Annotated in this window: 43 protein-coding genes; 9 read left to right on the top strand and 34 right to left on the bottom strand. The window is 71.3% G+C overall.

All coding sequences use genetic code 11. The features are described from left to right. The coding region (locus EJK15_RS70995; protein ID WP_171074628.1) for a hypothetical protein at positions 1-4,733 on the top strand (4,733 nt) is incomplete at its 5' end. Positions 4,734-4,739: 6 nt separating this feature from the next. On the opposite strand, the gene EJK15_RS30925 is transcribed toward EJK15_RS70995, so the two are convergent. From EJK15_RS30925 to EJK15_RS30905, 5 genes are read right to left on the bottom strand one after another with little or no spacing between them, the layout of a single operon-like run. After that, a complete protein-coding gene (locus tag EJK15_RS30925; RefSeq protein WP_138714014.1) occupies positions 4,740-6,326 on the bottom strand; it encodes an acyl-CoA synthetase in 1,587 nt (528 codons plus the stop codon). Positions 6,327-6,376: 50 nt separating this feature from the next. After that, positions 6,377-7,525 carry a thiolase domain-containing protein gene (locus tag EJK15_RS30920; RefSeq protein ID WP_138714013.1) on the bottom strand — a complete coding sequence of 383 codons (1,149 nt, stop codon included), beginning with the start codon at positions 7,523-7,525 and terminating at the stop codon, positions 6,377-6,379. A gap of 1 nt (position 7,526) precedes the next feature. Continuing rightward, positions 7,527-8,546: a thiolase domain-containing protein gene (locus EJK15_RS30915; RefSeq protein ID WP_138714012.1), complete on the bottom strand. Its 1,020-nt coding sequence runs from the start codon at positions 8,544-8,546 to the stop codon at positions 7,527-7,529. Further along, positions 8,543-9,442 (bottom strand): Zn-ribbon domain-containing OB-fold protein, encoded by a 900-nt coding sequence (locus tag EJK15_RS30910; protein WP_171074627.1) that lies wholly within the window; start codon positions 9,440-9,442, stop codon positions 8,543-8,545. The genes EJK15_RS30915 and EJK15_RS30910 overlap by 4 nt, the downstream gene beginning before the upstream one ends. Continuing rightward, the gene (locus EJK15_RS30905) at positions 9,432-10,979 is read right to left on the bottom strand and encodes an acyl-CoA synthetase (protein WP_138714011.1); all 1,548 of its coding nucleotides are present in this window, start codon (positions 10,977-10,979) and stop codon (positions 9,432-9,434) included. Before EJK15_RS30905 ends, EJK15_RS30910 begins: the two co-directional genes overlap by 11 nt. 161 nt (positions 10,980-11,140) lie before the next feature. On the opposite strand from EJK15_RS30905, the gene EJK15_RS30900 reads away from it, so the two are divergent. Beyond that, entirely contained in the window at positions 11,141-11,950 is an 810-nt protein-coding gene (locus EJK15_RS30900) for a crotonase/enoyl-CoA hydratase family protein (protein WP_138714010.1), read from the top strand. A 43-nt stretch (positions 11,951-11,993) separates the two neighbouring features. On the opposite strand, the gene EJK15_RS30895 is transcribed toward EJK15_RS30900, so the two are convergent. The 5 genes from EJK15_RS30895 to pgfA (EJK15_RS30875) form a co-directional block, all read right to left on the bottom strand. Further along, entirely contained in the window at positions 11,994-13,100 is a 1,107-nt protein-coding gene (locus tag EJK15_RS30895; protein WP_138714009.1) for an NAD(P)H-dependent flavin oxidoreductase, read from the bottom strand. Between the two features lie 95 nt (positions 13,101-13,195). After that, positions 13,196-13,933, bottom strand: coding sequence for a decaprenylphospho-beta-D-erythro-pentofuranosid-2-ulose 2-reductase (locus EJK15_RS30890; RefSeq protein WP_138714008.1), 738 nt, complete (start codon positions 13,931-13,933; stop codon positions 13,196-13,198). Continuing rightward, positions 13,930-15,249 (bottom strand): FAD-binding oxidoreductase, encoded by a 1,320-nt coding sequence (locus EJK15_RS30885; protein ID WP_138714007.1) that lies wholly within the window; start codon positions 15,247-15,249, stop codon positions 13,930-13,932. The genes EJK15_RS30890 and EJK15_RS30885 overlap by 4 nt, the downstream gene beginning before the upstream one ends. After that, complete coding sequence (locus EJK15_RS30880; protein WP_138714006.1) at positions 15,246-16,133, bottom strand: decaprenyl-phosphate phosphoribosyltransferase; 888 nt, start codon at positions 16,131-16,133, stop codon at positions 15,246-15,248. Before EJK15_RS30880 ends, EJK15_RS30885 begins: the two co-directional genes overlap by 4 nt. Next, positions 16,130-17,050: a cell envelope lipid trafficking protein PgfA gene (gene pgfA, locus EJK15_RS30875; protein WP_138714005.1), complete on the bottom strand. Its 921-nt coding sequence runs from the start codon at positions 17,048-17,050 to the stop codon at positions 16,130-16,132. Before pgfA (EJK15_RS30875) ends, EJK15_RS30880 begins: the two co-directional genes overlap by 4 nt. A 118-nt stretch (positions 17,051-17,168) precedes the next feature. Between pgfA (EJK15_RS30875) and EJK15_RS30870 the strand changes: the two genes are divergently transcribed. Continuing rightward, positions 17,169-18,422, top strand: coding sequence for an acyltransferase family protein (locus EJK15_RS30870; protein ID WP_138714004.1), 1,254 nt, complete (start codon positions 17,169-17,171; stop codon positions 18,420-18,422). Here the strand turns inward: EJK15_RS30870 and EJK15_RS30865 are convergent. Then, positions 18,359-20,188, bottom strand: a complete 1,830-nt coding sequence (locus EJK15_RS30865) for a hypothetical protein (protein WP_171074626.1) — start codon at positions 20,186-20,188, stop codon at positions 18,359-18,361. The two genes, EJK15_RS30870 and EJK15_RS30865, sit on opposite strands and share 64 nt — an antisense overlap. Before the next feature lie 34 nt (positions 20,189-20,222). On the opposite strand from EJK15_RS30865, the gene EJK15_RS30860 reads away from it, so the two are divergent. Beyond that, positions 20,223-20,963: a class I SAM-dependent methyltransferase gene (locus EJK15_RS30860; protein WP_240777318.1), complete on the top strand. Its 741-nt coding sequence runs from the start codon at positions 20,223-20,225 to the stop codon at positions 20,961-20,963. Here the strand turns inward: EJK15_RS30860 and pgfA (EJK15_RS30855) are convergent. From pgfA (EJK15_RS30855) to EJK15_RS30825, 8 genes are all read right to left on the bottom strand, one after another. Further along, positions 20,904-21,872, bottom strand: coding sequence for a cell envelope lipid trafficking protein PgfA (pgfA, locus tag EJK15_RS30855; protein ID WP_138714001.1), 969 nt, complete (start codon positions 21,870-21,872; stop codon positions 20,904-20,906). The two genes, EJK15_RS30860 and pgfA (EJK15_RS30855), sit on opposite strands and share 60 nt — an antisense overlap. 5 nt (positions 21,873-21,877) lie before the next feature. Then, the gene (locus EJK15_RS30850; RefSeq protein WP_138714000.1) at positions 21,878-23,728 is read right to left on the bottom strand and encodes a hypothetical protein; all 1,851 of its coding nucleotides are present in this window, start codon (positions 23,726-23,728) and stop codon (positions 21,878-21,880) included. Next, positions 23,725-27,864 (bottom strand): alpha-(1->3)-arabinofuranosyltransferase, encoded by a 4,140-nt coding sequence (locus EJK15_RS30845; protein ID WP_138713999.1) that lies wholly within the window; start codon positions 27,862-27,864, stop codon positions 23,725-23,727. Before EJK15_RS30845 ends, EJK15_RS30850 begins: the two co-directional genes overlap by 4 nt. Next, a complete protein-coding gene (locus EJK15_RS30840; RefSeq protein WP_240777317.1) occupies positions 27,861-29,081 on the bottom strand; it encodes a glycosyltransferase family 4 protein in 1,221 nt (406 codons plus the stop codon). The genes EJK15_RS30845 and EJK15_RS30840 overlap by 4 nt, the downstream gene beginning before the upstream one ends. An 86-nt stretch (positions 29,082-29,167) precedes the next feature. Further along, on the bottom strand, positions 29,168-29,299 hold the full coding sequence (locus EJK15_RS76475) for a hypothetical protein (protein ID WP_260477562.1): 132 nt from the start codon (positions 29,297-29,299) through the stop codon (positions 29,168-29,170). 125 nt (positions 29,300-29,424) lie between these two features. After that, positions 29,425-30,909: an MmpA family trehalose lipid delivery protein gene (locus EJK15_RS30835; RefSeq protein WP_138713998.1), complete on the bottom strand. Its 1,485-nt coding sequence runs from the start codon at positions 30,907-30,909 to the stop codon at positions 29,425-29,427. Positions 30,910-31,036: 127 nt separating this feature from the next. Next, on the bottom strand, positions 31,037-33,214 hold the full coding sequence (locus tag EJK15_RS30830) for an acyl-CoA dehydrogenase family protein (RefSeq protein WP_138713997.1): 2,178 nt from the start codon (positions 33,212-33,214) through the stop codon (positions 31,037-31,039). A 70-nt stretch (positions 33,215-33,284) separates the two neighbouring features. After that, entirely contained in the window at positions 33,285-34,367 is a 1,083-nt protein-coding gene (locus EJK15_RS30825; protein ID WP_138713996.1) for a hypothetical protein, read from the bottom strand. A gap of 80 nt (positions 34,368-34,447) precedes the next feature. Here EJK15_RS30825 and EJK15_RS30820 point away from each other — a divergent pair, with 80 nt between their 5' ends. Together EJK15_RS30820 and EJK15_RS30815 are read left to right on the top strand one after the other, a co-directional pair. After that, positions 34,448-35,887: an AMP-binding protein gene (locus tag EJK15_RS30820; protein ID WP_138713995.1), complete on the top strand. Its 1,440-nt coding sequence runs from the start codon at positions 34,448-34,450 to the stop codon at positions 35,885-35,887. A 19-nt stretch (positions 35,888-35,906) separates the two neighbouring features. Next, on the top strand, positions 35,907-36,998 hold the full coding sequence (locus tag EJK15_RS30815; protein WP_138713994.1) for a S1C family serine protease: 1,092 nt from the start codon (positions 35,907-35,909) through the stop codon (positions 36,996-36,998). A gap of 8 nt (positions 36,999-37,006) precedes the next feature. Here EJK15_RS30815 and EJK15_RS30810 read toward each other — a convergent pair whose 3' ends face one another. The 5 genes from EJK15_RS30810 to EJK15_RS30790 form a co-directional block, all read right to left on the bottom strand. Beyond that, complete coding sequence (locus EJK15_RS30810; RefSeq protein ID WP_138713993.1) at positions 37,007-37,549, bottom strand: OmpA family protein; 543 nt, start codon at positions 37,547-37,549, stop codon at positions 37,007-37,009. Then, positions 37,533-38,120 carry a hypothetical protein gene (locus tag EJK15_RS30805; protein WP_138713992.1) on the bottom strand — a complete coding sequence of 196 codons (588 nt, stop codon included), beginning with the start codon at positions 38,118-38,120 and terminating at the stop codon, positions 37,533-37,535. Before EJK15_RS30805 ends, EJK15_RS30810 begins: the two co-directional genes overlap by 17 nt. Before the next feature lie 73 nt (positions 38,121-38,193). Next, positions 38,194-41,115 (bottom strand): AfsR/SARP family transcriptional regulator, encoded by a 2,922-nt coding sequence (locus EJK15_RS30800; protein WP_138713991.1) that lies wholly within the window; start codon positions 41,113-41,115, stop codon positions 38,194-38,196. Positions 41,116-41,148: 33 nt separating this feature from the next. Further along, on the bottom strand, positions 41,149-42,855 hold the full coding sequence (locus EJK15_RS30795) for a serine/threonine-protein kinase (protein ID WP_138713990.1): 1,707 nt from the start codon (positions 42,853-42,855) through the stop codon (positions 41,149-41,151). 27 nt (positions 42,856-42,882) lie between these two features. Beyond that, positions 42,883-43,851 (bottom strand): GlxA family transcriptional regulator, encoded by a 969-nt coding sequence (locus tag EJK15_RS30790; RefSeq protein ID WP_138713989.1) that lies wholly within the window; start codon positions 43,849-43,851, stop codon positions 42,883-42,885. Between the two features lie 99 nt (positions 43,852-43,950). Here EJK15_RS30790 and EJK15_RS30785 point away from each other — a divergent pair, with 99 nt between their 5' ends. Next, positions 43,951-44,361: a hypothetical protein gene (locus tag EJK15_RS30785; RefSeq protein ID WP_138713988.1), complete on the top strand. Its 411-nt coding sequence runs from the start codon at positions 43,951-43,953 to the stop codon at positions 44,359-44,361. A 226-nt stretch (positions 44,362-44,587) separates the two neighbouring features. Beyond that, positions 44,588-48,811 (top strand): rhamnogalacturonan lyase family protein, encoded by a 4,224-nt coding sequence (locus EJK15_RS74920; protein ID WP_240777316.1) that lies wholly within the window; start codon positions 44,588-44,590, stop codon positions 48,809-48,811. A 68-nt stretch (positions 48,812-48,879) separates the two neighbouring features. On the opposite strand, the gene EJK15_RS30775 is transcribed toward EJK15_RS74920, so the two are convergent. From EJK15_RS30775 to EJK15_RS30765, 3 genes are all read right to left on the bottom strand, one after another. After that, on the bottom strand, positions 48,880-49,479 hold the full coding sequence (locus tag EJK15_RS30775) for a hypothetical protein (protein WP_138713986.1): 600 nt from the start codon (positions 49,477-49,479) through the stop codon (positions 48,880-48,882). Continuing rightward, the gene (locus EJK15_RS30770) at positions 49,476-50,312 is read right to left on the bottom strand and encodes a hypothetical protein (RefSeq protein ID WP_138713985.1); all 837 of its coding nucleotides are present in this window, start codon (positions 50,310-50,312) and stop codon (positions 49,476-49,478) included. Before EJK15_RS30770 ends, EJK15_RS30775 begins: the two co-directional genes overlap by 4 nt. Before the next feature lie 142 nt (positions 50,313-50,454). Beyond that, positions 50,455-50,634 carry a hypothetical protein gene (locus EJK15_RS30765; RefSeq protein WP_138713984.1) on the bottom strand — a complete coding sequence of 60 codons (180 nt, stop codon included), beginning with the start codon at positions 50,632-50,634 and terminating at the stop codon, positions 50,455-50,457. Between the two features lie 322 nt (positions 50,635-50,956). Between EJK15_RS30765 and EJK15_RS30760 the strand changes: the two genes are divergently transcribed. After that, entirely contained in the window at positions 50,957-51,748 is a 792-nt protein-coding gene (locus tag EJK15_RS30760) for a maleylpyruvate isomerase family mycothiol-dependent enzyme (RefSeq protein WP_138713983.1), read from the top strand. A gap of 19 nt (positions 51,749-51,767) precedes the next feature. Here EJK15_RS30760 and EJK15_RS30755 read toward each other — a convergent pair whose 3' ends face one another. From EJK15_RS30755 to EJK15_RS30730, 7 genes are all read right to left on the bottom strand, one after another. Next, on the bottom strand, positions 51,768-53,174 hold the full coding sequence (locus EJK15_RS30755) for an NAD(P)/FAD-dependent oxidoreductase (RefSeq protein ID WP_138713982.1): 1,407 nt from the start codon (positions 53,172-53,174) through the stop codon (positions 51,768-51,770). A 148-nt stretch (positions 53,175-53,322) separates the two neighbouring features. Next, the gene (locus EJK15_RS30750) at positions 53,323-54,201 is read right to left on the bottom strand and encodes an alpha/beta fold hydrolase (RefSeq protein WP_138713981.1); all 879 of its coding nucleotides are present in this window, start codon (positions 54,199-54,201) and stop codon (positions 53,323-53,325) included. 385 nt (positions 54,202-54,586) lie between these two features. Next, positions 54,587-55,072 carry a peptidoglycan-binding domain-containing protein gene (locus EJK15_RS30745; RefSeq protein WP_138713980.1) on the bottom strand — a complete coding sequence of 162 codons (486 nt, stop codon included), beginning with the start codon at positions 55,070-55,072 and terminating at the stop codon, positions 54,587-54,589. Between the two features lie 656 nt (positions 55,073-55,728). Then, the gene (locus tag EJK15_RS30740; RefSeq protein WP_138713979.1) at positions 55,729-56,115 is read right to left on the bottom strand and encodes a RidA family protein; all 387 of its coding nucleotides are present in this window, start codon (positions 56,113-56,115) and stop codon (positions 55,729-55,731) included. A gap of 294 nt (positions 56,116-56,409) precedes the next feature. Then, positions 56,410-56,643, bottom strand: coding sequence for a hypothetical protein (locus tag EJK15_RS30735; protein ID WP_138713978.1), 234 nt, complete (start codon positions 56,641-56,643; stop codon positions 56,410-56,412). Next, positions 56,549-56,863: a hypothetical protein gene (locus EJK15_RS74915; protein WP_240777315.1), complete on the bottom strand. Its 315-nt coding sequence runs from the start codon at positions 56,861-56,863 to the stop codon at positions 56,549-56,551. Before EJK15_RS74915 ends, EJK15_RS30735 begins: the two co-directional genes overlap by 95 nt. Next, the gene (locus EJK15_RS30730) at positions 56,860-56,949 is read right to left on the bottom strand and encodes a hypothetical protein (RefSeq protein ID WP_240777319.1); all 90 of its coding nucleotides are present in this window, start codon (positions 56,947-56,949) and stop codon (positions 56,860-56,862) included. The genes EJK15_RS74915 and EJK15_RS30730 overlap by 4 nt, the downstream gene beginning before the upstream one ends. Between the last annotated feature and the right edge of the window lie 65 nt (positions 56,950-57,014).

Here is a 57,014-nt window from a genome sequence, read left to right as displayed (position 1 = left end):
GGCCGGCAGACCCGGCAGACGTCCGCGGCCGCGGCGGGGTGGGTGGCGGGCTGGCCGGCAGGTTTCTGGCGCGCGAGTACGAACAGTGGGCGCGGGCGTGGCCGGCCGGGCACGAGCGAGTGGATGACCTGACGGCGCGGCAGGCCTTGGTGGTGCTCACGCTCACCGCTCCCACGCCCGCCGAGCTGCCCGGCCTGCTCACGGCGGTGCCCGGCCTCCGCACACCGGCTGCCGCGCGCACCACCGCAGGCGGCGGCTCCGATTCGGGCACCACCGGGTTAGGCGACTTCGATCCGGATGCCACCGACCCGCACGGCATCATCCCGGCGATCGCCCAGGCCCAAGGCGCGGTTCCGAGCGCCGTTGGGCCGCAAGACGCGGCCTTGGGCAGTGCCGACGCCCACGGTGACGCGGGACTCCATGGCGGGATCCGGGACGTGGCTCGCTGGCTGGGCCGGATCTTCTCCGGTGGTGAGCGGCTGGTTCCGCTCGGACCGGACGTCCTGGCCGAGCGGCTCCTCGCCGAGACGGACGGCCTGGACACGCTCGTCCTCGCCGTACACGATCACGAGGGCCGCACGGCCCAGCACCTCGTACACATGCTCGACGTCCTCCGCCTGGCGGCGAACTCGGCGCGGGTCGGGTCGGCGTTGCGGACCTTGGTGGCGGGCAGGATCGGCGGGATGGTCGCGGAGGCTGCGGCGGCGCCGGCCACCCGGCTCGGCGACGCGCTCAACGCCGCGCTGGGGCTGTTCGCCGACGACCGGGAGATCGCCGGTGCCGCGGCCGGGCTGCCGGTACGACGGGACGCACGGCTGGGGCTGCGGGCCCTCGACGTGACGCTCGGCGAGCTGGCCGTACGGCACCTGCGGGCGGAAGGTGAGCCGATCGCGCTGGCCGGGGCGTTGTCCTCGCTGTCGGAGCGGCTGGCCGCCGTGGGCCGGGTGGGCGAGGCGGTCGTCGCAGCCGCGGAGGCCGTTGAGATCTTCGGCGCGGCTCCCCCGTACGAGGCGGCGGTCGCGCGCGCCGAGGCCCTGTACAACCTGGGTGCCTGCCTGCTGCTCGCGGGCGAGCCCGGCAGTGCGCTCAAGCCCGTGCAGGAGGCGGCGGCCAGGTTCCGCATCCTTGCCGAGGACGTGGTCGGCGGCGAGACGCGTTATGCGGGGCAGGCCGCGCGGGTGCACTACAACCTGGCGTGTGCGCTGGTGGGAGCCGGGCTGACGGGCGAGGCCGTCGAGGCGTTCGAGGCGGCGGGCGGCGATCCCGAGGTGGCGGCCGACCTGGCAGGCGTCCTGTCCGTGCTCTCCACGACCGCGGATCCGGCGGCTGGGCCCGAGCCGATGGTGCGACCCGGGCCGGCGCCTCTTCCTGAGCCGGTAGCGGCGCCCGAGCTGATAGTGCCGGATCCGCTCCCGCTGTCGCCCACCACCCCGGAGCCGCTGACGCCGTTCGAGCAGCTGGACACCACCGCGTCGCGAACGCCGTTCGACCGGCTTGACACCACCGCGCTGCCCGAGCTGGCCGCCTGTCTTGTCGTCGCCGCCACCACGGCCGTCAAGGACACCGCCACCACCAACCGTGACCTGGCCCACCGCCTCCATCTCCTCGCCGCCTGGCTCCACGACCATGACAGGAACGCCGACGCCCTGGTCCCGGCCGCCGAGGCGGTCGTGCGGCTGCGCGGGCTCGCGGCCGAGGAGCCCGGACTGCGGCTCATGCTGGCCGAGGCCGCCGGCCTGCTGTCGAGGTTGCACGGAGACCTGGACGACCTGGATGCCGCCGCCCGGTCCGCCGCCGAGGCCGTGCGTAACCTGCGGGCGCTGGCCGCGCTCGAACCCGGCGAATTCCGCCCTGCCCTGGCCGATCGGCTGCTCGACCTGGGCGAGCTGCTGCTGCTCGACGACCGCCCGGAGGAGGCGCTCGACCCACTGCAGGAGGCCATGGCCGTGGCGGCCGAGCGGCACACGCAGGCCAGGGCCAGGCGGCTGCTCGGCCTGTGCCTGGACGAGCTGGGCCGGGCCGCGGACGGCCTGGCGCAGCTGGAGATCGCCGCTGAGCTGTACGACGTCCTGAGCGCGGAAGAGAGCACCTACGAGCGCCATCTCGACGAGGTACGGGCCAGGCTGGGCCGTTCACGGCCGGCCCCGCCGCCAGACGGCGCGCGGCACTGGATGCTGGCGCTGGTCAACGGGCGACCGGAGGAGGCCGTGGCCAGGGCGGAGCAGTTGCTGGCCGAGCGCCGCAAGGCGGTCGAGAGCGCCGGCGAGCCGCGGCTGGAGGAGATCCACGCCTACCTCTCGGCCCAGGCCCTGCTGGCCCGCGCCTGGGCGGACGCGGGCCGGGCGGCGGACGGGTTCGCGCTCGCGATGCAGGCGGCCGAGCTGCTCCAGCGGCACGCCGTACCGGATCGGCCGCACGCGATCGCCGTCGGCCAGGTCGAGGCGGCCCTCGGGCGGACGCTCGTGGGGCTCGGCCGCCATAAGGAGGCCGTGCCGCACTTGCTGACCGCCATCGAGTCACACGGCCAGGCGGGGGCGAGCCCGGCGTCCGGGAAGGAGCTGGCCGAGCTGCTCGTCCTGGAGACCGTCGCGCTGTCGCGTTCCGCGTGCCCGTCGGATGCGGAGGCGGCGGCGGACCGGCTGGTCAGGCTGTACGCCGCGCTCGTGTCGGAGGGGATCGAGTCGGCCGTGGCACTCGCCGGGGCGCTGCGCCTGCAGGGCGGCATCCGGTTCACCAGGCAGGACGTGGAGGGCGCGCTCAAGTCGGCCACCAGGGCGCTCGACGTCCTGTCGTCGGAGCCGTCCGAGCCGTCGGCGGGCGGGCGCGTGATCACCGCCGCCTGCCTGGAGCTGAGCGGCCTGTGCCTGGTCGAGCTGCACGACGACGACGCGGCCAGGTCGAAGCTGGCCGAGGGCACCGCGCTGCTGGCCGAGCACGGCCCCGCGCCTGCCGACCTGGCCGGCGTCCACCTGCTGGCCCTGGTCCGCCTGGCCAGACTGAGGGCCCGCGAGGAGGGACCGGCCGCCGGGATCGTGCTGTACGCCCGGATCCTGGAGATGCGCCCGCTGCCCGGTGCCGAGGTGCTCAGGACCCTGATCGAGGAGCTCTCCGCGTACGTGGGCGACATGTCGGACGGCGCGGACCCGGCCGCGCTGCTGCCACCGCTCACGGCGTTCACCGGAGCCCTCGAACGGCAGGTGCCGCTGAGCGGCGACGCCGACCTGCACGACCGATATGCCCGATGCCTGGCCCGCCTCAGCACCATCGCCGCCCAGGCGAACGACACCGCGAGCGCCGTCCTGGCCGCCAGGCTGGCCGTCCGCGTCCACCGCGGCCTGGCCGCCCTCTCCAGCGCGTACCGCGGGGGGCTCGGGCTGGCGCTCGCCGCCCTCGCCCGCCTCGACCACCACGATCTCACCACCATGGAGCAGGCCATCGCCCTGCTCACCGACGAGGAGAACGGCAGGGAGCTGGCGACCGCCCTCGGCCTCTACGCGGTCGAGCTGCTCGACCGCGGCCGCGCCGTGGAGGCCCTGGCCCACTGCGAGCGGGCCGCCGACCTGTGCGACGAGCTGGACGACCCGGCCGTGGCGGCCGCCACGTACGGCCGGCTCGGCTCCAGCCTGGCCATGCTGGAGCGCCCGCAGGCCGCGCTGGAGGCGGTCACCTGGTCCCTGGCGGAGCTGGAACGCGCCAGGGAGCGGGGCCAGGAGCTGCCCCAGGTGCGGGCCCAGGCCACCCAGGTACGGGGGCAGGTGCTGCGGGCCTCCGGCAGGAGGCAGGAGGCGCTGGCCCACCTCGTGGAGGCGCTGCAGATCTACACCCGGCTGCCGAGGCCGGCGGAGGCCGCCGAGGTCGCCGCGATGATCGCCGACGACCTGCTGGCGGGCGGCCGGGCCGAGGAGGCGGCCGAGTACGCCAGGATCGCCACGACCGGACACCAGGAGGGCACGGTCAAGCACGCGCTCGCCCTCCAGCGGCTGGCCAGGTGCCACATGATGCTCGGCGAGCTGGCCGAGGCCAACGCGTTCGTGGAGCGGCTGATCCCGCTGGCCAGGCGGTCGCCGGACGATCTGACGTACCGGGCGATCCTGGCCGACTCGCTGGCGCAGAGCTCGGAGCTGCTGCCGCTGCTGCGGCTGGACGACGGATCCGAGGCCGAGGCCAGGGCCCGCGAGGCCATCGCGATCTACGACGACCTGCTCACCACGGGCATGAACGCCGAAGCCCTGCACACCAGCCGGGCCGGAGCCAGTCTCACGCTCGCCGCCGCGCTCAGGATGCGGGACCTGTCCGCCGACGCGGTGCGGCCGCTGCGCGAGGCGGTCGCGACGCTCGAACGCTACGCCCCCGGCAATCCACCGCTGTCCGGCCTGCTGGCCAGGGCGATGCTCCTGCTGGGCGACGCGCTCATGGAGACGGGGCGGGCACTGGAGGCGAGCCTCGTCTTCCACCGGGGCACGCAGGTGACCCGCGACCTGCTGGCCAGGGCCGTGGCGCATGCCCGGCTCGGCTTCTGCCAGCAGGAGCTGGGCCGGGAGGACGCGGCCGAGGCCGCGCTGCGGGTCGCGGCGGGGCTGCTGAGCGAGGTGATCGCCGACGCGAGGGAAGAGGGCCTGGCCGAGCTGCTGTGCGACGTCCTGCGCGCCCGGCTGGCGCTGCTGGAGAAGGCAGGCAGAAATGAGGAGGCGAAGCAGGTCGATGACGACCTGCGCCGCCTCACCATCCGTTGACGAGCCTCAGGCCTCGCCGGCCTCCACGATCTCCCGCGCCCAGCGGTAGTCGGCCTTGCCCGCGGGCGAGCGCACCATCTCCGCGACGAACGCGTACGAACGGGGCACCTTGTATCCCGACAGCGACGAACGGCAGTGCGCGTCCAGTTCCTCGGCCGTGACCTCGACGCCCGGCCGCGGCTCGACCACGGCCGCGACCCTGTTCCCCCACCGCTCGTCCGGCACCCCGGTCACCACCGCGTCGAACACGGACGGATGCCCCTTGAGCACCGCCTCGATCTCCTCGGGGAACACCTTCTCCCCGCCGGTGTTGATGCACTGCGAGCCCCGGCCGAACACGTTCACGGTGCCGTCGGCGTCGATGCTCGCCAGGTCGCCGGTCAGCAGCCACCGGGTGCCCTGCTCGTCGGTGACGAACGTGCGGGCGGTCTTGCCGGGGTCGTTGTAGTAGCCGAACGCGACCCGCCCCGACCTCGCCACCGTCCCGAGTTGCCCGGACCCGGGCTCGACCGGGCGGCCCTTCTCGTCGAGCACGGCCAGGTTGACCACGGAGTTCGGCTGGTAGCGCAGGCCCTTCTCCGGCGACGACCCGGCCACGCCTGAGGCGGTGTAGCCGGACTCGGTGGAGCCGAAGTTGTCCAGGATCATGGCGTTCGGGAGCAGCTCTTGGAGGCGGTCACGTACGGCTCCGGACAGGATGGCGCCGGTCGAGCTGATGACGAACAGCGACGAGACGTCGTAGGAGCTCTTCGCCAGCGCCTCGGCCATGGGCCTGGCCATGGCGTCGCCGGTGATGTTCATGGTGTTCACGCGCTCGCGCTCGGCCGCCCGCCACACCTCGGTGGCGTCGAACTTGGGGACGTACGCGACGGTCCCGCCCATCCACCAGGCGATGAACGTGGCCATCTGCGCGGCACCGTGCATCAGTGGCGCGACGGGCATCATGACCATGGGGCCGGACCCGACGGCCGCGTCGATCACCTCCTGCGGGGTGGCGCGCGGCTCGCCGTACGGGTTGCCGCCGCCGAAGCCCATGAACAGGTCCTCGACGTGCCACATCGCGCCCTTCGGCATGCCGGTGGTGCCGCCGGTGTAGATGATGTACACGTCCTGTCCCGAGCGCGGCGGGAAGCCCCGTTCCGGCTTGCCCCGCTCCAGGGCCGTCTCGTACGGCACCGCGGAGCCGATCGCCGACGGCCCGCCGACCGAGATCAGGTGCTCCAGCAGCGGCGCCTGCCCGGCGACGGCGGCCACCCGCGCGTCGAACTCGACGTCGTAGATCAGCGCCCGGATGTCGGAGTCCCGGTAGAGGTAGAGCAGCTCGGCCTCGACGTACCGGTAGTTGACGTTGATCGGCACGGCCCGGATCTTGAGCGCGGCCAGCATGCCGGCGATGTACGGGATGCCGTTGTAGAGATGGATCCCGACGTGCTGCCCCGGCTGGATGCCGAGGTCGATGAGGTAGTGGGCGAGCCGGTTCGACTCGGCGTCCAGCTCGGCGTAGGTGCGGCGGTCCGGGCCGCAGATCACGGCGGTCCGGTCACCGATCGCGTCCGCGAGCCCCTCGAACAGGTCCGCGTGGTTGAATTCCATAGAAACCCCTTATTCCTTGGTCCGGGGTATGCGGGGTGTCCCCGCAGGGATCAGAGCTTCTCCCGTCCGACGATCCACATCGCGAAGAACTGGGCTCCCCCGCCATAGGCGTGGCCGAGCGCCGTACGGGCGCCGTCCACCTGGTGCTCGCCGGCCATCCCGCGCACCTGCAGCGCGGCCTCGGCGAACCTGATCAGCCCCGAGGCCCCGATCGGGTTGCTGGACAGCACCCCGCCCGAGGCGTTCCACGGGATGTCACCGTCGAGCGCCGTGGCGCCCGACTCGGTGAGCTTCCACCCCTCCCCCTCCGCCGCGAACCCCAGGTTCTCCAGCCACATCGGCTCGTACCAGGAGAACGGCACGTACGTCTCGGCCACGTCGATCTGCCGCCGCGGGTCGGCGATGCCGGCCTGGCGGTAGACGTCGGCCGCGCAGTCCTTGCCCGCCTGCGGGCTGACCGTGTCGCGCCCGGCGCGGAAGATCGGCTCGGAGCGCATGGCGGTGCCGTGCACCCAGGCCGGGGTGCCGGTGACCGCGGACTCGGACGCCAGGACCATCGCGCAGGCGCCGTCGCTGGAGGGGCAGGTCTCCAGGTAGCGGATCGGCTCCCACAACATGGGCGTGGACTCGACCATCTTCTGGTCGATGCCGGGGATCTTCAGATGGGCGTAGGGGTTCTTCAGCGCGTTCTGCCGGTCCTTGACGGCCACCAGCGTGCCGATGTGATCGGGCGCGCCGGACGTGCGCATGTACTCGCGGATGTGCGGCGCGAAGTAGCCGCCCGCGCCCACCACCAGCGACGCGCTGAACGGCAGGTGCGTGGACAGGGCCCAGGTGGCGTTGGACTCCGACTGCTTCTCGAACGCCACGACCAGCACCCGGTCGTGCACGCCGCCCTGGACGAGGCTCGCGCCGACCAGCGCCGTCGACCCGCCGACGCTGCCCGCGGTGTGCACCCGCATCATCGGCTTGCCGGCCGCGCCGAGCGCGTCGGCCAGGTACGACTCCGGCATCATCACGCCCTCGAACAGGTCCGGCGCCTTGCCGATGACGACGGCGTCGATGTCCTTGAACGTGAGCCCGGCGTCCTCCAGCGCCCGCAGCGCCGCCTCGCGCACCAGCCCGGCGATCGACACGTCCCTGCGTCTGGTCGTGTAGTGCGTCTGCCCGACGCCGATGACCGCACAGCGGTTACCCATCTCAGGCCTCCAGTACGGTGACGAGGTTGTGCTGCAGGCAGGGGCCGCCGGCGGCGTGGGCGACCGTGCGGCGGGCGTGGCCGTCGAGGATGCGCTGGGCCGCCTCGCCGATGCGGATGAGGCCGGTGGCCATGACGGGGTTGGCGGCCAGCGGGCCGCCCGACGGGTTGATCAGCGTGTCGCCGGTCAGCTCCAGCGCCTCGCGCAGGATGATCTCCTCGTGCGGGAACTGTGTGTGCAGCTCGGCCACCTCGACGGGCCCCTTGCCGACCCCCGCGGCGCGTGCGGCGTCGGCCGCGGAGGCCGATCTGGCCAGGTCGCGCATGCCCAGGTAGTGGGGCTCGATGCGATGGGCGATGCCCTTGATGGAGGCGGGATTGGCGCACAGCCGCGCGGCCAGGTCCCCGGTCGCGAGCACGATCGCGGCCGCGCCGTCCGTGATGGGCGGCACGTCCGTCTTCTTCAGCGGCTGCACCGCGAAGTCGTCGTCCTCCGGGTCGGGCAGGTCGAGCGCGTACGGGTTGCTCCGGCCGTCCGCGCGGCTGCGGCGGACGATCTCGTCCAGCTCCTTCCGGTCCGCGTTGACGGCGCCGGCCTGGAGCGCGGCGTAGGAGAGCTGGTCGAGGCCGAGCGGAGCCAGATAGTACGGGTCCAGCTGGAGGGTCATGATCGTGCGCAGGTCGCCGAGCGACGACTTGCCGAAGCCGTAGACCAGGGCGGAATCGATGTCGCCGTGCTGGAGGCGTACCCATGCCTCGTACAGCGCCCAGGCGCCGTCCATCTCCACGTGGCTCTCCGAGATGGGCGGCCAGGCGCCCAGCGCGTCGAGGGCCGACACGAACGAGAACGGGGCGCCCGCGAGGTAGTCGCAGCTGCCCGAGCAGGTGAAGCCGAACCGCTTGAGCCCGGTGCGCTCCTTGACCTCGTTGATCACGGGCAGGATCAGCTCGGGCTCGCTCAGGCCGGTGTCGTGGGCGGTGTGCCGCGTCTGGGCGAACGCGACGATCGCGACCTCTCTCATGACAGCTCCCCGTCGGGCTCGCCGGTGGGGGCGAACCAGCGGATGTTCGCCATGGACGCCGTGCGCTCGCTCTCGGGGACCCAGACGGCCTTCACGCGCATGCCCTGGCGTACCTCGTGTACGGGCACGTCCCCGATCAGGGCGATGATGGGGATGTCGGCGTTGTCGAGCAGGATGTACGCCGACACGAACGGCACCTGAGGGGCCCGCGGGTCCGGCAGGTTGTTGATGGCGAACGTGGTGATCGTGCCGGTGTCGGGCAGTTCGCGCGTTTCGGAGATGGTGCTTCCGCATTCGGGGCAGGAGTGGCGCAGCGGCACGTAAACCTTGTCGCACTGGTCGCAGCGGCTGCCGAGGAAGACGCCGCGCTCAATGCCCTCGAGGAAGACGCGCAGTGCGCCGCCGGCCTGGAGGCGGTACTCGGAGCGGACGTTCGACACGATCTTGGAGACCTCGGGGGCGAAATGCGCAATGTCGGTGATGTGGCCGGTGGGCCGGTCCCGCCAGACCGGCCAGACCCGCATGCCGGTCTGGAGCGCCTTCGGGTTGCCGGCGTCCAAGGCGTGGACCAGGGCCGTGTCCGCGCCGTCGAGCTTGATCAGCGCCCAGGCGAACGGGCGGTCCAGGGGGTGGCCGTCGAGCGGCTCGGGCACCCACGCCCACGTGGTGACCGTGCCGGCCGGGCCGACCTCGACGTATTCGCCGGTGACGGGCTCGCCGGTCGCGGGGTCGTACTCGAGGGGCGGCACCAGCACCCGGCCCTCCGCGGTGCGCACCCCGACGATGCGGCGCCCGCGCAGCTCGCTCAGGAACCGGCCCACCACCGGCCCCGTCGTACGCGTGTAGCCGCCGGGGAACTCCAGGACGTGCTGGGCGACCAGCGGGTCAGATGGCACGGTCGTGTCCCTCCCAGTACGGGGCGCGGAGCTTGCGTTTGAGCAGCTTGCCGTTCGGCTCGCGGGGCATCTCGGCGATGAAGTCGACGCTCTTGGGCCACTTCATCCTGGCCAGCCGGCCCTCCAGCGAGGCGATCAGCTCCGCGGCCAGCTCCGGGCCCGGATCGACGCCCGGCGCGGGCTCGACCACGGCCTTGATCTGCTCGCCCCACTCCTCGTCCGGGATGCCGAACACGGCCACGTCCGCCACCTTCGGGTGGATCATGAGCTCGTTCTCGATCTCGGCCGGGTAGATGTTCGCGCCCCCGGAGATGATCATGTCGGCCTTGCGGTCGCAGAGGTAGAGGAAGCCGTCCTCGTCCAGGTAGCCGATGTCTCCGACGGTGAAGTAGTCCTTGAGGCGGTTCGCGGCGGTCTTGGCCGGGTCGCCCTTGTACTCGAACGTGGCGCCCATCATCTTCATGTAGATCGTGCCGGGGCTGCCGGTCGGTACGGGCTCGCCCTGCTCGTCCACGATGAGCAGCTCGCTGATGGGCCAGGCCGTGCCGACCGTGCCCGGGTGTGCCTTCCAGCCTTCGGGGGTGGCCAGCGTGCCGCCGCCCTCGGTGGCCGCGTAGTACTCGTACACGCAGTCGCCCCACCACTCCAACATCGCCCATTTCACCGGGACGGGACAGGGGGCGGCGGCGTGGATCATCCATGTGAGCGAGGACAGGTCGTACTTTTTCCGGGTCTGCTCCGGCAGCGAGAGCAGCCGCTTGAAGTGCGTCGGCACCAGGTGGGAGTTGGTGACGCGGTGGCGCTCGCACAGCCGCAGCAGCTCCTCGGCGTCGAACTTGTCCATGTAGACGAGCGTGTGGCCCATGTGCAGCGCCGTGCCGCCGAACTGCGTGACGGCGGTGTGGTAGTTCGGGGAGGTGACCAGGTGGGCGTTGGGCCGGCCTGACGTGATGCCGAACAGCCCGAGCAGGAACGTCATCAGCTCGGCGGAGTCGTCCGGGTCCAGGCCGTTCAGCGGGCGCCTGACACCCTTGGGCTTGCCGGTGGTTCCCGAGGTGTAGTGCATGGTCGCGCCGGCGGTGCGATCGGCGGGCGCGGTGTCCGGCTGCCCGTCGGTGAGCTCGCTCGCGGGGCGGAACCCGTCCATGCCGTCACCCAGCATGAACCGGCGGCCGGGCTCGATGGTCTCGCCGCCCTTGGCGCCCTCCGCCGCGAAGCGGGGATGGACGAAGAACGCCTTGGCCTCGCTGTCGGAGAGGATGTACGCGATCTCCGGCGCGGCGAGGTGCCAGTTGATCGGCGTGTAGTACCAGCCGGCCTGGAGCGCCGCCAGGTACAGCACCAGGCCGTCGGCCCCGTTGGGGACCAGGCCGCAGATGCCGTCCCCGGGTTTGAGCCCGAGGTCACGCAGGCCGTGGACGAGGCGGTTCGATCTGGCCAGGAGGTCGCCGGCGCGGTGCTGCGTACCGTCGGGGTCCACGACCGCGATCCACTCGGGATCCGCCTGCGCGAGCCTCCAGAAACCGAGCGTGCCCATCTGATCTCCTCAGTGCTCCTGGCCTCACTCCGTGAGGCGGGCTCGGTCGCCATATGCCGTCGCGGCGAGCAAAATAGGAACCTGTTCTCGTTTGCTGCTGGGAGCGTATCCTGGGGCCGAACTTCGTAGCAAGCGCTTGATTAGATACTTCGGAGGCATCCGTGGAGCTCCTGCCGATCAGCACCCCCCACTGCCGGGTCGAACGCGACGGCCACGTCCTCATCGTCACCATGAACCGCCCGGAGGCCCGCAACGCGCTCTCCTCGGACATGCTGATCGGCCTGGCCTCGGCGTGGGCGTACGCGTCGGCGGAGGCCGGGATCCGGGTGGCGATCCTGACGGGCGCGGAGGGCACGTTCTGCTCGGGCGCCGACCTCAAGGCCATGGGACAGCCCTCCACGGACCCGGAGGTCCAGGCCAGGGCCGCCCAGATCCCCAACTTCCACTGGAAGGGCCTGCTCCGCGAGGACCTGCCGACCAAGCCGATCATCTGCGCGGTGGAGGGCTACGCGGTCGCCGGCGGGACGGAGCTGCTGGTGGGCACGGACCTGCGGGTGGTGGCGGAGTCGGCCACGCTCGGCCTGTTCGAGGCCAAGCGCGCACTGTTCCCCATGGGCGGCAGCGCCGTCCGCCTCCCCCGGCAGATCCCGTACTGCCATGCCATGGACCTCCTGCTGACCGGCCGCGCGATCACGGCGGCGGAGGCCCTGTCGATGGGCTTGGTCAACCGCGTGGTGCCGGACGGCCAGGCGCTGGCGGCCGCCCGCGAGCTGGCCGGCGACGTGGCCGCCTCGGGACCGCTGGCGGTCCAGGCGATCCTGCGCACGTACCGGGACACCCTGGGCCTCTCGGAGCCGGAGGCCCTGAAGGTGTCGGACGACCTCGGCTGGCCGGTCATCGGCTCCGAGGACGCCAAGGAAGGCACCCGCGCCTTCCGCGAGAAGCGTCCTCCGGCCTACCACGCCCACTGAACCGGGACGCCGGGCCGTTCGGCGATCGGCGCCCGGCCCGGCGTCAGTCCTCGGTGATGCGCGAGAGGCGGTCCAGCGCCTCCGCGTACTCCTCCACCAGACCGAACACCACGTCCTTCGTGGACCGGACCTGGTTCGTGATCCCGATGATCTGCCCGGCCGGGAACGTGGCCAGCTCCGACGCGTCCGAGCGGCCGATTCGCCGCAGCGCGTCCGACACCAGCATGAACTGCAGCGGCATCGGCAGCGTTCCCGGCGACTCCTCCGACTCCCACGCGTCCGTCCACTCGTTCTTGAGCAGTCGCGCCGGCTTGCCGGTCCAGCTGCGCGAGCGGACGGTGTCCCGGGAGGTGGCCTCCAGGATGCGGCGCTTGGCCATCTCCGGGGTGTCGGCCTCCTCGACGGTGAGCCAGAGGGAGCCGGTCCACACGCCCTCCGCGCCCAGCGCCATCCCCGCCGCCATCTGGCGGCCGTTGCCGATGCCGCCGGCCGCGAGGACGGGGACGTCCACGGCGTCGACCACCTGCGGGATCAGCACCATCGTGGAGATCTCGCCGGTGTGGCCGCCGGCCTCCGTGCCCTGGGCGACCACCACGTCCACCCCCACCTCGACCTGCTTGAGCGCGTGTCGGGGCGTGGAGGCGAGGGCGGCGACCTTCACCCCGTGGGAGTGCGCCAGGTCCACGACGTCGGCGGGGGGCGGGCCGAGGGCGTTGGCCAGGAGGGCTATGGGGTGGCGCAGGGCGACCTCGACCTGTGGGCGGGCCGTGGCGTCGGTCCAGCCGAGCAGGACCTTGCCGGCGTCCGCGTCCGAGGAGAGCGGCGGCACCCCGTGCTTGGCGAGGAGGCCCTCGACGAAGGCGCGGTGCCCGGCGGGGATCATCGTCTGCAGGCGGCCCACCAGCTCCTCGGCGGCGAAGTCGGCGCCCTCGTAGGAGGCGGGCATGACGACGTCCACGCCGTACGGCCTGCCGTCCACGTGGTCGTCGATCCACTTGAGCTCCATCTCGAGCTCTTCGGGCGTGAAGTAGAGCGCGCCGAGCACCCCCATGCCGCCCGCGCGGCTGACGGCCGCTACCACGTCCCTGCAGTGGCTGAAGGCGAAGATCGGGAGCTCGATTCCGAACATGTCCGTCACACGTGTCCGCATGAGCCGACGATATGCCGCGGATCCGGCTAACTGCAACGTGTTCTACTCTAGAACCTTTGCTCGGTGCCGGCTCAATCATCCCGGGGGAACGGGTTCTAGCGTGGCATCCTGCGCCAGAGCGCGCGGGGCAGCAGCCGCAGCACGCCGAAGACGGGCCCGAGCGCGCGCGGCACCCAGACGGAGGACGCGCCGTCACGCAGCGCGCCCACCGTGGCCAGGGCCACCTGCCGGGGTGTCGAGGACATCGGCGCGGGAGTGAGCCCCTCCGTCATCCGCCCGATCACGAAGCCCGGCCGCACGATCAGCACCCTGGCGCCCGACCCGTGCAGGGCGTCGCCGAGCCCCTGGGCGAACCCGTCGAGCCCGGCCTTGGCCGAGCCGTACACGAAGTTGGCCCTGCGCACCCGCGCGCCCGCCACCGACGAGAGCATCACGAGCGTGCCGTGTCCCTGCTCGCGCAGCACCCTGGCCGCGTGGAGCCCTGCCGACACGTGACCGCTGTAGTTGACCGCGACCGCCTCCGCGGCGGCCGCGGGATCGGCGTCGTAGTGCGCCTGGCTCCCCAGCACGCCGAAGGCCGAGATCACCACGTCGAGGTCGCCGACCAGCTCCACCGCCTTGGAAAAGACGGCGCCGTGCGCGTGGACGTCCAGCGCGTCGAACGGCACGACATGGACCTCCGCGTCGAGCTCTGGCGGGACGAACTCGCCCCGCACGGCCAGCACCACCCGGCTCGCGCCCAGCCCCACCAGCAGCCTGACGATCTCCAAGCCGATCTCGCTGCGCCCGCCGAGCAGCAGCACGGTGTCGACCGCGCCGAGAGCGTTCTTCACAACCGCAGCCTCCTGGCCAGGTCTGAGCGGAACAGCCCGGCGGGATCGGCCTGCTCCCTGATTTGCCGCCACCGCTCCAGCTCGGGATACATGGCCGCCATCATGTCAGCGTGCAGCCGCGAGTCCTTGGCGAGGTAGACGCGCCCGCCGGCCTCGGCCACGCGCCGGTCGAAGCCGCGCAACAGGCCGGCCAGCCCGCGCTGCCCGACGGGGATGTCCAGGGCCAGGGTCCAGCCGGGCATGGGGAACGACAGCAGCCCGCCCGATCCCGGTCCGAACCTCTTGAGCACGGTCAGGAACGACACGGTGCCGTGCGCCGACAGCGCCCCGACGATGCCGCGCAGCGTCTCCTCCGCGCCGAAGGGCACCACGAACTGGTACTGGACGAACCCTCGGGAGCCGTACATGCGGTTCCAGCCGTCGACGAAGTCGAGCGGATGGAAGAACGGCGCGATGCCCTGCACGATCGTCCGGCGTCGCGGCGCCTTGCGGTACCAGACCTCGTTGAAGGCGCGCACGCTCAGCCCGTTGAGCAGCCCGCCGGGCGCCCACGCGGGCGCCCGCACGAGCGCGCCGGGCGCGAAGGCGGGCGGCTCCTTCTCGTCGGTACGCGCCGCATGATCGCCCCTGGTGAGCACGCTGCGCCCCATCCGGCGGCCCTGGGCGAGCAGGTCGATCCAGGCCACCGTGTAGCGGTAGCGGTCGTCGGTGGCCGCCATGGTCGCCAGCGTCTCGTCCAGGTCGGCGGTGCGCTCCACGTCCACCCGCATCAGGGAGGTCTCGATGGGCACGCAGCCGAACGTGGCCTCGGCGATCACCCCGGTCAGCCCCATGCCGCCGACGGTGGCCTGGAAGAGCGGATCGCCGGGGCGGAGGGTCCGGGCCGTCCCGTCGGCGGTCACCAAGGTCAGAGAGCGGACGTGCGCCCCGAAGGAGGAGTCGCGGTGGTGGTTCTTGCCGTGGACGTCGGCCGCGACGGCGCCGCCGACGGTGACGTGCCTGGTGCCCGGGCTGACGGGGACGAACCAGCCGCGCGGGACGAGGGCCGTCATCAGCTCGTGCAGGCTGACCCCGCCCGAGGCGGTCACCAGCCCGCTGCCCTCGTCGAAGGTCCACCCGTCGAGGCCGGTGCAGTCGAGGACGAGGCCGCCGGCGTTCTGCGCGGCGTCGCCGTAAGACCTGCCCAGGCCCCGCGCCACCACGCCGCGCCCCGGCGCGGCCCCGATCAGCTCGCACAGCTCCTCGACGGAGCGGGGCCGCGTGAGCACGGCCGGCGTGGGCGCCGTGCGCCCCCAGCCGGTCAGGAACGTCGTCATGTGTAGATCCCCAAGCCGACCATGAGGACCAGCCAGGCGGCGAAGATCAGGGTCGGCCGGTCGCGTACGGCGAGCTCCTCCGGCTCCTCGCCGCTCCCCCGGTCCACCAGCAGGTTGTGCCTGAGCACGAGCAGCATGAACGGGATGATACTGAGCCCGTAGAAGAGGTCGTCGTGCGCGTTGAGCGCCCACAGGCAGTACGTCACGATCATCGCGCCCGAGCACATGATCCGGACCTGGGACAGGTAGGCGGGCGAGTAGGCGGCCAGCGTCGCGCGCGTCCCGGTCACGCCCCTGGCCCGCAGCTCCGCCTCGCGCTTGCCCGCCACGAGCTGCAGCGCGGCCAGCGAGACGACCACCAGGAACCACCCGGTCACCGGCACGTCCACCGCCACGGCCCCGGCGTAGGCCCTGATCACGTGGCACCCGGCGACCGCGATCAGGTCCACGACCTCCTGGTGCTTGAGCCACAGCGTGTACGACAGCGTCAGGGCGATGTACCCGGCGACCACCGCGGGCGACTGCCAGCCCCCGGTGAGCGCGGCGACCGCGGGCGCCAGGAGCAGCAGGACGACGCCCGTCACCCGGGCCGCCCGCACGGACACCATCCCAGCCGCGATCGCCCGCTGCCGCTTGCGCGGGTGCAGCCGGTCGGCCTCCGCGTCGGCGGCATCGTTGATCAGGTAGGAGCCGCTCGCGGCCAGGCAGAACGCGACGAAGATCAGCAGCACCGCGAGCAGGCTGCGCGGCTCGCCCAGCACCCCGGCCGCCAAGGGAGCGGCCAGGACCAGCACGTTCTTCAGCCACTGGCGCGGCCTGGCCGCCCTGACCAGCGCCAGCGCCGGCGTGGCCGTCCAGGGCCGGGCGGCCACGTCCTGGCTCATACGGCCCGGCGGCCGCGCAGGGCCAGCAGGAGGCCCCCCACGAACAGCGCGACGCCCACCACGCCGAGCACGATCGGCAGCGTGGTCCTGATCAGGGTGATCTGGCTCTTGCCGTCGCCGGCGCTCTTCACCAGCTCGTCGATGGTCTCGTCGGTCATCTTGGCCGTGGCCACGAAGGCCTTGGCGCGCTCGATGCCGTCCTGGCTCTTGAGCACCTCGTTGCGCTGCTGCTCCTGGCGGACGGGGGCGCCGGTGGTGGGCTCGATCCAGTAGGTGACCGTGCCGGAGTAGACGCGGTTGAGCTGCACGTCGCCCGACGTTCCCATGCCGAACAAGGCGGCGGGCGCGTTCAGGGTCTGCGTCTGGGTCTCGGGGACGACCTGCTCGAACTTGTAGGTGTTCAGGCCGTTGACCTGCTCCTCGCCGACGAACTTGGCCTCGAACGCCTTGCCCGCGCTGGAGTTGAAGGCCAGGTAGGTCTTCTTCTCCACGTCGAACGGGAACTTGTAGATCTGGCCCTGCAACTGCACCGGAGCCTTGTCGATGCTGACGCCGCAGCAGTTGAGCCCGACGCCCGAGCGCTTGTCGAAGGCGCTGCGCCGCTCGGTGAAGCTGATGCCGGGCTTGCCGTTGGTGACGTCGTTCACGGCGGTGAACTCGTCCCACACGACCCGGTCGCCGACCGCCTCTTTCACGTCGCCACGGGTGGTGACGATGATGTCGAGGTCGGCGGTCAGCACCTTGCCGTCGGGAATGCTGAAGTACTGCGCACCGGTCGCCCGGAGCTTGGTGATCCCGTACTGGTCGCCCTTCGCGGCGATGAGTGCGGGTGCTACCTGGAAGCGCACCAAGGGAGCCAGAACGATGAGGAATGCCCCGACGGCGATGAGAACGCTGCCAACGACGACCCGGTTCATGGACCCTCCATGTGTGCAGGTGCACGGACGCCTGTATGGGTGATTAAGTACTGAAACTAGTTCTACTCGCCGGTATGTTATTGCGGGGAGTGACCAACGTCACCAGGGATGCGGAAACGTGACCGAAACAGGTTCTACATCGGCGGAGGTGCCGGCGGTCTCCGGACACCAGGCCGCCCTCGACGGCGTGCGGGCCGTGGCCGCGTTCGCCGTCCTGCTCTTCCACGTCGCGATGGAGGCGGGAACGGCGCTGGAACCTGGTTTCCTGGGTGGCGTGCTCTCCAGGGGTGAGATCGGCGTGCCCATCTTCTTCACGCTGTCCGGCCTGCTGCTCTACCGCCCATGGGCGGCGGAGGTCCTGACCGGCGACCGGGCTCCGGACACGCGCCGCTACCTGTGGAAGCGCTTCTTCCGGATCATCCCCGCCTACTGGCTGGTGGTGGCCGTGGCCCTGCTGCTGTGGGGCGAGGCCCACCAGTCCGATCCGTGGACGTGGGCGCAGATGCTGTTCCTGGTGCACACCTACGACCCGAGCCCGTGGTGGTTCGGCCTCGGGCCCAAGGGGCTCGGCCAGATGTGGAGCCTGGCGGTCGAGCTGTCCTTCTACCTCACCCTCCCGCTGATGGCGGCCGCGCTGCGGTGGTTCGCGCTGCGCGGCGGACCGGACCTGCGGGCCAGGGCCAGGCGCCTGCTGATCGGGCTGGCGGCCTTCGGCGCCCTGTCGTACGCGTACACGGTCTTCGAGTACTTCCCCGAGTACCGGCCGTGGCTGAACGTGTGGCTGCCGCGCTCGTGGACGTTCTTCGTGCCGGGCATGGCGCTGGCGGTCCTGACCGTCTGGGCCAGGGCGGAGGACGGCCGTACGCGCCGGCTGTGCGCGGCCCTGGCGTCCTCGTGGGGCACGCTGTGGCTGATCGCCGGGCTGGCCTACCTGATCGCCGCCACCCCGGTCACCGGGCCGCGCTTCGTCGGCCTGGGCGGCATCTGGACCGCGTTCTACGAGCAGGGCCTCTACACGCTCATCGCCTTCTGCCTGGTCGCGCCTGCGGCCCTGGAGCCCGGGCGGCCCACGCCCGTGCGCGCGCTGCTCGGCGGCCGGGTCATGAGCTATCTGGGCCAGATCTCCTACGGCGTCTTCCTGTGGCAGTTCGTGGTCCTCTACCTCTGGTACGACTTCACCGGGCAGCAGCCGTGGACCGGCAACCTGATCCTCAATCTGGTCGCGGTCACCGCACTCACGATCGCGCTGGCCGGGCTCACCCACCGTTACGTGGAGGAGCCCGCCAGGCGGCTGGTCCGCTTCATCCCTCAGAGCGCCGGAGGCGCGGGCCCCGGCTCGCCGAAGGCCACCGCCCTGAGGCAGAACGCCTGACCCTGGCCACCGGCCGCGCTGATCCGCATCCCCTTGCCCGCCCCGTCGTGCGGGACGTAGTACAGCGCTCCCATGACGCCGGTCGCGGGCAGGGTGGCCGCCCGCTGGGTGCCGCCGAGCTCCACCACGACCTGCACCGGCTGGGGGCTGACGTAGGCCACGGCCACCACCATGCCGGGCCCTCCCAAGGACTCGACGGGGAAGACCCGCTCCGCGCGGTAGCACTTCCTGCCCTCGACCGCGTCGAAGAAGGGTGCCACCCGGCCCACGAGGACGAGCTTGCCCGTGGCGTCGAAGACGTACGGCGCGGCCGAGGGGCGCGGGGTGCGCATGCGCTCTCTCGTCTCGGGGTCGGCCAGCGGCGCGAGCACGTACGAGGTCAGCCGGCGGGGGCCGTTCCAGGGCAGGACGATCTCCTGCGGCACGGGGCGCGAGTAGATGTCGGCGTCCGGCGCCGCGGTGGCCAGCGAGGCCCGCGCGTTGTCCAGGTAGCTCCTGGCCTTGTCCCCGCTGAGCGTGTCGCCGTAGGCGTTGATCGAGACCAGCGACACGGCCAGGAAGGCGACCGTCAGCGCGCCCGCGGCCAGCGACAGCCCGCCCGGCAGCGGCCTGCGCCGGGTGTCGTCCTCGCCCTCGACCGGCAGCCACGCCAGCGCCAGGCAGAGGGCGAACAGCACCGCGGCGTCGGCCACGTACCTGGTCTCCGCGCCCACCAGGTCCCACGCGGTCGCCCGCGCGATCACGGTGGGGACCGCGTCGGCCACGACGACGTAGGCCGCCAGGATCGCCCACGCCCGCCAGGCCCGCCTGCGGTACACGCACGTGACCACGACCAGCAGCGCGATCACGGCCCATGACGCGATCACGGTGGCTGGGGCCGGGTCGGCCAGCCCTCCGGTGGCGGTGAGCCCGCCCCAGCGCAGCGGGCCGCCGACGGCGCCGGTGGGAAAGGTCTCCCCCAGTAACCTGCGCACGAGCCCGGGGACCACCTCGGACTTCGGGCCGGTCAGCGCGTCGGAGCCGGCGCTGTCGCGGCGCAGCAAGTAGAGCACGGCGTACCCGGCCAGCAGCAGGCCGTGCGCCCACCAGACCGGCCTGCGCAGCTCGGTGAGCAACGCGCGCGCCCACAGGCCCTTGCCCAGATAGGCGCTGGTGACCCCGAGCACGACGAAGGGGATGAACACTCCCTTCGTGGAGAAGGCCATCCCGACGGCGGTCCAGATCAGGGCGCGCCACCGGCCTTTGCCCTCGCGTACGTACCTGATGTGCGAGGCCAGCGCGGCGACCAGCGCGAGCTGCAGCGGCACCGCGTTGAGCGCGGCCGACCACCAGCTCATCGCGGGCACGGTGAGCGGCGCGAAGACGAAGACGGTCAGCGCGGCGAGCACGCCGGCGCGGTCGCCGAACAGCCGCCGCAGCAGCACGAGGAACATGACCGAGGCCGCGGCCTGGACGGCGATGGTCACGAACGAGACCAGCGCCCAGTTGTACGGCGCCACCGACGTGAGCAGCCACACCACGGCCAGCGCGCCGGGCATGAGGTGACCCTTGTGCACCCGGGTCAGGTACTCCCAGGTGAGCCCGCTGTCGCCGGCGCCGGCGACGAAGAGGAAGTCATCTTCGACGAAGTACGCCTTGCTGAGAACGCCGGCCCTGAAGACCAGCGAGACCAGGATGAGCAGCAGGCCGACACCCATGACCGGCCCCGTGCGGACCGCGGGCAGCGTGATCCGGAAGGGCTCGGAACGTTTGACGTCTTCAACCATCGTCGTTTCCTTCCGCTGGAGTAAGCTCCGCGCCGTGGACACCCCCGAACCGTTCCGAGCGGATCTCGGTAGATCCGTCCGGTTGCTGCGCGCCTTCCGCCTTGAGCAGAGCGATCCTGATTTCTTCTACGGCACCCTGGCCAGGGACACAGTCGCCCAGCTCGCGACCTACACGGATCTCGCGGGCGCCACGGTGGCCGACATCGGAGGCGGCCCCGGCTATTTCGCCGACGCGCTGCGTGCCGTCGGCGCGCAGCCGCTGTGCGTGGACTGCGACGCCGGGGAGATGCGCCTGCGCGACGGTGTGCCGCCGCGTGACGCGGTGCTGGGCAGCGCGCTCGACCTCCCGCTGGCCTCGGGCTCGGTGGACGTGTGCTTCTCGTCGAACGTGCTGGAGCACGTCCCCGACCCGCTCCGGATGGCGGACGAGATGGTCCGGGTCACCCGTCCCGGCGGGATCGTCTACCTGTCGTACACGATCTGGCTGTCCCCGTGGGGCGGCCACGAGACCTCTCCCTGGCACTACCTGGGCGGCCACTACGCCGCCCGGCGGTACGCGCGCAGGAACGGCAGGCGGCCCAAGAACGTCTACGGCGAGAGCATGTACGCGATCGGGGTGGCCAAGCCGCTGGCCTGGGCGCGGCGGCGGCGTGACGTGGAGATCCTGGACGCGGTCCCTCGCTACCATCCCCGCTGGGCCCGGCATGTCATCCACCTACCTGGCATCCGCGAGCTGGTCACCTGGAACCTGCTCCTCGTCCTGCGCCGCAGGTGAGCGCCGCCGCGTGAGCCATACGGCGGCCACCAGGCAGCCCGCGCCGAGCACCCCGCCGCCCACCGGCGCCACGGTTCCCAGCAGCAGGATCCAGCGGCGGTAGGCCGCCGCCGTGTTCAGCGCCGCCGCGACATCGGACTCGGTGGTGCGGAAAGACGCGTCCAACGCGGTCAGCAGGCCCCGGCCGTCGGCCGTGACCAGCGTCTCCCGGACCTCGTCCAGCGTCTTGACCGGCTGGCCGCTGACCGGCTCGACCCAGTACGTACGCCGGATCTCGGCGTATCGGCCCACTCCGGCATCGCCCTTCCCCGGCAGCCCGAGGAGATTGCGCGGCAGCGGCGCCGCCTCTCCCGGCAGGAGCCGGCGCGGCGTGCGCTGGACGTAGCGGTAGGTCTCGACCCCGCGCACCCGCTCGACACCGTCGAACTCGGCCGTGACCGGCCGGCGCAGCCGCAGGTCGAACAGCGAGTAGTCGCGGCGCTCGGCGTTGAAGGGCCAGCGGAAGGCCTGCCCCGACTGCCTGATCGCGGTGTCCTCGTCGAGGTACTCGCCGCAGCAGTTGACGATGGCCCCCGTGCGGCGGTCGAAGGCCAGGCGCCGCTCGTGGTAGTCCAGCCGCTCGTCGTCCCGGGTCGCTATGGAGACCGACTCGCCCCACACCGCGCGGTCGTCGCCGCCGGCCAGCACGTCGCCGATCAGCCACCGGGTCTGCACCAGGTCCCCCACCGCCGGCCGCATCGTGGCCGGGTCCAGGTAGGTGGCCGACTCCGCCACCGACCTGGTCATGCTCTGCTGTTCCAGCGGCGCCTTGAGCACCTGGCCGGACACGTACAGGCGGGTCAGCGGGATGAGCGTCAGCAGGAAGGCGCCCACGCCGGCCAGCACCAGGGCGAGGCTCCCGCGGCTCATGACGTTCACGGTCGTGGCACCGCCTCGCCCGGCGTCACGTCACCGAGGCACACACCCCGCGGAACGTCCTGCACGACGATGCGGTCGACGCCCGGCGCCGCGAGCATGAACACCCTGCCCAGGCCCGCCCGCAGCTCCACGTCGGTGGCGCGGTCGCCCATCCACAGCGTGATCTTCGTGTTTCCGCGGGCGGCGTATCCCAGCCGGACCAGGGTGCCCGCCTCGCGGCTGACGCGGTTGTCCAGCGGCACCAGCACGGTCCCGCCGGTGATCGGCCAGCACCGGTCCGGCGTGTTCGGCACGAGCGGGATCCCCTGCACGTCCACGGGACGCAGGTGGCCCTGGTCGTCGAAGACCATGCCGTCGAGCGCCGCGGGCGGCGCCTGCATCCCGGCCCTGAGCCGCGGCGAGGCCATCGCGCCCAGGACCCTGGAGGTCAGGCTGTAGGTCTTGTAGCTGCTTGGCAGCACGTCGGCCGGCACGAGCCGGTCGTAGATCACGGTGTCGGGCGCCGCCTTGGCCAGCTCCGCGCGGGCCGTCTCGATGTAGCGGTAGCGCCGGTCCGCGCCCAGGTGGTCGGCGAAGAGCGTCACCGACACCAGCGACGCGCCTACGAACACCCCGAGCACGGCTCCGCAGATCCCGGACACCCGCTCCCTGCCGGGCAGCGCCCTCCGGTACGGCTCCACCTCCCTCGGCAGCGGGAGCAGCGCGAGCCCGACGACCAGCGCGACCAGCGGGACGGCGTCGGCGACGTACCGCGTGTCCGAGCCGGCGAACGAGCCGAGCAGGTGGACCCGGCCCCACAGCACCGGCAGGGCGTCGGCGACGAGCAGGTATCCGAGCAGCAGCGCCCAGGCCAGGCCGGCTCGCCTGCGGTAGTACGCGGTGAGCGTCACCAGGACCGCGATCGTCACGAGGGAGGCGATCACGACCGGCAGCGGCGGTGAGGCCACCCCCCAGTCGCCGCCCGCGAACCACCGCCAGGGGCCGCCGAGCACGGTGGTGGCGAACGTCTTGCCGAGCAGCTCCCACAGGAAGCCCGCCGCCTGGTCGAAGATCGGCAGTGCCCCGGTGTTGGTCGCCGACAGCGACCGCTGGACGTAGAGCGCGCCGAAGGCCACCAGCACGGTCAGGTACAGCGACCAGGCCGCCACGTACCGGCGCAGCACCGTCCGCACACCGCCGTGGTAGATCGCCGTGAGAGCGAACAGCACCAGCGGAAGGGCGAAGCCCTTGATGAACCCGAGCAGCCCGAACAGCACCCACAGCGCCGCCGCCACGGCGTGCCGCAGCCGTCCTGAACGCAGGTGGTGCCAGTGCGAGGCGACCGCCATGGGCAGGGCGATCTGCAGGAGGACGGTGTTGAGCGCCGCCGCCCACCACACCAGCGCGGGCACGGTGATCGGCGCGACGAGGAAGACCAGGAGCGGCGCGAGGATCGCGGGCCGGTCGCCGAACACGACGCGCAGCATGCGCAGGACGGCGAGGGCGGCGCAGGCGTGCAGCACCAGGATCCCGCCGGCCGCGAATCCCCAGCCGAAGGGCTCCAGCCTGGCCGAGAGCCACGCGAGCAGGAAGCCGCCCGGCATGAACTGGCCGAAGTGGATCCGGGTCAGGTAGTCGAAGGAGAGATCGCTCTCCATCGCCCTGGCCACGAACTCGAAATCGTCCTCCTTGAAGTAGGCGTTCTGGACGATGGCCGTCTTCCACGCCATGGCCGCGGCGATGAGCGCGAGCCCGGCCAGCAGGACGCCGTGTCGCCGGGCCCACCGGGACGCCGCCCCGGCGGTGCGGGCCATCGGGGCCGGCACGGTGATGACGATCCCGGTGCGCGGCTTGGTCGTCTCGGTCACGAAACACTCGTCATGGTCGGGTCGCCTGCGGCGACGGGAACGGGAACCGCGGCCGGCCGCGCCGGCGCCCGTCTGGCGGGGATCTCGGCGAGCAGTTGCGCCAGGAGGGGCAGGCAGAGCAGCTGCGACCAGAGGCCGCCCGCCCCCACGGCCACCCCGGCCGCGGCGGCCAGGTAGAGGGCGACACCGGTCCATGGCCCGAGCGGCAGCCGCCTCCCGGGACCCGCGCGCACGTGCTCGGCCTCACGCAGCGGGCGCAGCCACGCTCCCAGCACGAAGACCGCGCCGGCGACCGCCGCACCCGTCGCTCCGCCGACCCAGAATCCCAGGGCGACGGCGAAGGGCACGACGTGAGCCGCGCGCAGGCGGGCGGGCCGGACCGGCGCCAGGTGCTGCCCGGGCGGGCCCGTTCTGACCAGGGCGAGCCCCGCGACCAGCAGCGCCAGGGCACCGCCCGCGACCAGTCCCGCGCGGTAGGGCCCGTCGGGCTCGTAGGCGAGGGTGACGGTGCCCGCCGTGTACGCCGGGAGGAACCACGCCTGCCGCCAGCCGTCGAGCCGGACCGGCTTGAGCTCGACGGCTCCCAGCCTGGCCCGCCACCCGGCGTTGAAGTTCTCGTTGACGACCAGGTAGGAGTCTTCGTTGACGCTGACCTTGACCACGCGCTCGCCGGCGTCCCAGGACTCCACGGACACCTCGCGCATCTCCACGGGCGCGGCCTCGCGAGCGCCGGGCTCGGGACGGATGACCGCGGACTCGATGCGGTAGGACTCTCCCGGCCGCACGGTCAACCGGGACGGACCGGTCACGAGCCGCAGCGGCTCGCAGCTTCTGAACATGACGGGTTTGCCAGTGACCACGTCGTTGAGCGTGCCATCGATGATTTCGGTGTGCACACTGGCGCCGTCGACGGTGAGCGTCGGGCCGAACCCGCAGGGCAGCCTGACCGGGAAGCCGGTCAACGCACCGAGCGGGCGCACCCCTGGGAAGGCGATGTCGCTGATCTCGATGGGGCGGCCGCCCGACGCCCCGAACTCCAGCCGGATCTTCTTGGCCGCCATGGCGGGGAAGCGGATGAGTCCGTCCTTGCCCACCCAGCTCTGCCTGACCCCGCCTTCGGCGCGGATCGTCACCCGGACGGGAGGGGCGCCGAGGTAGGAGTCGGGCGTGACGACGCGGAGCTGCGACAGCCGCGTCCCGCGGGCGAGCTCGACGCTCAGCGTGGGCAGGGGGTCGAGCGGATCGGCGAACCAGGCGGTCTTCGGGTTGCCGTCGAACGCCCACCGGCCGGCCGCCGCTCCGTGCTCGACCGCCGTCGAGGACGCCTGCACGATCATGGAGTCGCCGGGCAGCGTGCTGAGCCGCTCGATGGCGGTGCGCTCGGTGAGCACGGCACGGCCGGAGACGCCGTAGGAGCCGTCCTTCCTGACGGTGAAGGAGCGGTCGAAGCCGTTGCCGTCGTCGCCGAGCACCTCGTGGCCCTTGGCACAGCTCCAGGCGACCGAGCCCTTGACGCATCCGGGGACGTCACCGGTCCTGCTGAGCGCGATCGAGACGGGCTCGGCCGAGCCGACGCCGGGGTCGGGCACGGTGATCGAGCGGCCGGCCTGAACGTCGGGGATGGTCAGCTCGGCGATCCCGACGCGGCTGCCGAGCTTGCTCGCCGGCTCGTAGGAGGTGGCGGTGACCGTCAGGCGCAGCCGGCTGATCGGGCCCTTCGGCACCAGCAGCTCCTGGGCGTCCCCGGTGGCCCGTACCCTCTGGCGCAGCGCGCCGGTGTCGGTCTCCACCACTACCTCGCTGGGCGGAGGGCCGATGGGCGAGTTCTCGAAGGCCACCTGGACCGTGGCGACCGTCCGGGGCTCGGTGAAGGCGACCTCCAGCCATTCCCCGACCGTGCCGTTCCAGCCCGTGGAGCGCCAGCTGGTGCGCCGGTCGCCGTCGAGCGCGGCGAAGGGCTGGCGGCCGGGCTCCCTGGACTGGGCGGCCGCCGTCACGTCCGCTTCGGAGCTGGACGCCGTGACCTTCGCGATCCCGGTGAAGGCCGCCGTGGAGACGTACCTCTCCCACCCCTGGTCGAGGATGTCGTTCGACGGTGAGTTGCCGCGGAAGGGCTCGCCGACGGTGAGCGTGGCGCTGGAGCCGCGGCGCAGGTCGGAGAAGGCGACCTCGCGGCGGCGCAGGGTGTCGGTCAGCACCGTGTCGTGCGCGGGCACCTTGACCTGGCCCGCGTCGTCGTTGAGCAGAACCGGGCGGTCGTCGGCCAGCAGTCCCTGCTCGGCCAGGTCGAGCACGGCCTCGGGGGCGCCTCCCACGCGCAGCGGGCGGGTGGCCTCGACGGTGCCGACGAGCGGCGCGGCTCCGGACACCTGGTAGATCTCGACCGCCGGGTAGGGCTGGTCCAGCCAGGCGGCGGCCTTGCCGTACTGGCCGATGCCGACGCCGGGCCCCATCTGGGTCACGAGCGAGATGCCGGGCGAGTCCTCAAGCGCCTGGTGCACGCGGACCGGCCAGGCCGTGCCGATGGTGCCGCGGTCCAGGTCGTTCCTGACCACCAGGTACGTCACCCCGATGCGGCGCAGCGTGGCCGTGAGCCCCGCGGACCCCTTGCCGGCGGACAGGCGCTCGTCGACGGCCGCCATGAGCCGCGAGATGCCGGCCGATCCCCAGGGCACGATGGTGTGCGTGGCCCAGCGGTGCTGCGAGAGCGCCTGCAGCGGCTCGTCCAGCGGGCGCCCCCAGAGATACTCGCCGCGCTTGGCCCCCGGCACGGCCAGCACCATCCCGTCTCCGGCGTTCTGCCCCAGCCAGGAGATGGCCTGCTTCCAGTAGTCGGGGATCGCGGTGAAACCACCGGCCGGTGCGAGCCCCGCGTAGAGGATGGGCAGGCTCGACAGCCCCACGAGCCCGGCCGCGGCGGCGGTCAGGGGCTTGCGCCAGCGCAGGCGTACCAGGGACAGCAGCCCGGCGACGCCGAGCGCCACGGGCAGCCTGATCAGGGCGTCGAACTTGTGCAGGTTGCGGAAGACGGCGAGCGGGCCGTCCAGCAGGTCGACCATGAGCTCGTGGTGGGGAGTGCCCGGATGGCCCGTCGTGATGATGGCGACGCCGCACAGCAGGCTGATCAGCAGGAATGACCGCTCCGGCAGCCTGCGCAGGGCGAGGCCCGCGAGACCGAGCGCCGACACGGCCGCGGTGACCACGATCAGCCACGGAACCGTGGACTGCTGGTTGGCGTCGGGCAGCCAGGTCTGCCCGTCCACCGTCAGGAAGCTGAGCCAGCTCGACGTTCCGCGCAGCGCGTTGACCAGCGAGGTGACGCTGGTCGTCGCGTTGGCCGTCTCGATGTAGGGCAGGAAGGAGAAGATGTAGCGGCCCAGCGTCAGCAGCGGGGAGATCCACCACATCGACGCGAGGGCGATGAGCGGCAGCCACCAGACGATCAGCCGGCGTTTGCCTGGCCCGCCGCGCCTGGTCAGCAGGTACAGCATCGGGACGACGAGGACGGCGAGCTCGGCCACGGCGTTGACGCCGCCGCAGAAGAGGAAGGCGAGCGCGGACAGCGCGGCCGCGCGGCGCGGTGGCAGGTCGTGCCGGGCCCCTTTGACCAGGGGTAACAGGATCCACGGCAGCACGGCGCTGGGCAGGAACTCCGAGGAGTTGATGCCGATCAGCGCCTGCGCGTGCGGTGCGAGCGCGTACACGAAGCCGGCGATCACGCGGGTGTGCGGGCCGCCGATGCCGAAGGCGCGGGCGAGTTGGACCACGCCGAGGAAGGCGGTGCACAGCACCAGCGACATCCACAGGCGCTGGACCGTCCACGACTCCATGCCGAGCTTGAGACCGAGCGCGTAGAACGGGCCCATCGGGAAGAGGTAGCCGTAGGCCTGATTCTGCAGGTGGCCGAAGTAGGCGCCGTCCCACAGGTGCAGGGCCCGTCCGAGGAAGCCCAGCGGGTTGACCGCCATGTCGAGCTTGGTCTCGGGGATGATCTTCTCGGTCGAGGTGTTGAACGCGATGGCGCCGAGCAGGAGGCAGGAGGCGAGCAGTCGCAGCCTGTGTCTGATCCGTGTCTCGTAGCTCTCGGCGGTGGACTCCGCGAGCTCCCCCCGGAGTCCAGGCGAGGCTTGGGTCACTGATAGGCTCCGCCGCGATCTTCGAGTTTCGCCAGGATAAGTCCGGTTATGCTAGCTCCAGTTCGTGCCCACGTAAATTCCCGCGCCCAGGTCCGGCAGGCGTCGGCCACCTCCGTCCGGCGGCTCGGGTCCTTCAGCTCCTCGAGCGCGCGCTCGACGACGTCCGCCAGGCTCTCCCCGTCGCGCACGAGCCATCCGGTGACGCCGTGGCGCACGGAGTCGCGTAACCCCGCCACGTCGTAGGCCACCGTCGGCACCCCGAGCGCGGCGGCCTCGATCACGGTCAGCCCCCACCCCTCGAACTCCGAGGCCGTCACGTTGAGCCACGCGGCGCCGAGCAGCGCGTTCTTGCGCGCCTCGGGCAGGAACCCGTGCAGCACGACCCGCCCGCACAGCTCTTTGTCCACAACCCGACGGGCCAGCGGGCCCTGCTCGGGACCGCGCCCGATGACGTGCACGGTCAGCCGCGGCCACGCCGTGCCCAGCTCGGCGGCCAGGTCCACGACCCGGTCGATGCGCTTGTGCCCGACCAGGCGCCCGGCGTACACGATCATGGGGTCGTCCTGGCCGGGCTCCCGCACGGCCTCCTCGGGCTCGGCGCAGCCGTTCGGCACGACGGTGATCGGCGCGAGCCAGCGCAGCCTGCGGACCAGCTCCAGCTTGGACGACTCCGAGACCGTGATCGTCAGGCAGCGGCGATAGAGCAGCCGGGCGACGGGCCCCTCGACGAAGCAGCCGATCCTGGCCAGCCAGCGGGGGAGGAAGGCGTGGAACTGCCGGTCGTGGACGTGATGCACGAGGCAGAGCACAGGGGTGCGGCGGCGCACCACGAGCGGGGAGAAGAACGGGACGCCGTTCATCGTGTCGATCACCGCGTCGATGCGGCGCCGGTGGAACAGCAGCCACAGCGGCACCAGCAGGTAGACCAGATAGGGATTGCCCATCCTGCGCAGCTGGATGCTCTCCAGGACCTCGGCGCGGCGCTGCCCCCGCTGGCGGCCGGTCACGAACACCACCGAAGCCCCCTGGGCCAGCAGGCACCGGCTGACCTGCCAGGCGTACTCCTCGGCGCCGCCGGCGGTCGACTGCCGCGGCTCGCGGAAGTTGAGCATGGCGATACGGATCCCCGCGAGCGGCTGCTCGTTCCCCCCTTGGCCGCGGGTCCGCGGCTCGGTCAGGCGTGCCGCCTCCGCCTGGTGCCCACCGGTCAAGAACACCGTCACTCCTCATCAGCGAGCATGCGGGCATGGCGGAGCCACCCACCGTGCTGCTGTGCTGGGATGGCCCCGTCAAGCGGGAAGGATCACCTGGTGCCGTAGTTGTAGAGCGGCTGGTTCGGCGGAGTCAGCGAGGGCGATGCCACATTGACCACGGCGACGGAGGCTCCAACCGCCAGCAGAGCTCCGATGGCCAGGGCCACGAGAAGTCGCAACAACAGAGCACTCCCTTCCGATCAGTGGCGCAGTGTGCCGAGACTAGAACGTGTTTCCCTTTGAATCCATAACATTGGTCAAACCGTGATAAAGCAAGTTACTCTCCGGTATATCACGAAACAGCCGGTCAACGCCGCAGCAAGTGGAGCTCTTTCCCGCGGAAAATGGTCTTCCAGCCGGTCTGCTCGAGTAGGAACCCGTTCTGACTTGCCGCCACCAGGACGTATCTGACCGGGAGCCGCGCATAGTCTCGGGCGGCCAGGAGTTCGCCGGCGCGCCGGTTGAGCGGGTCCTCGCCGCGCACCCGCAGCCGGCCGCCGTCCGGCAGCCCGACGAGGAGGGTGTCGTCCCAGACCACCCGGCGCTCGAAGAGCTTGGTGGCCGGGTCGAGCACGATCCGGCCGCCGTTCCAGGCGAAGGCCCGGTGCGCGCCCCACGGCAGCGACAGCAGCGCTCCGGGGACGGGATCGGCGTTGACGATCCGCTGCACGGCCCGCCAGTCCGGCGGGTACGTGACCGCCGCCAGCCGGCCGAACGCCCCGAACGCGAGCGTGGGCAGCACCAGCACCGGCGCCAGGACCCCGATCAGCGCGGGTGCGCCCGACCGCAGAGCCGCGGCCAGGCCGACCGCGACCAGCAGGACCAGCGGCGCCAGATAGACCTGGCCGTCACGCAGCGGCCCGAATCCTGGCCACCACGCGATGAGCCATTTGAGCGCCGCGCGCCCCGGCTGGAACGCCCCCAGCGCGGCGAGGCAAAACCCGGCCGCGGCCGACACGGCCAGCCCGCCCCACCACGCCGGCCGGTCGGGGGCGGAGCGGAGGCGTACATAGCCGAAGACGCCCACCGCGACCATGAGCAGGCGCGCGGTGGCGAGCCACCACGACTCCTGGCCGGGCAGCCCGGCCTCCGCGCTCCAGATGCCGCCGAGGGAGAGCAGGCTGCCCACCACGCCGAAGGGCCCGTCGGCGCGCGCGGCGAACGCGTCCACCCCCGCCGGATCCGTCACCGCGCCCGAGCCGAGCGCGGGAACCGCCCAGGGCAGGCTGAACACGATCAGGATCACGGCGACCACCGGCGCCCGGCGGCGGGCGACGGCGATCGGCATCAGGGTGAGCGCCGAGACCAGCATCGCCTGGAACCCGCCGATCGCCGCCGGGAGCAGCGCCGGCACGAGCCGGGTCCAGCGCATGGTCGTGGCCCGCACCGCCCACGGCAGCCCGGCCACGCCGAGCAGCAGCGCCCACTGGCCGAGCATGAGCCGCTGCGCGAGGTACAGGTTCCAGGCGTAGCAGGAGGCGGCGACCAGCCGCGCGAGCCTGCGCTCCGGCGGCACCAGCGCCGCCGCGCCGGTCGCGGCCAGCACGAAGACGCCGGCCAGCAGCCCCTTCTGCACGATCTCCACGGGCAGCACCCGCGACAGCAGCGCCACGACCAGGTCGCTGGGCACGGCGCGGGGGAAGCCGCCGCCGTCCGGCAGCAGCGGCGGGTCGGGCACGAAGAGCAGGTCGTAGCGGAGCACCAGCCCCCACCCCAGGGCAGGCCCCAGCGCCAGCACCGCCAGGACCGCGCCCAGGAGCGCGGGCGCCGCCTGGGCGAGCCTCAGGCGCACGGATTTCAGGCGCACAGGTTTCAGGCGCTCGGACGGTGACCGTTCGACGTCCACCGAAGCACCGCCTCTCCCCTGCTCCCGGACATTCCAGGCACAGGGGAGAGTAGCCGCCGGAGGGTCACCTGCGTTACTTGCCGGGCTCGGGATCCCTGGGCAGGCCGAGCATGCGCTCGCCGATGATGTTGAGCTGCACCTCCGTGGTGCCGCCGTAGATCGTCATCGCCCTGGTGGCCAGCACCGCCCGGTTCCAGTAGCCCGCGTCACCGAGCTTGATGTCGGCCGCCACCGTGGCTGCGGGGCCGAGGAGCTCGACCGCCGTCTCGGAGACGTGCTGGGCGTGGGAGGTGGTCAGCAGCTTGCGTACGGAGGCGTCCGCGCCCGGCTCGTTCCCGGCGAGCTGCTTGAGCGTGACCCGCAGCGACAACGCGTTGATCGAGTGGCCCTCGCAGACGACCGCGGCCACCTTCTGCGCCTCCGCCGGGGTCAGCTCGCGGCCGAGCCGGCCGATCAGGCCGAGCAGGTCGCGCACGGAGGCCCCGGTGTTGCCCGAGCCGGACGACAGCGAGACGCGCTCGTTGGACAGCGTGTTGCGGGCGACCTTCCAGCCCTCGCCGACCTCGCCCACGACCAGGTCGTCGGGGACGAACACGTCGTCGAAGAAGACCTCGTTGAACAGGTTCTCGCCGGTCATCTCGGTCAGCGGCCTGACGGTGACGCCGGGGGCCTTCATGTCGACCAGGAAGTACGTGATGCCCTGGTGCTTGGAGCCCTCGCCGGAGGTGCGGGCGATGCAGATGCCCCATTCGGCCACGTGGGCGACCGAGGTCCAGATCTTCTGGCCGGTGAGCTTCCAGCCGCCCTCGACCCTCTCCGCCTTCATCTGCAACGAGGCCAGGTCGGACCCGGCGCCGGGCTCGGAGAACAGCTGGCACCAGATCATCTCGCCGCTGAGCGTTTTGGGCAGGAAGCGCTCCTGCTGCTCCGGGGTGCCGTACACGGCGATGGACGGCACCACCCACGCGCCGATGATCAGAGCGGGCGGGCGTACCTTGGCGGCCTTGAGCTCCTGGGCGATCAGCACCTGCTCCAGGGGCTTGGCGCCGCGGCCCCACGGCCTGGGCAGGTGGGGCATGACGAAGCCGCGCGCGGCCAGCGCCCGCTTCTGCTCCTTGCCCTCCAGCCGGGCGATCTCCGCGATCTCGGCGCGGATCGACTCGCGCAGCTCCTCGGCGTCCTCGGGCAGGTCGATCTCCATCTCGCGGGAGACGCCCCGCAGCGCCAGCGACGCCACCGTGCCCGCCCACTCTGCCGACGAGCCGAGCAGGGCGCGCAGGGTGAGCGCGCGGCGGTAGTAGAGGTGCGCGTCGTGCTCGTAGGTGTAGCCGATGCCGCCGAACGTCTGGATGGCGTCCTTGGCGCACTGGACGGCGGCGTCGGGGCCCATCACGCCGGCGACGGCGGCGGCGTACGACAGCTCCTTACCGCTCGCGCGGGTGGCGTCCCAGACGGTGGCGCGGGCCTGCTCCAGCGCGACCAGCATGCGGGAGAGCTTGTGCTTGATGCCCTGGAACTGGCCGATCGGGCGGCCGAACTGGACGCGTACCTTGGCATAGTCGGCGGCGGTCGTGACGCACCACGAGGCCAGGCCCGTCGCCTCGGCGCCGAGCAGGATCGCCGCCAGGTCCAGCACGTCCGGGCCCTCGACGCCGTCCAGGACCCGCTCGGCGGGCACGGAGACGTCCGACAGCTCCACCCTGGCCACCGGCCTGGTCAGGTCGAGGGACTTGAGCGCGGTGACCGTGGCGGCGGAGGCGTCCAGCGCGACCCACTCCTCGCCCTCGGTCGTGGTCACCGGCAGGACCAGGACGTCCGCCAGCGAGCCGCCCAGCACGGGCTCGGCCGTACCGGAGACGACCAGGGAGCCGTCGTCGGCGCGGGCGCCCGTCAGCGCGCCGGTCAGGGCGACGGCGCCGGTGAGCGTGCCGTCGGCGAGCGGTGCCAGGAGCTCGTGGCGCTTCGACGCGTGGATGACCGCGCTGGCGAGCACGGTCGGCACGTACGGCCCCGGCGCCATCCGCTCGGCCAGCGCCTCGACGGCGACGGCCGTCTCCAGCAGGCCGTAGCCGGACCCGCCGGACTCCTCGGGCAGGTGCAGGCCGAGCAGCCCCTGCTCGGCGAGGCCCGGCCAGAACGGCGGACGCCCGCCCACGTCGGCGCGCAGCAGCTCAGAGGGGATGTTCCGCTCGGCCCAGCCGCTCACCGACTCCCGGAGCGCCTCATGCTCCTCGCTCAACCCGATCGCCATTGCTCATCCTCCAGCAGGTCCAAGTCCATGCCCAGAACCATATTCTAGAGGATGCTTCTGGCCTAGCGACCTACAGCGGCCGAACCTGCTGAACCAGGGTGTTCAGATCGCGCCAGCGGGCCTTGTTGGACTCCGGGATCGAGGCCATGAGCATCGTCGGCTTGGTCCTGCCCACCTCGATGACCGTCATCATGGCCTGGGCGACCTCCTGCTTGCCACCGTTGGTGTAGGTCACCTTGTAGCCGAGGGTCCAGCCCTTGCCGACCGGGATCTTCTGCGAGGCGGTCCACTCCAGGGTGGCGCCCTTGGGGTACTGGGTGCGCATCGACCAGCGGACGCCGTCGATGGCGATCTCGCGGTAGTCGGCGTTGGAGTCGGGCCTCTGCGCCGGCACCTCGGCGGGGAACTTGGCCGAGGCGATCACCGTGAAGGGCATCTTCACCGTGCCGATCCGCTGCGCGATCGAGTACGGCGGGAACGACCTGGCCTTCCACGGCGAGGCCAGCCGCGGGTAGGTGATCCCGGTGTCGTTGTCGGTGATGGTGCTGATGACCAAGGAGGCCTTGCCGGGCAGGTTCGCGTACTTCTTGCTCGCCGGCACCGGCGGCAGCACGATCGGGCTCTCCGTGACGGTCGGCGTGGGCGACGGCGCCGCGGGGGTGGCCGTGGTCGGCACGGGGGCGACGCGGACGACATCATCGCCCGGCTCGGTGGTCGTGGGCACGTCGCCGGAGAAGACCACGAAGATCAGCACGACCGCCAGGACGGTGGCGATGATGGCGCCGAGCAGGTAGACGACCTTGATCGGGATGTCGCCGATGCCGCGCGCCGGGGGTCTGGGCGGCAGCGGGGGCAGCGGCGGTGATACGGGCGGTGGCTGCCGCAGGGGCGGCGGCGGCACGGACGACTGCTGCACGCGCGGCTGCTTCGCCGGTGGTTTCTGCACGGGCGGCGGCTGCACGGGCGGCGGCTGCACGGGCGGCGGCTGCTTCGCCGGAGGCTGCTTCTGCTCCGATGGCTGCTTTATCGGGACGGATGGGCCAGGCGCGGGCGGCCGGGGGATCTTGACCGTCTCCTCGGCGGGCAGGACGATCTTGCGGAACGGGGTGGTGGGTGCATCAAATGAAGGTTTCTGGTCGCCGACGTCCGCCATGGCCTTGAGATTACGTCACCACAGAGCGGGTTATTTCCTCTATGGCCTCTGCAGAATCTAATTCTGTATGGTCTGCGGACATGAGGGGATTCTACGAAATCGCCGCCGACGACCCCGAACGCCCCGCCCTTCTCGGCGAGGAGGGCATCGGCCACATCGACTACGGAGGACTGCTGGTCCGCGTCAACCAGGCCTCCAACGGCCTGACCGCGCGAGGAGTAAGGCCCGGCGACTGCGTGGCGACCGTGCTGAAGAACGGGCTCGACGCACTCACCATGATGCTCGCGACCTACCAGATCGGCGCGTACCTGGTCCCCGTCAGCTGGCACTTCACGACCGACGAGATCGACTACATCGTCGCCGACTGCCGGGCCGAGGTCGTGGTCTCGCCGGCGGCCCTCACGGTGGCCGAGCTCGTGGCCGGGCAGCCGTCCACCGCGCCCGAGCACCGGCGGGCAGGGTCGATGATGCTCTACACCTCCGGGACCACCGGGCGGCCCAAGGGGGTGCGGCGGCGGCTGCTGGACCTCACGCCCGAGGAACTGCACCCGATCATGATGCGTAAGAGCTGGCGGCACTTCGGGCTGCCACCCGGCGGAGTGCATCTGGTGTGCTCGCAGCTCTACCACTCGGCGCCGTACGGGCAGGCCATGATGGCGCTGCACCTCGGGCACGCGATCGTGGCGCCCGAGCGGTTCGACACGGCCGGGACGCTGCGGCTCATCGAGCGGCACCGGGTGACGAACGCGTTCATGGTGCCCACGATGTTCCACCGGCTGCTGGCGGTGCCGGACAAGGAGTCGTACGACCTCTCGTCCCTCACCCACCTCTACCACGGCGCGGCCCCCTGCCCGCCGGCCACCAAGCAGGCGATGATCGACTGGCTGGGGCCCGTGCTGTGGGAGTACTACGGCTCCACCGAGGCGGCCGTGGTCACCATGGTGTCGTCGCAGGAGTGGCTGGCCAGGCCGGGCACGGTCGGCAGGGCGCTGGAGGGGATGACGTTCACGATCGTCGATGACGACGGCCGGGAGGTGCCCCCTGGGCATCCCGGGCTGGTCTACATCGGCGGGATCAACCGGTTCGAGTACCACGGGGACCCGGACAAGACGGCGGCGTCCATGCGCGGGCGCGACTACACGCCGGGCGACATCGGCTACCTCGACGCGGACGGCTACCTGTTCCTGCTGGACCGGCGGACCGATCTGATCATCTCGGGCGGGGTGAACATCTATCCGGCCGAGGTCGAGGCGGTGCTGCTCGGACACCCGTCGGTCGCGGACGTGGCGGTGATCGGCGTGCCGGACCTCGAGTGGGGGCACAAGGTCGTGGCGCTCGTCCAGCCGGTGGCCGGGGTGCCGGGCGGGGACGAGCTGACCGCCGAGTTGCTGCGGCACTGCGGGCCCCGGCTGGCCAAGCTGAAGCAGCCGCGCGTGATCGAGTACCGCGAGGCGTTGCCTCGTACCCCGACGGGAAAGCTCAGCAGGCGGAACGTCCGGGAAGCGTATCTTTCAGGCTGAGGTGGGCAGTGGGCTCCGCATGAGAAAGCCCACCAGGGAGATCGTCGCGGGAGTGGCCGCCGCCGTGCTGATCGCCGGCTGCGGGCCTCTCACCTCGACCGGCATCGCCTCCCCCACCGCCACACCGACCGGCTCCCCAACGTCACCGTCCCCCTCGCCGCCGGGATCGGCCGCGCCGGTGCAGTCGCTCGAGGCCGCGTACGAGAAGGTCATTGCGGACGTCCTGCCGTCGATCGTGCAGATCACCACCAAGGTCGGGCTCGGCTCCGGCATCGTCCTCGACTCCGAGGGCCACATCGTCACCAACGCCCACGTGGTCGGCGAGGCCACCGAGATGGAGGTCACGATCGCCACCGGCGGCACCGCCCGTCCGGCCAGGCTCGTGAAGTCCTTCAGCCCCGGCGACCTCGCGGTGATCAAGGTGGACGATCCGAACGGGCTGCGGCCTGCCAGGTTCGGGGACTCGTCGAAGCTGCGGGTCGGGCAGATCGTGCTCGCCATGGGCAACCCGCTCGGGCTGTCGGGCAGCGTGACCAACGGGATCATCTCCGCCCTCGGCCGTACCGTCACCGAGCCGCAGAACCCCGGCTCCCCCGGCGCCACGATCGCCGGCGCCATCCAGACGTCCGCCGCGATCAACCCGGGCAACAGCGGCGGCGCGCTCGTGGACCTGTCGGGCCAGGTGATCGGCATCCCGACGCTCGCCGCCCTGGACCCCGACCTGGGCGGAGGCGCCGCCCCCGGCATCGGCTTCGCGATCCCCAGCAACACGGCCATCGACATCGCCACCCAGATCGCCAGGGACGGCAAGGTCACCAACAGCCATCGGGCCGCGCTCGGCATCAGGGGCAGCACGGTCGTCGGCTCCGACGGTGAGCCCAACGGCGTGGGGGTGGTCCGGGCCGAGGCGGGCGGAGGCGCGCGGAAGGCGGGGATCCGGGCCGGAGATGTGATCGTCTCGATCAACGGCAAGAAGACGCCGACGATGGCCGACCTGGCCGAGGTCATCGCCACCCTCAAGCCCGGCGACCAGGCCAAGGTCGGCGTGATCCGCGAGGACGGCACCAAGGAGACGATCAACGTGACGCTGGGGCAGTTGCCGGGCGACTGACGCGGGCGTCACTGCTTGGCCGTGAAGACGATCTCGACGCGGCGGTTCTTGGCCCGGTTGTTCTCCACGGGCTTGCCGTCGACGACGTTGGGCAGCTTGGGCCGGCTCTCGCCGTACCCACTCGCCTGGAGGGTCACGCCCGCGCCGGTCAGCAGCCCGCGCATGGCCTCCTGTACGGCCTGCGCCCGCCGCCGCGACAGCGTGACGTTGTAGCCGTCGCTCCCCTGATCGTCGGTATGCCCCTCGATCTTGACCACGCCGCCGGCGCCCTCGGCGTTGACCTTTTCGGCCACCTGCTCGAGCCGCTTCCTGGCCTTGGCGGTCAGCCGCCACTTGTCCAGCGGGAACAGCACGTCGCTGGTCAGCGCGACCGTCACCTGGCGCCCCTGCTTGGTCTCGCTCTCGGTGCCGTCCATCGACTCGATCTCGCCGATGATGTCCTCGACGGGCAGAACCAGGTCCTCGACGGTGCCGGTGGCGTCGGGCGGCACGCTGGGCGCCGGGGTCGGGGACAGGACGAGGGCCACGGCGACGCTAAGAGATCGGAACATCGGTGAACACGCCGATCATGGGCATCTCAACGTTGACCTTCGTGACATCCGCGGGCGGGGCGGCGAAGACCGCGTACAGCGTGGAGGCCTCCCCCGACTCCAGGAACTGGCCCTGGGTGCCGGAGCAGACGCACTCCGCGTCCTGGCCCGTGCCGTTGCGGGCCACCCGGTAGCGCTTAGCGTTGACGGGGTCGATCAGGGAGACGGCCGAGACCGTGAAGTCCAGCGGGCCGCTGCCCATGCCGTTGTGCAGGTTGACCTTGCCATCGGTCGCGGTGACCGTCCAGTTGAGGCTCACGGTCTTGCCCTGGCGCTTGAGCGCAGTGATCTCGACGCGGGCCTTGCCGAACATGTCGCCTGCTCCGACCTTGGTCTCGCGGCCGACGATCACCTGGCCCTGCTGCGGGGCTGCGGTCTGCTGCTCCTGGTCGGGCTCGCGGGTGGGCGTGGCCTGCTTCTCGGTGACGGCCTGCGACTGCTTCTCCTCGCCGCCGCCGCCCTGCCGGCCCGGCAGCATGCCGCAGCCGGCCAGCGCGGCGGCCGCGGCAGCCAGCGCGATCGTCTTTCGCATGATGTGATCACCTTCGTCGTCGGGGATGTGGCCCTCACCCTAGGTAGGCGACCTTCAGGGTCCGCATAGTCCGCTATATGCGTTGACCACGCCGCCCGCGGGCCTCCCGCACGAGCCGTTCGGCCGCGGCCCTGCCCTGATCGTCGCCGAGGGCGTCAAACTCTCCCATAGCGCGTATAAGCACATCAACCGCGCCATCGGGGTCGTCGAGGTCGAGTGCGGCCCGGGCGAGCGACAACAGGGCGTGCCCGGCGTTCCTGCGGTCGCCGTATTGGGTGAACGTCTCCAGGGCCTCCCGTGCGGCAGACGCGGCGGCGTCAGGGGCTCCCTCCGCCCCGGCGACCTCGGCCAGTACGAGCAGCGCCGCCGCCTCGGGCAGGCGGTCGCCGAGGCGGCGGTTGATCCGCAGCCGGCGCTCCACGCAGTCGCGGGCCTGGGGGTGACGGCGGGCGCCGAGATGCAGCCTGGCCAGGTCGAGCAGTGCTTCCGCCTCGCCCCGAGGGTCGCTCAGGTCCTGGTAGGCGGCCAGGCTCTCCCGCAGCCGCTCCTCGTCCTGGCGCAGCGCGCCGAGCGCCCGCAGCGCATCCGCCCGGCCGCGCCGATCACCGGCCTCCTCGAAGACCCCGAGCGCCCGTACGAAGGCCTGCTCGGCCTGCGCCACCCGCGGAGACCACCGCTCCCCCTCTCCAGCGGCAGGCCCGTCACCCGGCATCACCTCCGTGGGACGGGAGCGGGCTTGGACCAGGCCGAGCCTGAGCGTGATCCTGGCCAGCTCCAGCCCTTCCACCAAGGGCTGGGCCGCTCGCAGCGCCGCTTCGGCCGCCTCCATGCGGCCCTCCGCCCTGTGCAGGTCGGCCAGGCCACGTAGCAGGAGGGCCTCGCCGCGCCGGTGGCCCGCCACCCTGGCCGCGTCCAGGCCGATCGCCGTGGTGGCGTGCCAGTCGTCGTGGTGGGCGCCCAGCTCGAACAGCGGCGTCAGGTAGAACGCCAGCCGCCAGGCGGCCTCGTGCAGATCCGCCCGGTAGAGGTCCCCGACGGCCGCCACCAGGAACCGGCGCTCGGCGCTCAGCCACCGCGCCTCCTGCCGCAGCCACCCGGTCTCGAGAGCCGGGTCGTTCTCGGGCAGGTGGACCTGGGTGCGGCCGGTGCCTGGCTCGGCGGGGAGGAGGGCGGCTCTGGCCTGCCGGGCACGCTCCAGGATCGCCTCCGCCCTGGCCGCCAGCACGGCCGCGGGACCGCCGTCCTCGCCGGCCAGCCGTTCGATGGCGTAGAGCCTGGTCAGGTCGTGCCACCCGTACCGCTCCTGGCCGGCCTCGTCCAGCCCGCGCGACTGCAGCAGGCCGGCCTCCGCCAGCGGCTCCAGGTCCGCGTCGAGCACCCAGGAGGCGAAGTCGGGGGCGGACAGGGCGCCCAGCTCGCGCAGCAGGCGGCGTTCCGGGTCGGGCAGGCCTCGGTAGCCGAGCGCCAGGCTGCCGCGTACCGCCAGGTCGCCCGCGCTGAGCTCGTCGAGCCTGCGCCGCTCGTCGCCGAGGCGGCCCGCCAGGTGGTCGAGCGTCCAGCCCGGCTTCCTGGCCAGCCGGGATCCGGCGATGCGCAGGGCCAGGGGCAGGTGGCCGCAGAGCCGGACGATGCGGCGGGCGGGCTCGGGCTCGGCGCGTACCCGATCGTGCCCGGCCACGCCCGCGAGCATGGCCACGGCCTCGTCCTCGTCGAGCACTCCCAGCTCGTACGCCCGCGCCGCCTCCAGCCCAGGCAGCGACGACCTGCTGGTCACCACGGTGAGGCTGCCGGGCCCGGTCGGCAGCAGGGGGCGTACCTGGGCCTCGTCGGCGGCGTCGTCCAGCACGACGAGCAGCCGCCTGCGGGCCGTCATGCTGCGGTAGAGCCGCACGCGGTCGTCCAGCGCAGGCGGCACCGCGCCGTCCGGGCATCCCAGCGAGCGCAGCAGGTCTTCGAGCACGGCACTGGGCGGCCTGGCGCCGAGCGAGGCGTAGAGGCGGCCGTCGGGCAGTTCCAGCCCGGTGGCGGCGTGCACGGCCACGGCCGACTTCCCGCAGCCGGGCGGGCCGTGCAGGATCAGGTGTACGGGGGCCGCCGACGCCTGCTCGCGCGCGGTCCTGTGGATCCAGTCGAGCACCTGCCGCCGCCCGGCAAAGTCTGAAATATCCGGCGGCAGCTCATCGCCGCCCGCCACAATCCGCCGATGGTCGCCGTCCACCCGCAGCGGATCGGCACCGGCCGGTGGCCATGGAGATGCGCCCTCCAGCGGCGGCCGATCGGCATCGTTCAGCACCCGCTGCTGGGCGGCGTTCAGTTCGGCGCCCGGCTCCAGGCCGAGCTCCTCGACCAGCGTCCGGCGCGCGTCCTGGTAGGCGCCGAGCGCCTCCGACCGGCGTCCCGCCTGGTGGAGGGCCTCGATGAGGCGTACCCAGGCCCGCTCCCGCAGCGGGTGCGCGCCGACCAGCGCCCGCAGCTCGCCGACCACCTCCGTGCCCCTGCCCAGCCGAAGGTCCAGCTCGACGCGCTCCTCCAGCGCGGTCAGGCGCAGCTCCTCCAGCGGTACGGCGTGCGCCCTGCGCAGCACCGACGACTCGACGTCGGCCAGCGCCTGCCCCCGCCACAGCCCCAGCGCCGCCCTGAACCCGTCGGCCGCGTCCGCCACCTGCCCCGCGGCCCTCGCCTGCCGCGCCCCGGCGACCAGCCGCTCGAACCGGTGGCAGTCGACGTCGTCAGGATCCACCTCGATCAGGTAGCCGCCGGGCACCGTACGGATGCCGCCGACCAGCTTGCGCAGCGCGCTGACGTACACCCTGAGCACCGACTCGGCGGACGCCGGCGGCCGGTCGTCCCAGACCACGGACATCAGCCGCTCGACCGGCACCCGCTCGGGGGCCGACAGCAGGAGGGCGGCCAGCAGCGTACGGTGCTTGGCCGGTCCCGGCGCCTGCCCTCCGTCGATCCGCAGCGGCCCGAGCACGCCGAACCGCACGGTCACCCACCTTTCAGCATCGCGCGACGGCCGTCCCCATCACTGGCCCACCGGTCTGAGGGCGAACGAGTCGAAGCGGACGCGCGCGGGGTCGGTGGGGCCGGAGGCCGCGTATACGCCCGCCTCGTCCGGGCCGTACGGGGAGTCGGAGTCGGACGCCTCGGCGACCAGGCGTTCGTTGAGCCACATGCGTAACGTCACCTTGTTCCCGCTCCGGCCGCACTCCGCCACGATGCGGTTGACGGCCGCGCCCTGTGCGTTCGCCGGGCCGTACAGGGGCCTGCCCCTTGTGCCCGTGCGGCGCTTGACGATCGTGACCTTGCCCGAGCCGCTCACCCCGAACTCGTAACGATCTCCGGAGCTTGCCGAGCCGTGGCACCAGACACCGTACTCCCCGGTGCCCTCCGCCAGGGTGGCCTTCGCGCTGACGATCACGCCGGTGTCCGGTTCCCGCCTGGGCGCCGACTTCCACAGGCGCCAGCCGGGATTGACGGTCAGCTCGTAACCGGTGCCCGCCTGCCGCGCGTTCCCGCCCTCCGACGCGCCGACCGCCCAGGCGTCGCCGAAGCCGGCCTCGTACGGCCAGAGTGTCTCCTGCCAGAGCCCGGGCACGGCCAGGGCCGCACCGACGGCGAGAACCGTCGCAGCCGCCCCGGCAACCCACGGCCACCACCGCCCACGTCCTGGCCCCGCCGCGCCACCCACCGACCCCGGCACCGGTGCCGGTGCACCCATCGGCCCCCTCAACGGACTGTCCACCGGCCCACCCGTCGGCGCCACAAGGCCGGTCGGCCTCATCGCCCGTTCTCGTCCCTGCCCGCCCCCGCTCCGCGCCTCGGAAGGCCGGGCACTCGACTGCGCCTCAGCAGACATGCCGCCCGGCCGCCCGGCGGACGACCGCACGCCGGACGTGACCGTGCCCGTCCACGTGCGTTCCACCACCTCGGTGGCCGTGGTCAGGCGGGTGCCGCCGACCAGCTCCGCCAGCAGCCCCTGGGCGGTGGGCCGCAGGCGGGCGTCTTTGGCGAGCGCCCGCGCGACCACATCCCTGATCCCCTCGTCGAGCCCGTCCAGCCTGGGCCCCTCCTGCATGATCCGGTACAGCACCTCACCAGGCGCCCCGCCTCCGAACGGCAGCCGCCCCGTCCCCGCGTACGCGATCACCCCGCCCCACGCGAAGACGTCGGCGGCGGGCGTGAGGGGCTCACCGCGTACCTGCTCGGGCGCCATGAACGCGGGCGTGCCGAGGATCGCCTGACTGGCCAGGCTGTCGTTGTCCACGAGCTGGGCGATGCCGAAGTCGATCACGCGGGGGCCGAGCGGCGAGAGCAGCACGTTGGAGGGCTTGAGATCGCGGTGGATCACCCCGGCCCCGTGGATGGCGCTGAGCGCGGTCGCGATGCCCACCGCCAGCGCCTCCAGGTTCGAGCCGGATAAAGGCCCCTGATCCCGTACGGCCTCCGCCAGGTCGGGTCCCTTCACGTATTCCGTGACGAGGTAGGCGACGTCGCCGTCGATCCCGGCGTCGAGCACGGGCGCGGTGCAGAACCTGGCCACCCGCCGGGCCGCCGCCACCTCGCGTTCGAAGCGCCGCCGGAACGCCGGATCCCGGGCCAGCGCGGGCTTGATGACCTTGACCGCGGCCAGGCCGCCGGTGGGCGTGGCCGCGAGGTGCACCTCGCCCATGCCGCCCCGGCCGAGCAGGCGCCGCAGCGCGTACCCGCCTATGACCCGATCACCGTTCATCGCAGACACATTAGCCAGGCGCACCCGTCACCCGGCGGCCGACGACTGCGTCAGGCGGTAGCGGGAGGGCGAGATCCCGTACCGATCGATAAACGCCTGCCGCAACGTCTCCGCCGTCCCGAACCCGCACCGCACCGCGATGGACGCCATCGGCAGCGACGTGGAGGTCAGCAGATGGGCGGCCGCCTCGGTGCGGGCCTGCCGGACGTACCGCCCGGGCGTCTGCTCCAGGTGCTTGAGGAACAGCCGGGTCAGGTGCCGCTCGCTCACACCCGCCGCATCCGCCAGCGCGGGCGTGGTGAGGTTCTCGGCGAGATGCCCGTTGATGTAGTCGACGGTCCGCTTGACCAGGCTGTTGGCGGGCGAGGGGGCCTGGATGAACATGCTCATCTGCGCCTGGTTCCCGGGCCGCTGCAGGTAGGTGACCAAGTTCCTGGCCACGGTCCTGGCCAGTTCGGGGCCGTTGTCCTCCTCGACGAAGGCCAGCATGAGGTCGAGGGCGGCGGTGATGCCCGCGGACGTGGCGACATTGCCGTCGCGGATGAAGATCGGGTCCGGGTCGACGACGACCTCGGGGTAGCGGCTGGCCATCAGCTGCGCCTGGTCCCAGTGCGTGGTGGCGCGCCGCCCATCGAGCAGGCCGGCGGCGGCGAGGACGAACGATCCCGTGCACACGGACGCCACGCGCCGGCTTTCGCGGGCCAGCCGGCGAACGTGGCCGACGATCAGCGGATTGGCTGCGGCGTTCTCGTGGCCGATCCCGCCCGCCACCACGAGGGTGTCGAGCGGCCCGGCGACCCGCTCCAGGGCCAGCTGAGGCTGCAGCATCAATGCGGTGGCGGTGGTGAAGGTGTGGCCGCCGGGCGTGGCCAGGCGATACTCGTAGTACGGTAACGCGCCGTGCCAGTTGGCGCTCTCCAGCGCGGTGGTGATGCAGGCGATCTCCAGCAGCTCCGCCGCCTCGTACGCCACCACCACGACCCGTCTTCGGTCCATGGCACCGACTGTAGGTCCGAAGGACGAAGGACCCAAGTTTCCGGACCTCCCCGGCTCCCTGCCTTGGCGCGTGAACCCGTCTCCTGGACAGTCGGACACATGACGACGACAACAGCGATGAAGCCCCGCCGCCGCTGGGGCAGGTTCGCCCTCCACTACGTCGAGATGATCATCGCGATGTTCGTCGGGATGTTCGCGCTCGGCGCCCTCTTCGACGTCCTCGGCCTCAGCGTCTCGCACAGCCAGTACCCCGAGCTGGGCTACCTGGTGATGGCGTTCAACATGTCCGTCGGCATGGCCGTGTGGATGCGGATCCGCGGCCACGGCTGGGCCTCGACCCTGGAGATGTGCGCGGCGATGTTCGTTCCGGTCGTGCCGCTCTTCCCCCTGCTGTGGCTCGGCATCATTGACGGCGGCATGCTGATGCTGGCCGCGCACGTGGCGATGTTCCCGCTCATGCTGGCGGCGATGCTGCGCCGCCTCGACGAGTACGCGGGCTGCGCCCACTGACCGCCTTGCGGTGTCCAGCCGCCCTTGGCCGCCGACGCGGCCAGGGGCGGCCGGCCGTTCGAATCACCTCACCGTTGACAGCCATGTGATTTTTCGATCACACTTGGTTTCGGACCTCTATTAAAACGTTTAAATCCCAGCCTTAACTTCTCTTCGGCACTCCTCGAGCATCACCCCGAATGGACGCCCCATGCGCAAAATCGCGGCCATAACCCTCCTCGTCGGCATGTTAGCGCTAACACCAACAACCGCCGAGGCCGCGGAGGCCGACCGCGCCTTCGACTTCGGCACCTCCGGCAGCGCTCTTCAGGAGGGCTACACGCGCGTCACCGAGACCACCGGCTACAGCTCGGCCCAGGGATACGGCTTCGCCGACACCGCGACGCTGTCCTCGGCCGACAGAGCCACGGGCGACGCCCTCCGATCCGACTTCGTCGCCACCGGCGCCGCCACCTTCAGCGTGGACCTGCCCAACGGCGACTACACCGTCGCACTCGTCGCCGGCGACGCCACCGAGCCGACCGACATCGCGATCACGGTCGAGTCGATCGCGAAGGTGCAGCAGACGGCCAAGGCCGCGGGCTCGTACCTGGAGATGTCCTTCGGCATCGCCCTGGTGGACGGGAAGATGGACTTCGTCTTCTCCGGCAACGCCCCCAAGATCAACTCGCTGGTCATCACCCGGCAGGCCGGCCGCACCGCCGGCACGATCCCGACCGCCTATATCGCGGGCGACTCGACCGTCCAGACCTATGACCCGTTCTGGGCGCCCGAGGCCGGGTGGGGCCAGATGATCGAGCAGTCCTTCACCACCGGCGTCGCCTTCGACAACCACGCCATCGGCGGGCGCAGTTCCAAGAACTTCATCACCCAGGGCCGCCTCGACACGATCCTGCGGGCGATCAGGCCCGGCGACTACTTCTTCGTCCAGTTCGGGCACAACGACGCGACCGTCAGCGTGCCCGACAGGTACGCCTCCCCCGAGGACTTCAAGGAGTACCTGCGGGTCTACGTCAACGGCGCCAGGCAGCGCGGGGCGACCCCGATCCTGGTCACCCCCGTCTCCCGTCTCGACTACAACGCCACGACCGGCACGTTCAACGTCTCCTTCCCCGACTACGTGGTGAAGATGAAGGAGCTGGCCCAGGAGGAGAACGTCGCGCTGGTCGACCTGTCCACCCTGAGCAGGCAATACCTGGACACGATCGGGCCCGAGGCGGCCAAGTCGGTGTTCCTGCACGTCCCCGCGGGCGTCTACGGCGCCTGGCCGAACGGCGCCACGGACAACACCCACTTCCAGGAGTACGGAGCCATCCAGATGGCGCGCCTGGTCGCGGGCGGCGTGAAGGCGCTGGGACTGCCGCTGTCGGGGCTGGTGCGGGAGAGCGAGCCGCCCGCCGCCGTCCCCGCCAAGCCCACCGGACTGGTGGCGGGCGGCATTTCCAACGCGGGCGCCGTGCTGAAGTGGGACGCCGCCGAGACCGCCGACGTCTACAAGGTGCTCCGCGACGGCGCCCTGGCCACCACCTCCGCGATCCCGCAGGCCTCGGTCTCCGGACTGGCGGAGGGCAAGAGCTACGAATTCCGCGTGGTGGCGGTGAACGGGCGCGGCGACTCCGAGCCGTCCGACCCCGTGACGATCACCACCAAGCGGGCCCTGTACAAGTACGACTTCGGGCCCGCCACCGGGCCGGTCGCCGCCGGGTACACCCAGGTCACGCGGGCGACGATCTACAAGCCCGACACGGGCTTCGGACTCACCAGCGCCGCGAACATGATCGACCGAGACCGCGGCAGCGCGCTGGACGATCTCGGCAGGGACTTCCTGGCCTACTTCGGCGGCTCCTACGAGTTCAAGGTGGACGTGCCGAACGGGCTCTACGGCCTGAAGGCGTACGTGGGAGACCTGCTGGGCACCGCGAGGACGACCATCTCCGCGGAGGGCGGCGCCGCCGTCGCCGTCTCCAGCAGCAGAAGCGTGGCCACGAGCGCCATCTCCGGGATCAAGGTCACCGACGGGCAGCTGAACGTCGTGGTGTCGGGCACCACCGCCCACCTCAACGGCCTGGAGATCACCCCGATCCTGACGGCTCCCGAGGGGCTGCGGGCCGGATCGGTCTCCTTCGAGGGGATCGCCGCCAGCGTCCCGTTGAGCTGGACGGCGACGGACGGGGCGGCAGGCTACCGGATCTTCCGGGCCGAGGAGGGCGACGCGAAGCCCGCCCTGCTCGGCAAGGTCTCCGGCACCTCCTACACCGACACGACCGCCCAGATCGGCTCCCGCTACGACTACACGGTGACCGCTCTCGACCCCGCCGGAGACGAGTCGGTGCCCTCGGCCGCGGTCCGGGTCGCCACCGTGGACGACTCGGTGACGCCGCCGGCCGTGCCGCAGGCGCCCCGCCTCGGCCAGGTCGAGAAGAACAGCGTGGAACTGCGCTGGAGCGGGGTCGAGGGCGCGCTGCTGTACCGGGTCCACCGGGCGGAGAAGGAGGAGGGGCCCTACGCGCGGATCGGGACCACGCAGCAACCGTCGTTCGACGACGGCGAGGTCCTCACGACGGTGCCCTTCCGCTACCGGATCGTGGCGGTCAACAGGGGCGGCGCCTCCGAGCCCTCGCCGGCGACCGCCTCGCGGGCGGTCACCAAGCTGAAGCGGCAGATGGAGCGCCTGGACAGGGCACCGGTCGCCGTCGCGACCAGCGCGGGGGTCTACCTCGGCTGGCGGCTGCTCGGGCTGGACGACCCCGGCCAGGCGTTCGAGATCTGGCGTGACGGAAAGAAGCTCAAGGAGGTCACGGGCGCCACGAACCACCTCGACGCCGATGGAACGGCCAAGTCCGTCTACCGGGTGATCCCCGTGGGCGGCGACCCCACCGCCGAGTTCGGCGTGTGGAGCAGGCCGTACATGGAGATCCCGCTGGACAAGCCGGCCGACGACTACACCAAGGACGGCCAGCCGTACACCTACAGCGCGGGCGACTCCTCGGTCGGGGACCTGGACGGTGACGGCGAGCTCGACCTGATCCTCGTCTGGAACCCGAGCAACGCCAAGGACAACTCCCAGGCCGGCTACACCGGGCTGGTCTACGTGGACGCGTACACGATGGCCGGCAAGCGGAAGTGGCGGATCTCGCTCGGCCGGAACATCCGGGCTGGAGCGCATTACACCCAGCTGATGGTCTACGACCTCGACGGCGACGGCAGGTCGGAGGTGGTCATGAAGACCGCCGACGGGACCGTCGACGGCGTGGGAACCGTCCTGGGCAATCCCAGCAAGGACTACCGCAACTCCAGCGGCTACGTGCTGTCGGGCCCGGAATACCTGACGGTGTTCGAAGGGAACACGGGCAAGGCGATCGACACCGTCGACTACGTTCCTCCCCGCGGCGACGTGGCGGCGTGGGGCGACGGGTACGGCAACCGCGTGGACCGGTTCCTCGCGGCCGTCGCCTACTTCGACGGCGAGCACCCGTCGGTCGTCTTCAGCCGGGGTTACTACACGCGCACCGTCCTGGCCGCTTACGACTTCGACGGCAAGAACCTCGAGCAGCGGTGGGTGTTCGACTCCAACACCCCCGGGAACAGCGCCTTCGCGGGGCAGGGCAACCACAACTTGTCCGTCGTGGACCTCGACGGCGACCAGAAGGACGAGATCGTGTTCGGCTCGATGACGGTCGACGACGACGGCGAGGGCCTGTACAGCACCCGCCTGGGTCACGGCGACGCGCTCCACGTCACCGATCTGGACCCGAGCCGGCCCGGCTACGAGGTGTTCGCGGCCCATGAGGACATGGGCGCCAGCGGCAACCGGGGCGCCACCTTCAGGGACGCCGCCACGGGCCAGGTGCTGTGGTCGATGCCCGCCACGAAGGACACGGGCCGCGCCGCCTCCGCCGACATCGATCCCAAGCACCCGGGCGCGGAGTCGTGGGCGGTGACCGCGACGGGCGAGTGGAACTCCCCGCAGGGTGAGCTGCGCACGGCCGCCGGCCAGCTGCTCGGGCAGTCGATCCCCCCGGCGAACTTCCTCGCCTGGTGGGACGGCGACCCGCTCCGCGAGATCGTCGACCACGCCTACGACCAGGCGAAGGGCGTCGGCGTCGGCACGATCGCCAAGTGGGACGGCACGAGCAGGGAGATCTTCCGCGCCGAGGGCACCTACTCGAACAACTCCACCAAGGGGACGCCGACCCTCCAGGCCGACCTGATCGGAGACTGGCGCGAGGAGATCGTCTGGCGGTCCCAGGACAGCACCAAGCTGCGCCTCTACACGACCGTCGACGTGACCGACCTCAGGATCCGCACGCTGATGCACGACCCCGTCTACCGGCTCTCGGTGGCCTGGCAGAACGTCGGCTACAACCAGCCGCCGCAGGCGGGCTTCTTCATCGGAAACGGCATGACCGCCCCAGAGGCCCCGCACATCACCTACACGCGGGCCCGCTAGCTCCGGAGGACCTCCGATGTGGTGCCGGACCCGGTTCCGCACCACACGGAGGTCCTCCGTGCGTCCTCCTACTGGTGGGGGGACGGCCGCGCCCTGATCTCGCTCAGCGCGGTGTGGTTGGCCCGGATGACGGAGATCAGCACGTACGCGACCAGCAGGAGCCCGAGACAGAGGGCGTCGGCGGCCCACCACGGGATCTCGGCGAGCAGCAGATAGCCGTCGCGGTCGCTCAGCTCCCTGATCACCACCGTGACCACCGCCACCACCACGGTGACCAACGCCCAGCTTCGCAGGCGCGGGAGATTTTCCTTGTTCCACAGGCGGACACGCCAGCCCATGAACACGGCGAGCACGCCGAGCACGGCGCAGAACCCGATCAGCCACCAGGGCAGGGCGAACGCGGTCTGATCGGCGATCTGCTGCCGCGTGGTACGCAGCTCGACCTCGGCCTTCCGCTTGGCCAGCACGGCCGCGTCGAGCTGCCTCTTCAGCTGGGCCACGCTCTTCTCCTGGCGCGCGGGCGGCGAGGAGTTCTCCGTCGGCAGCATCCGCGCCACGACGGTCAGCATGATCGCGACGAAGGAAAGCGCCAGCACGATGGCCATGAACAGGTCGATGAAGCGCAGGTCGAGCGGCGGTGCGAACGACCGGACGGGTCGCTTCCTCACGGCTCCCTCACCAGCGTGTATCTGTGCGGCCGGCTCTCGACGGCGCTCAGCCGCTCCACCGCGGTGCGCAGCGCGTCCAGGCCCTTGACGAGCTCCTCGGTCCTGCCTCTGGACTGGGCCAGCTCCTGGGTGAGCCCCTGCATGGCGGGAGCCGCCTGCTTGGCGGGCAGGCGCGCGATATAGATCAGGAACACCTCGTCGGCGGCCACCACACTGGCCCGCTCCGCCCGCTCCACCAGGGCCATCGCCCCGAATGCCACCACACTGAGGAACAGCGCGATCATGGTGACGCCGAACGCGGACGCCAGCTCCGGCAGCACGTGCTGCTTGAGCGCGGCGATCAGCACGCCCGGGTCCCCCCGGCTGTCCAGGGCGTTCGAGAACGAGGTGACCATCGCGGCCATCGTCAGCGCGGTGCCGATGAACCCGAAGACCGGCAGCGCCCAGATGAGCGCGTGGTCGAGGTGGTGCTTGTTGGCCATCTCACTGTCGTCCAGCGCGGACCGGGCGCTCAGCACCGCCTCGCAGTCGTTCCCTGCCTCGGCCGCCTCCCTGAACAGCTTGAGCCGCCGCGACACCAGCGTGTCCTCGTTCGGCTTCACCGCCTGGACGTTCGCCACGGCCCGCGCCGTCGCGGCGCTCTCCCGCCGGATGTCCGGTACGGCCCTGACGATCCTGAGAACGGTGATCAGGAACACCGCGATGATGAGCGTGACCACGAGCTCCGCGGCCACCGGCGCCGTGGTCGCGCCCACGGACTCCAGCAGCGTTTCCACCGCTCCGGCTCCCAGCAGCAGCAGGGAGACCACCAGACCCAACACGGGCGCGAACACCGAGTGACGCCAGCCGTATCTTGACACTCGTAAACCCCATCCAGCACACAAACTGTCAAAGCACCACCTAAGCACATGTAAGCCAGTGGTCGCTGACAGTGAGGGCTGTGGATTTGCTGTGCTCTCCGAGGGGCGCAGACCCTTACGCCGACACTGTCCGGCCGCGCCGGATGACGGCCTCCAGCACCAGCGGATTGGGCACCCGGCACAGGAACGGCATGGCGAGCACCTTGGGCGCCCGTACCCGCAGCCGCCGCACGAACTGCACCGGCGACAGCAACAGCGCCGTGCTCGCCGACCGGCTCCTGACAGCTCGGGCCAATGGGGGTGTCTTCCGCGAGGACGTTCCCGCTGTGGGACTTAGCCCTCTGGAGCCGCCGCGCGATAGGCGGCCGCGGCGATGTGGGTGAACGAGCAGATGAGCGGGTTGGCGTTGGCGCTGTTCCAGGCGACGACGAGGTGGCTGGGTGGCATGTCGGCCAGCGGAACGCAACTACGCGCTCCGGAGTGGACCGGGCGGGAATGGATTGAGAAGGGCGCCGGCTGTCTGTGCGCCGAGCACGCACGTGACGCGCCCGTCTCGGGTTGCTGATTGCTCCATGCCACAGTAGTCCCATGCCACAGCCCAGCTACCTGGAGAACATATGAGCAGCGCCGATGCGGTCATCGCCACCTTGCGCACCGGGCATGACAGCCTCGCCGAACTGGTGTCCAAGCTCAGCGAGGACGACCTGGCCCGGCCGTCGGGCGCGGCCGAATGGGACATCTCGCAAGTGCTCAGCCATCTGGGCAGCGGCGCCGAGATCGCGCAAACCACCGTCCAAGCCGCCCTCGACGGCAAGCCGAATCCCGGCGGCGACTTCAACGTGACCGTCTGGGACAGGTGGAACGCCATGACCCGCAGGCAACGCGCCGACGGGTTCCTCCAAGCGAGCCACACCCAGACCGGACTGTATGAGTCGTTGGACGCAGGCACCCGCGAGAGCCTGCGCATCGATGTGGGCTTCATGCCCGCACCGGTCGACGTGGCGACAGCGGCGCGGCTCCGGCTCAGCGAGCTGACCTTGCACTCGTGGGACGTACGCGTCGGCTTCGACGAACACGCTACGCTGCCTCCGGACGCCACGAACGAGCTCCTGCACCAATCTCCTGATCTACTCGAATGGATCGGCAAAGCAGAGCTGCTCGACGGCAAGCACGCGGTCATCCAGGTCACGACAAGCGGGCCCGCATCGGTCTTCGCTCTGCGTCTGAACGCGCGGATCAGTGCGGACTTCGATGTTCCTGAGAAGCCGGATGGCACGCTCACTCTGCCCGCCGAAGCCTGGCTACGGCTGGTAGCCGGCCGGCTCGCGCCCCAGCACACCCCCAGCGGCGTCGTCACAACGGGCGCGGCCGATATCGAGCTGCTACGCCGGGTCTTCCCCGGTTACTAGTGATGACGGCCGACGGAATCTAAGGACGCGCCCCGTGAATCGCCGCCAGCAGCCGGGCTCGCGTGGGACCCTGTGCCACGGAGCGCGGAGCGTCCCCGGCGAGCGCGAGCGCCTTTCCGTCCAGATCTGTCGCCTCGATCGCCTCCTGCGGCGTGGCGATCAGGTGGGCGACGTCGGCCACGCCACGAAGCACATCGCCGTCCAGGAGCGTGGCCGCATCCAGCGCCTTGCCCAGCACCCACTCGGCATCGCCGCTCTCGTACGGCCGGCCACGACGCTCCCCGTCGAGCTCGGCGAGCCGATGCCGATCCCAGCGGCCGAGCCGTTCGCACACCGGCGCGAGCACACTTCGGCTCACCTCGTCGAACCGCAACGCCAGCTTGTCAAGATCGTCCAGACCCTCGGCGCGTACCGCGTCGCGCAGCAGGCTCGCCTGCGCGAACGCCATGGACATGCCCAGCCCGAACATCGGATTGGTGACCGCCCAGGCGTCGCCTATGGTGAGGAGCCCGTGGGCCACCGGTCGCCCGCCGGCCACGAGCCTGCGCGGGCCGCTCGCCTCTCCGGAGGCTCGCAGGACGTCGCTGATCGGGATGCCCGCGGCCCACGGCTCCACGTTCGGGAACATGGACGCGGCCTGCTGCCAGACACCGGCATGCCGCAGCCCGCGCAGCTCCACGTCATCGTCCGACACGGCCAACGTCACCGACCAGGTCCCCACGTCGCCGGGCAGTACCAGGGTGGACAGGCTGTCGTGATGCGCCAACGGCCAGATCGGCTGCGCGGGCATGGGACCGGCGAAGTGCCTGGAGTAGTAGGCGAATCCCGGCCTCCCGTGTTCCTCGGCGGTGCCTGGGCTGCCGAGCATCCCGGAGAGTTCCCCCCTTCGCCCGGTCGCGTCCAGCACCAGGTCGGCGTGGATGACCTCGCCCTCGCCGGTACGCACCCCGCGCACGCGCGGCCGCCCGCCTTTCAAGGGAGCGTCGATCAGCAGCCCGGCCACGGTGACCCCCCGGTGGACGGTGACCCCGGGAGCCCGCCCGGCCACCAGGGCCAGCGCCGCCTCCAGGACGGGACGGCGGGCGGCGATCGTCTCGAACCGCTCGTCGCCCTCCCGCGCCCCGCCCAGCGCCCGCACCCGCCAGGAACCGGCGAGAGCGTTGAACACAATGGCGCCCGCGCGCTCGAGTTCGGCGGCCATGTCCGGCAGCTCGTCCCGCAGCAGCCGCCAGCCCGCCGCCACCAGCCGGTGCGGCAGGCGGAACTGGCTCACGCCCGGCCGCTGCCACAGCTCCCACGCGCGATGGATGTCTCCCGGGCCGTCTCGGTCCCGGTCGAGCACGGTCACCTGGTGCCCGTCGGCGGCGAGTAGCAGGGCGGCGACCAGGCCGGCGGGACCGGCCCCCGCCACCACGATGTCCGACATCTTCGACCTCCTAGCAAAGGGTCCTGGAAGGGTCAGCGTGCTCCGGACGACTGCTCACTCACCAGGCCAGTCAGCCGCCGAATTCGCACCATTTCTTGGCACATGGCCCTGCACAGCTGGGCCCACCCGCAGACCTGAGCGACCGGCTTCAGCGGGTGAGCAGGTCGCGGATGGCCTTGGCGATGTCAGCCGGGGTCTCTTCGGCCATGAAGTGGCCGCTGGTGACGGTGCTGTGGTGCAGGTCGGGGGCCCAGGCGCGCCACAGGGCGGCGGCGTCGAAGCCGAGGGCGGCGCCCCAGTCCTGCTGGAGCACGGTGACCGGCATCCGCAGCAGGTTCCCGGCGTCGCGGTCGGCCTGGTCGTGGGTCACGTCGATCCCGGCCGAGGCGCGGTAGTCGGCCACGATCGAGGGCACCGCGTTCCGGCAGGCGTCCAGGTAGGCGGCGCGCACGTCGGCGGGGATCGCCTGGGGGTCGTTGGTCCAGATGTCGAGGAAGTAGCCGAAGAAGGCGTCCGAGCTGGCGGCGATCATCTGCTCGGGCAGGCCGGGCGGCTGGGCCATCAGGTAGAGGTGGAAGCCGACGGCGGCGCTGGTGCCGTGCAGCACGTCCCACATCTCCAGGGTGGGCAGCACGTCGAGGCTGGCCAGGTGGGTGATCGTCTCGGGGTGGTCGAGTGCGGCGCGGAAGGCGACCAGGGCGCCCCGGTCGTGTCCGGCCAGGGCGAAGCGCTCGTGGCCGAGCGCGCGGGCCAGGGCGACAATGTCGGCGGCCATGGTGCGCTTGGAGTAGACATCGGGTCCGGTCTCGGCGGGCTTGTCGCTGGCGCCGTAACCCCGCAGGTCGGGAACGATCACGGTGTGGCCGGTCGCGAGGTCGGCGGCGACGTGCCGCCACATCAGGTGCGTCTCGGGGAAGCCGTGCAGCAGCACGATGGGGCTGCCCGAGCCGCCGATGGCCACGTTCAGGGACACGCCGTCGGCGACGTGGACGCGCTGGTAGTCGAAACCGGGAATGACAGGCGTCATGATTGCGCCCTCTCAGGGAAGCGAACGGAGACCCATAACATGCCGCACGCGGATGAGCATTTGATCAGCGCGCCAACGTGGCCGGGCTTTGACTACGACCGGTCGGCCGAGGCCGGATCCAGAAGAAGACCAGTCACCTGATCTGGGCGTTCCTCGCAAAAACAAAGCAGGCCGTATGCAGTCCAAACGATATCGTCCGCGATTTATGACTGGGCGAAAGATATCTTCCAGTTTGACCAATATGGGGACGCGCACCTGGGACGGGCATGCGTTTGGATTCCGCGTCCCCGTGACGACCGCCGCTCGGCAGGACGCCGGAACTCGGGCGCGAAAGAGGGCCGGCGTCCCATGGGCGGGACGTCGGCCCGGAGGTCGGAGAGCGCGCTCACCTGGCCGCGGCCACGGGCACCTTCTCCAGCCACGCCTCTTCCCAGGTCCGGCGGTCGATCTCGCCGGTCTTCGGCAGACCCTTGAACTCCTGCATTTCCTTGCAGATGCGCAGGGTCTCGTCGCCGAAGATGCCGTCGACATCGAGCTCGCGCCAGCCGCGGTTGTTGACCTGCCGCTGCCACTTGCGGACCTCCTCGCCCTGGTCGCCCTTCTTCAAGGTGCGGCTGGGCGCCTGCAGAGGCTTCGTGCTGGCGGCCTCCCAGGTGGCCTTCCAGGTCTTCGGGCCGACGACGCCGTCCTGGTCCAGACCGTGCTCCATCTGGAAGTTGGCGCACAGGCGCTTGCTTTCCTCGCGGTAGTCGCCGTCGACGGTGATGTGCCAGCCGCGATCCCTCAACTGCTGCTGCCATCGCCGGACGCTCTGGGTCTGGGTGGGTGGCGGGAAGCGCAGCGGCGGCGGCTGGAATTCCGGTGCCGTCATGGGTACCTCCTCAGTGCGGAGTGATGGCGGCCCACGGGCGGGCTGCCTCGCCACGGCCCGGGCCACCCGTTTCTACGGGGTCTCGAAATGAGCCCTCACTTCCAGCACAACACAGAACAGCCTGGAAAGTCCGCTTTCCCGAGGCATTTTGACCGATTTCTTAACGTGCCCGGACAATGTTCGAACATTCGTCATATTGAGGGTGCGGTGGGCGAGTTGTTATGCCCACCGGGAACCTGGCGAATCACAGGGAGAAGTAAACGTCCACCAAGCCGTCGCAGCGAATGGAGAAGGCGGCCTCGCCCGCGCCCTGCGCCGGCTACAGGTTGACGAAGCCGACGGCCTCGTCCTTCGAGGAAACGTTGATAACGTTCCATATTTCGGTAGGTTCGTCAATGTTTTGTGCCCTTTTTGCGTTCGACGCGTAGGATTGCTTGTCGATCAGCCGCTGTAGGCCATGACTATGACACCCCCAGACGGCCCTTTCCTGGGCCCTTGCTGGATAGGTCGGTCTATTTCCTGCATGGAGATTGTCCGCAAAATATCGACGCGAGGACGCGGGCGGGGCCGCTTCGTAGGGTTTGCAGGGCGAACGTTGCCCGCGGCATGAAGCCGTGGCTTAGCTCGGCCGTGGTCAGTGCGACCGTGCGCACCACTTAGCCCGCCGCCACCACCTCGATCTCCACCAACCAGTTACTGACGAGCGTCTGTGCCACGATCGCCGTCGTGGGCACCCGCCGTCCGCCCAAGGCAGCCACCCTGGCTTTCGCATTCGCCTCAGCGTAGGAGGGATCGCGCAGGTAACTCGTAAGCCTCACGATGTTGTCCACGCTCATCCTCGCCTCGGCGAGAATCACCCGAAGATTCGCCCAGATGAGGTCGAGCTGTTCTTCAAGCGTGGTGCCAGGGATGCCATCGGAATCCAGCCCCATCGTTCCCGCCATGAACAGGAACCGAGACGGATTCCGCACCTCAATCGCGTGTACGAAGTCATCGGTGGCGGCGTAGATACCCTCAGCCGGGCTGTGAACGATCATCTCCATGACGGCCATCCTGTCCCCCCCGCAGAGCTCCCCCCAGAGCCAATCTGACGCAATTGGTTCTCATTACAAGACGAGATCTTGCCCATATGCCTCTGACCTGCAGCGACTCGCTTCTTGAGCAGGTCAGGCGGGCTCGGGGAGCATCGTAGGTCTCGCATCCGACGCGGCATTCGCGCGTCCGTTGCCGAACTCAGGGTCGCTCGCGGTGAGGGCTTCAGCGAGGGTGAACCCGAGGGCGGTGGACGAAGCTGGGGTGCCGGACTGGTAGTGCCGCCCGACCGGCGACGTCGCCGGTCACGGTGCGGCCGTGCCCCCGTCCACGCCGATCGCCGGGAGCGGCCACGCCGCCCTGGTCGCCGCCCCCGCGTCAGGCCCGCACGCCGCCTCCAGCAGGTGGTTCCCGATCGCGAAGTCGATGGCGTGCGCGACAGGACTACCGTTCTCGTCGAGCTGCTGGTAGTTCCTCAGGTTGGCGCCGAAGGCGAACTGGTGGCCGCCGTCGGCGTAGGAGAACGCGAAGGTCTGCATGCCGGGGACGGCCCCGTCGTGCCCCCAGAACCTGCCGCACGGCCCAGGACATGTTGTAGACGCTGTAGTCCTTGGGCGGGTCGAAGAGCCCGAACAACGCCTCGTACTCCTTAGAGCTGTGCCCAGGGAGGTACGGCGTACGCGGTAACGACGTGTGCCGCAGCCCGGCCTTCCGGAAGACATGGTCGGTGATGTACCGCTCGGCGCTCGTGCCCGTCACCTTCTCCAGCAGCAGGCCGGCGATGAGACGGCCTGCTGGGTGATCGACAGGTCTGCGGCGGCGTCCTGGAACTGGCCGGTGTCCACGACGGCGACGAACGTGCGCACAGCATCGAGATCCACACCGACCGACCTTAGTGCACAACTAACGG

Source organism: Nonomuraea basaltis (assembly GCF_005893125.1).
GTDB lineage: Bacteria > Actinomycetota > Actinomycetes > Streptosporangiales > Streptosporangiaceae > Nonomuraea > Nonomuraea basaltis.
The sequence above is the reverse complement of the archived record's forward strand: the minus strand, read 5'-3'. Positions and strand labels throughout refer to the sequence as shown.

Bases quoted from the DNA above. Each gene is read 5' to 3' on its own strand.
- EJK15_RS30925 (WP_138714014.1), bottom strand. From the start codon at position 6,326: ATGGAATTCAACCACGCGGACCTGTTCGAGGGGCTCGCGGACGCGATC.
- EJK15_RS30920 (WP_138714013.1), bottom strand. From the start codon at position 7,525: ATGGGTAACCGCTGTGCGGTCATCGGCGTCGGGCAGACGCACTACACG.
- EJK15_RS30915 (WP_138714012.1), bottom strand. From the start codon at position 8,546: ATGAGAGAGGTCGCGATCGTCGCGTTCGCCCAGACGCGGCACACCGCC.
- EJK15_RS30905 (WP_138714011.1), bottom strand. From the start codon at position 10,979: ATGGGCACGCTCGGTTTCTGGAGGCTCGCGCAGGCGGATCCCGAGTGG.
- EJK15_RS30895 (WP_138714009.1), bottom strand. From the start codon at position 13,100: ATGCGGACACGTGTGACGGACATGTTCGGAATCGAGCTCCCGATCTTC.
- EJK15_RS30885 (WP_138714007.1), bottom strand. From the start codon at position 15,249: ATGACGACGTTCCTGACCGGCTGGGGGCGCACGGCGCCCACGCCGGCC.
- EJK15_RS30880 (WP_138714006.1), bottom strand. From the start codon at position 16,133: ATGAGCCAGGACGTGGCCGCCCGGCCCTGGACGGCCACGCCGGCGCTG.
- pgfA (WP_138714005.1), bottom strand. From the start codon at position 17,050: ATGAACCGGGTCGTCGTTGGCAGCGTTCTCATCGCCGTCGGGGCATTC.
- EJK15_RS30865 (WP_171074626.1), bottom strand. From the start codon at position 20,188: ATGGTTGAAGACGTCAAACGTTCCGAGCCCTTCCGGATCACGCTGCCC.
- pgfA (WP_138714001.1), bottom strand. From the start codon at position 21,872: ATGAGCCGCGGGAGCCTCGCCCTGGTGCTGGCCGGCGTGGGCGCCTTC.
- EJK15_RS30830 (WP_138713997.1), bottom strand. From the start codon at position 33,214: ATGGCGATCGGGTTGAGCGAGGAGCATGAGGCGCTCCGGGAGTCGGTG.
- EJK15_RS30825 (WP_138713996.1), bottom strand. From the start codon at position 34,367: ATGGCGGACGTCGGCGACCAGAAACCTTCATTTGATGCACCCACCACC.
- EJK15_RS30820 (WP_138713995.1), top strand. From the start codon at position 34,448: ATGAGGGGATTCTACGAAATCGCCGCCGACGACCCCGAACGCCCCGCC.
- EJK15_RS30815 (WP_138713994.1), top strand. From the start codon at position 35,907: ATGAGAAAGCCCACCAGGGAGATCGTCGCGGGAGTGGCCGCCGCCGTG.
- EJK15_RS30810 (WP_138713993.1), bottom strand. From the start codon at position 37,549: ATGTTCCGATCTCTTAGCGTCGCCGTGGCCCTCGTCCTGTCCCCGACC.
- EJK15_RS30805 (WP_138713992.1), bottom strand. From the start codon at position 38,120: ATGCGAAAGACGATCGCGCTGGCTGCCGCGGCCGCCGCGCTGGCCGGC.
- EJK15_RS30795 (WP_138713990.1), bottom strand. From the start codon at position 42,855: ATGAACGGTGATCGGGTCATAGGCGGGTACGCGCTGCGGCGCCTGCTC.
- EJK15_RS30790 (WP_138713989.1), bottom strand. From the start codon at position 43,851: ATGGACCGAAGACGGGTCGTGGTGGTGGCGTACGAGGCGGCGGAGCTG.
- EJK15_RS30785 (WP_138713988.1), top strand. From the start codon at position 43,951: ATGACGACGACAACAGCGATGAAGCCCCGCCGCCGCTGGGGCAGGTTC.
- EJK15_RS74920 (WP_240777316.1), top strand. From the start codon at position 44,588: ATGTTAGCGCTAACACCAACAACCGCCGAGGCCGCGGAGGCCGACCGC.
- EJK15_RS30760 (WP_138713983.1), top strand. From the start codon at position 50,957: ATGAGCAGCGCCGATGCGGTCATCGCCACCTTGCGCACCGGGCATGAC.
- EJK15_RS30755 (WP_138713982.1), bottom strand. From the start codon at position 53,174: ATGTCGGACATCGTGGTGGCGGGGGCCGGTCCCGCCGGCCTGGTCGCC.
- EJK15_RS30750 (WP_138713981.1), bottom strand. From the start codon at position 54,201: ATGACGCCTGTCATTCCCGGTTTCGACTACCAGCGCGTCCACGTCGCC.
- EJK15_RS30745 (WP_138713980.1), bottom strand. From the start codon at position 55,072: ATGACGGCACCGGAATTCCAGCCGCCGCCGCTGCGCTTCCCGCCACCC.
- EJK15_RS30740 (WP_138713979.1), bottom strand. From the start codon at position 56,115: ATGGAGATGATCGTTCACAGCCCGGCTGAGGGTATCTACGCCGCCACC.
- EJK15_RS30735 (WP_138713978.1), bottom strand. From the start codon at position 56,643: ATGCAGACCTTCGCGTTCTCCTACGCCGACGGCGGCCACCAGTTCGCC.